General features: G+C 62.5%; 36 protein-coding genes (1 of these 36 cut by a window edge). 12 read left to right on the top strand and 24 right to left on the bottom strand.

Annotation, left to right across the window (positions count from 1 at the left end; genetic code table 11):
* Positions 1 to 233 precede the first annotated feature (233 nt).
* The 3 genes from ACIPZ8_RS25815 to ACIPZ8_RS25805 all read left to right on the top strand — a co-directional run bounded on the left by ACIPZ8_RS25815 (position 234) and on the right by ACIPZ8_RS25805 (position 2,217).
* Positions 234 to 911, top strand: coding sequence for a DUF3313 domain-containing protein (locus ACIPZ8_RS25815; protein WP_400729390.1), 678 nt, complete (start codon positions 234 to 236; stop codon positions 909 to 911).
* A 249-nt stretch (positions 912 to 1,160) separates the two neighbouring features.
* Positions 1,161 to 1,742, top strand: a complete 582-nt coding sequence (locus tag ACIPZ8_RS25810; RefSeq protein ID WP_400729388.1) for a DUF1842 domain-containing protein — start codon at positions 1,161 to 1,163, stop codon at positions 1,740 to 1,742.
* 19 nt (positions 1,743 to 1,761) lie between these two features.
* Positions 1,762 to 2,217, top strand: coding sequence for a DUF1842 domain-containing protein (locus ACIPZ8_RS25805; protein WP_400729385.1), 456 nt, complete (start codon positions 1,762 to 1,764; stop codon positions 2,215 to 2,217).
* A gap of 48 nt (positions 2,218 to 2,265) precedes the next feature.
* Here ACIPZ8_RS25805 and ACIPZ8_RS25800 read toward each other — a convergent pair whose 3' ends face one another.
* A complete protein-coding gene (locus ACIPZ8_RS25800) occupies positions 2,266 to 3,642 on the bottom strand; it encodes an L-serine ammonia-lyase (protein WP_400729382.1) in 1,377 nt (458 codons plus the stop codon).
* Between the two features lie 146 nt (positions 3,643 to 3,788).
* Between ACIPZ8_RS25800 and ACIPZ8_RS25795 the strand changes: the two genes are divergently transcribed.
* Complete coding sequence (locus ACIPZ8_RS25795) at positions 3,789 to 4,733, top strand: LysR substrate-binding domain-containing protein (protein WP_400729379.1); 945 nt, start codon at positions 3,789 to 3,791, stop codon at positions 4,731 to 4,733.
* Here the strand turns inward: ACIPZ8_RS25795 and ACIPZ8_RS25790 are convergent, their stop codons facing one another.
* The 12 genes from ACIPZ8_RS25790 to ACIPZ8_RS25735 form a co-directional block, all read right to left on the bottom strand.
* Positions 4,734 to 6,395, bottom strand: coding sequence for a phosphoethanolamine transferase (locus tag ACIPZ8_RS25790; protein ID WP_400729376.1), 1,662 nt, complete (start codon positions 6,393 to 6,395; stop codon positions 4,734 to 4,736).
* Between the two features lie 36 nt (positions 6,396 to 6,431).
* Positions 6,432 to 7,853: an undecaprenyl-phosphate glucose phosphotransferase gene (locus ACIPZ8_RS25785; RefSeq protein ID WP_400729373.1), complete on the bottom strand. Its 1,422-nt coding sequence runs from the start codon at positions 7,851 to 7,853 to the stop codon at positions 6,432 to 6,434.
* A gap of 196 nt (positions 7,854 to 8,049) precedes the next feature.
* On the bottom strand, positions 8,050 to 8,799 hold the full coding sequence (locus ACIPZ8_RS25780) for a WecB/TagA/CpsF family glycosyltransferase (RefSeq protein WP_400729371.1): 750 nt from the start codon (positions 8,797 to 8,799) through the stop codon (positions 8,050 to 8,052).
* Positions 8,799 to 9,986 (bottom strand): glycosyltransferase family 2 protein, encoded by a 1,188-nt coding sequence (locus ACIPZ8_RS25775; RefSeq protein ID WP_400729368.1) that lies wholly within the window; start codon positions 9,984 to 9,986, stop codon positions 8,799 to 8,801. The genes ACIPZ8_RS25780 and ACIPZ8_RS25775 overlap by 1 nt, the downstream gene beginning before the upstream one ends.
* Positions 9,980 to 11,185 (bottom strand): glycosyltransferase, encoded by a 1,206-nt coding sequence (locus ACIPZ8_RS25770; protein WP_400729365.1) that lies wholly within the window; start codon positions 11,183 to 11,185, stop codon positions 9,980 to 9,982. The genes ACIPZ8_RS25775 and ACIPZ8_RS25770 overlap by 7 nt, the downstream gene beginning before the upstream one ends.
* A gap of 22 nt (positions 11,186 to 11,207) precedes the next feature.
* A complete protein-coding gene (locus tag ACIPZ8_RS25765) occupies positions 11,208 to 12,155 on the bottom strand; it encodes a DUF535 family protein (protein ID WP_400729363.1) in 948 nt (315 codons plus the stop codon).
* Between the two features lie 7 nt (positions 12,156 to 12,162).
* Complete coding sequence (locus ACIPZ8_RS25760; RefSeq protein WP_400729360.1) at positions 12,163 to 13,140, bottom strand: glycosyltransferase family 2 protein; 978 nt, start codon at positions 13,138 to 13,140, stop codon at positions 12,163 to 12,165.
* 28 nt (positions 13,141 to 13,168) lie between these two features.
* Positions 13,169 to 13,693, bottom strand: coding sequence for a serine O-acetyltransferase (locus tag ACIPZ8_RS25755; RefSeq protein ID WP_400729357.1), 525 nt, complete (start codon positions 13,691 to 13,693; stop codon positions 13,169 to 13,171).
* An 8-nt stretch (positions 13,694 to 13,701) separates the two neighbouring features.
* A complete protein-coding gene (locus ACIPZ8_RS25750; protein WP_400729355.1) occupies positions 13,702 to 14,658 on the bottom strand; it encodes a glycosyltransferase family 2 protein in 957 nt (318 codons plus the stop codon).
* The gene (locus tag ACIPZ8_RS25745; protein ID WP_400729352.1) at positions 14,651 to 15,268 is read right to left on the bottom strand and encodes an acyltransferase; all 618 of its coding nucleotides are present in this window, start codon (positions 15,266 to 15,268) and stop codon (positions 14,651 to 14,653) included. The genes ACIPZ8_RS25750 and ACIPZ8_RS25745 overlap by 8 nt, the downstream gene beginning before the upstream one ends.
* Positions 15,269 to 15,389: 121 nt before the next feature.
* Positions 15,390 to 16,856 carry an FAD-dependent oxidoreductase gene (locus ACIPZ8_RS25740; RefSeq protein WP_400729349.1) on the bottom strand — a complete coding sequence of 489 codons (1,467 nt, stop codon included), beginning with the start codon at positions 16,854 to 16,856 and terminating at the stop codon, positions 15,390 to 15,392.
* Entirely contained in the window at positions 16,853 to 16,975 is a 123-nt protein-coding gene (locus ACIPZ8_RS25735) for a hypothetical protein (protein WP_400729347.1), read from the bottom strand. The genes ACIPZ8_RS25740 and ACIPZ8_RS25735 overlap by 4 nt, the downstream gene beginning before the upstream one ends.
* Positions 16,976 to 17,352: 377 nt before the next feature.
* On the opposite strand from ACIPZ8_RS25735, the gene ACIPZ8_RS25730 reads away from it, so the two are divergent.
* From ACIPZ8_RS25730 to galE, 3 genes are all read left to right on the top strand, one after another.
* On the top strand, positions 17,353 to 18,879 hold the full coding sequence (locus ACIPZ8_RS25730) for an O-antigen ligase family protein (protein WP_400729344.1): 1,527 nt from the start codon (positions 17,353 to 17,355) through the stop codon (positions 18,877 to 18,879).
* Positions 18,880 to 18,883: 4 nt separating this feature from the next.
* Positions 18,884 to 21,484 carry a glycosyl hydrolase family 5 gene (locus ACIPZ8_RS25725; protein ID WP_400729341.1) on the top strand — a complete coding sequence of 867 codons (2,601 nt, stop codon included), beginning with the start codon at positions 18,884 to 18,886 and terminating at the stop codon, positions 21,482 to 21,484.
* 75 nt (positions 21,485 to 21,559) lie between these two features.
* Positions 21,560 to 22,522, top strand: coding sequence for a UDP-glucose 4-epimerase GalE (galE, locus tag ACIPZ8_RS25720; protein ID WP_400729338.1), 963 nt, complete (start codon positions 21,560 to 21,562; stop codon positions 22,520 to 22,522).
* 431 nt (positions 22,523 to 22,953) lie between these two features.
* On the opposite strand, the gene ACIPZ8_RS25715 is transcribed toward galE, so the two are convergent.
* The 8 genes from ACIPZ8_RS25715 to ACIPZ8_RS25680 all read right to left on the bottom strand — a co-directional run bounded on the left by ACIPZ8_RS25715 (position 22,954) and on the right by ACIPZ8_RS25680 (position 32,082).
* On the bottom strand, positions 22,954 to 23,760 hold the full coding sequence (locus ACIPZ8_RS25715) for a CpsD/CapB family tyrosine-protein kinase (RefSeq protein WP_400729335.1): 807 nt from the start codon (positions 23,758 to 23,760) through the stop codon (positions 22,954 to 22,956).
* Between the two features lie 11 nt (positions 23,761 to 23,771).
* Positions 23,772 to 25,337, bottom strand: a complete 1,566-nt coding sequence (locus ACIPZ8_RS25710; RefSeq protein WP_400729332.1) for a GumC family protein — start codon at positions 25,335 to 25,337, stop codon at positions 23,772 to 23,774.
* Between the two features lie 20 nt (positions 25,338 to 25,357).
* Complete coding sequence (locus ACIPZ8_RS25705; protein ID WP_400729329.1) at positions 25,358 to 26,476, bottom strand: hypothetical protein; 1,119 nt, start codon at positions 26,474 to 26,476, stop codon at positions 25,358 to 25,360.
* A 25-nt stretch (positions 26,477 to 26,501) separates the two neighbouring features.
* On the bottom strand, positions 26,502 to 27,047 hold the full coding sequence (locus ACIPZ8_RS25700; protein ID WP_159410208.1) for a polysaccharide biosynthesis/export family protein: 546 nt from the start codon (positions 27,045 to 27,047) through the stop codon (positions 26,502 to 26,504).
* Between the two features lie 287 nt (positions 27,048 to 27,334).
* A complete protein-coding gene (eppA, locus tag ACIPZ8_RS25695; protein ID WP_181004478.1) occupies positions 27,335 to 27,511 on the bottom strand; it encodes an EPS-associated small membrane protein EppA in 177 nt (58 codons plus the stop codon).
* Positions 27,512 to 27,745: 234 nt separating this feature from the next.
* Complete coding sequence (locus ACIPZ8_RS25690) at positions 27,746 to 28,864, bottom strand: glycosyltransferase family 61 protein (RefSeq protein WP_400729325.1); 1,119 nt, start codon at positions 28,862 to 28,864, stop codon at positions 27,746 to 27,748.
* A gap of 74 nt (positions 28,865 to 28,938) precedes the next feature.
* Positions 28,939 to 30,096: a hypothetical protein gene (locus tag ACIPZ8_RS25685; protein WP_400729322.1), complete on the bottom strand. Its 1,158-nt coding sequence runs from the start codon at positions 30,094 to 30,096 to the stop codon at positions 28,939 to 28,941.
* Positions 30,097 to 30,480: 384 nt separating this feature from the next.
* Positions 30,481 to 32,082, bottom strand: coding sequence for a putative bifunctional diguanylate cyclase/phosphodiesterase (locus tag ACIPZ8_RS25680; RefSeq protein ID WP_400729320.1), 1,602 nt, complete (start codon positions 32,080 to 32,082; stop codon positions 30,481 to 30,483).
* Between the two features lie 138 nt (positions 32,083 to 32,220).
* Here ACIPZ8_RS25680 and ACIPZ8_RS25675 point away from each other — a divergent pair, with 138 nt between their 5' ends.
* From ACIPZ8_RS25675 to ACIPZ8_RS25665, 3 genes are all read left to right on the top strand, one after another.
* Positions 32,221 to 33,840 carry an NADP-dependent glyceraldehyde-3-phosphate dehydrogenase gene (locus tag ACIPZ8_RS25675; protein WP_400729318.1) on the top strand — a complete coding sequence of 540 codons (1,620 nt, stop codon included), beginning with the start codon at positions 32,221 to 32,223 and terminating at the stop codon, positions 33,838 to 33,840.
* 110 nt (positions 33,841 to 33,950) lie between these two features.
* Positions 33,951 to 34,418, top strand: coding sequence for a VOC family protein (locus ACIPZ8_RS25670; RefSeq protein WP_400729315.1), 468 nt, complete (start codon positions 33,951 to 33,953; stop codon positions 34,416 to 34,418).
* A 63-nt stretch (positions 34,419 to 34,481) separates the two neighbouring features.
* Complete coding sequence (locus tag ACIPZ8_RS25665) at positions 34,482 to 35,669, top strand: hypothetical protein (protein ID WP_400729312.1); 1,188 nt, start codon at positions 34,482 to 34,484, stop codon at positions 35,667 to 35,669.
* A gap of 161 nt (positions 35,670 to 35,830) precedes the next feature.
* Here the strand turns inward: ACIPZ8_RS25665 and yiaY are convergent, their stop codons facing one another.
* The 3 genes from yiaY to ACIPZ8_RS25650 all read right to left on the bottom strand — a co-directional run bounded on the left by yiaY (position 35,831) and on the right by ACIPZ8_RS25650 (position 39,237).
* Positions 35,831 to 36,979, bottom strand: coding sequence for an L-threonine dehydrogenase (gene yiaY / locus ACIPZ8_RS25660; protein WP_400729310.1), 1,149 nt, complete (start codon positions 36,977 to 36,979; stop codon positions 35,831 to 35,833).
* A 78-nt stretch (positions 36,980 to 37,057) separates the two neighbouring features.
* Positions 37,058 to 38,620: a threonine ammonia-lyase, biosynthetic gene (gene ilvA, locus ACIPZ8_RS25655; RefSeq protein WP_400729307.1), complete on the bottom strand. Its 1,563-nt coding sequence runs from the start codon at positions 38,618 to 38,620 to the stop codon at positions 37,058 to 37,060.
* A gap of 185 nt (positions 38,621 to 38,805) precedes the next feature.
* A complete protein-coding gene (locus ACIPZ8_RS25650; protein WP_400729304.1) occupies positions 38,806 to 39,237 on the bottom strand; it encodes a PACE efflux transporter in 432 nt (143 codons plus the stop codon).
* A gap of 196 nt (positions 39,238 to 39,433) precedes the next feature.
* Here ACIPZ8_RS25650 and wecB point away from each other — a divergent pair, with 196 nt between their 5' ends.
* The gene (gene wecB / locus ACIPZ8_RS25645; RefSeq protein ID WP_400729302.1) at positions 39,434 to 40,588 is read left to right on the top strand and encodes a non-hydrolyzing UDP-N-acetylglucosamine 2-epimerase; all 1,155 of its coding nucleotides are present in this window, start codon (positions 39,434 to 39,436) and stop codon (positions 40,586 to 40,588) included.
* Positions 40,585 to 41,427 carry the beginning of a cyclic di-3',5'-guanylate-activated glycosyltransferase NrfB gene (gene nrfB, locus ACIPZ8_RS25640; protein ID WP_400729299.1) on the top strand. 1,332 nt of this gene lie beyond the right edge of the window, so only the first 843 of its 2,175 coding nucleotides appear in the window; the start codon lies at positions 40,585 to 40,587; its stop codon lies off the right edge, out of view. The genes wecB and nrfB overlap by 4 nt, the downstream gene beginning before the upstream one ends.

Here is a 41,427-nt window from a genome sequence, read left to right as displayed (position 1 = left end):
GGGTACGCGCGCCAATGCCCCAGGATTGATTGGCCCGAAACAGATGTAGGAGCAGGCTTGCCTGCGATGCGCCGCGCGGGCGGCGCTCGATCTCAAAGGCACTACAATTTTCAAGACATGCACAACCATAAAACACCCATGCAAAACTTCAAGGGTTTTCAAACGTCCACTGGCCATCTGCCAAGCACCTGCTAGCGTTGTTCTGGCCGACCCATCATGGATGCATGATCATCATGAAATCATTGCCTCGCGTTACCCTGTTGTGTGCCGCTCTGCTCGCGGTGGCCGCCTGCTCCAGCAACCGCGTGGACCCCAAGGATTATTCCGGCTTCCTCAAGGACTACAGCCGACTGCAGGAAGCCAAGAGCCCAACCGGTGCTCCGGTGATGCGCTGGATCGACCCCAAGGTCAATGTCAACCAGTACACGCAGGTCTTCATCGAGCCGAGCCAGTTCTATCCCAAGCCGCAAGCGACGGCGGTCATTTCCCAGCAGACGCTGAGTGAAATCACCCGCTACTTCAACGAAGCCTTGCGCCGCGAGATGGGCAGCGTGCTGACCCTGGCCAAGGCACCCGGCCCGGGCACCATCGTGGTACGCCCGGCGATCACCGCAGTTGCTACCAGTAATGAAAGCCTCAAACCTTACGAATTCATCCCGATCGCGCTGATCTCGGCAGGCGTCAACACCGCGATGGGTGGCCGCGACCAGGAAGTGGATGTCGGTGTCGAAGCGGCCTTCCTCGATGGCGGCAACCAGAAGGTGCTGGCCCAGGTGGTGCGCAAGGGCACCGGCAAAGAGCTGGAAAACGACAAGACCAAGCTGACCCTGAACGATGTAAAACCCGTGCTCGATGGCTGGGCCAAGGACATGCGCGCCAGCTTCCTCACCCTCAAGAACAAGAGCAAGTAACGCAAAGCCGCTCCGCTCGTCGGAGATCATTCAAAAACGCCATCACTGCCTGGCAGCCCTGCTTTACTCAAGCGGGCTGCCAGGCAGGCGGCACCGCAGACCAGGGACTGGTTGCACAAGCAGGCTGACAACAGCCGCTCGCTCCGGGCAAGCAACACCGCCGCCCGGCTCCCTCATCTCCCCGCCTTTTCCGCCCGCCTTCGCAGCTGTGTATCGGTTTTTCATTCATCGAATGCAACGGAGGCAATCATGTCTGATTCACTGCTCGCACCTTCGGTAGGCCTGTTCCCGGTGTCCTACCAGATCGGCAACAACGCCGCTGGCGCCCCGCGCCTGCAACTGGACCTGCTGGTCCATACCCCGGACCGTAGCCTTAATGGCGCGGCCCAGATCACCCAGGCCATCAACCCACCGCTGGACCTGCAGCTGGACGTCTGGGGCAGCTACACCTACCTCACCGTCCAGCAACCGAGCGAAGGCAGGATCCTGATCACCGCCCAGGGTAACCAGGGTGGCCCGCATGCCAACTCACCGGTGCAGTTCAAGTTCAGGGCGCTGCTCGACCCGAGCTGGCAGCACGGCGTGGCCGACTACGAGTACTACAACGGCCAGCGCTGGGTGAGCGTGGACAACGTCCCGGTCACGCTCGAAGGCCAGCGCATCCAGCAGCTGGCCAATGTCGACCTGCACAGCGAACTGCACAACGCCACGCTTGAGGCCGCCATCGCCAACGGCGATCTGGCGCACCTCAAGCAATTGGCCACCGGTGGCCTCGACCAGGCCCTCGCAGCGACCAAGTCCCCGGCCACCAAGGCCGCCAAGAAAGCCTGAGCAGGCAAGGAGAGATACCATGGCAATCGGACTGTTCCATGTTCGCCTGAATGTCAGCAACGGCTTGCCCGGCGCCCCGACCCTGACCCTCGACCTGCTGGTCAATGCCGTGACCAAGAAAGTCTCCGGCAAGGCCCGCGCCAGCCAGGCCACTTACCCGTCGCAACCATTCCAGGCCAACGTGTGGGGTGACTACAGCGAGCTGCAGTTCGCGCCGGCCGGCGCACCGTCGATCGTCCTGAGCCTGGACGGCAGCCCCAGCGGCCCGCTCAGCCAGATCGCGCAGACCTTCCACCTGCACGGCCTGCTGGAAACCGGTTGGAACAATGGCTCGGCCAGCTACCGTTACTTCAGTAACGGCCACTGGGTCGACCAGCACGGGCGGGTGCGCAAGGCACCGGATGTGACCCACCAGGGCCGTGCGCAACTGGCCCAGCGGCTGAAGGCGGCCGTCAGCCAGCTGGAAAGCGTGTAACCCGCAAGCAGCGTTCGCCGGCAAGACCACTTGCCGGCGAAACGCCAATCAACACTCGACGAACGCTACCGCAAGGCCACCCCGCGACGTCTCCTTGTAGTTGGCATGCATGTCGGCGCCGGTGTCGCGCAGGGTGCGGATGACACGGTCAAGCGAGATGAAATGCTCGCCATCACCCCGCAGGGCCATCTGCACGGCATTGATCGCCTTCACCGCGGCGATCGCATTGCGCTCGATGCACGGCACCTGGACCAACCCGCCGACCGGGTCGCAGGTCAGCCCGAGGTTATGCTCCAGGGCGATTTCGGCGGCGTTTTCCAGCTGCGGCGGTGTGGCACCCAGCACTTCGGCCAGGCCCGCAGCGGCCATCGAGCAGGCCGACCCTACCTCGCCCTGGCAGCCGACTTCAGCCCCAGAGATCGATGCGTTCATCTTGCACAGGATGCCGACCGCGGCAGCCGCCAGCAGAAACGCCACCACATCGTCGTCACAGGCGCTCGGGTTGAACTTCATGTAGTAGTGCAACACGGCCGGGATAATGCCCGCGGCGCCATTGGTGGGCGCGGTGACCATGCGCCCGCCGGCGGCATTCTCCTCGTTGACCGCCAGGGCGAACAGGTTGACCCACTCCATGGCGCTCAAGGTCGAACCGATCACATTGGGCTGCCCGGCCTCCTGCAGGCTGCGGTGTAGCCGTGCAGCACGTCGCTTGACGTTGAGCCCACCGGGCAGGACGCCTTCGTTGCGCAGGCCGTTGTCGACGCAATCGCGCATCGCCGCCCAGATCCGCAGCAGGCCTTCGCGCACCTCGCTTTCCGGGCGCCAGGCACACTCATTGGCCAACATCAGCTGGCCAACACTCAGGTTGTTGGCCTTGCACAGGGCCAGCAGTTCGGCGCCGCTGGAAAACGCGTACGGCAGGTGAACGGCATTGGCCTCAGCCTGCGGTGCGTCGATCTCGCCTTGCTCGACGATGAAACCGCCGCCGATGGAATAGTAGGTCTGCTGGAACAGGCTGCCATGGCCGCCCATGGCCTCCAGGGTCATGGCATTGGGGTGATAAGGCAGGCTTTCGTCCAGCAGCAGCATGTCGCGGGCGTACTGGAACACCAGCGGATGGCTGCCATCGAGCATCAGGCACTGCTCCTGCAGCAGTTGATGGATGCGCGGTTCGATGGTGGTCGGGTCGATGCGATCTGGCCACTGCCCCATCAGGCCGAGCAGGCAGGCACGATCAGTGGCATGGCCTACCCCGGTGGCTGAAAGCGAGCCGTACAGCCGCACTTCGATGCGCTGCACCTGTGCCAGCAGGCCTTGCTCCCGCAATGCCTGGGCAAAGCTCGCTGCCGCCCGCATCGGGCCTACGGTGTGAGAGCTGGACGGGCCGATGCCAATCTTGAAAAGGTCGAAAACACTGATAGCCATGCTAATGCCTGACCGTGTCGGCGCTGAATGCTGCCGCACGGATATCTGAGAAAATTGAACGGTATTGCCAATTTGCGCGATACTGCCGCGCTCGTTGGCAGATGACCAACGAAACTTTCTAAGCAAGGCTTTAGCAGGGCTAAACGATGCGACGACAACTCAATGGCCAGATGTTCGTCTGGCTGCATGTCTTCTCTTGTGCGGCGCGGCACCTGTCGTTCACCCGCTGCGCCGAAGAACTGCACATCACCCCCGGTGCAGTCAGCCAGCAGATGCGCCAGCTCGAAGAGCGCCTGGGCTACAAGCTGTTCCTGCGCCGGGCGCGCGGTGTGGAGCTGAGCGCCGAGGGCCAGCGCCTGGCTCAGACGGTAACCGAAGCCTATGGCAGCATCGAGGCCGAACTGCTGCGCCTGGATGCCGGGGAAATCCGCGGCACCTTGCGCCTGCGCTCGATCCCGTCGTTTCTGGCCAAGTGGCTCACCCCGCGACTGCCGCGCTTCCAGCAGCGCTACCCGGACATCGAGCTGCGCCTGGTTGCCGAAGACAGCGCCCAGGCCTTGCACCCCGGGGACTTCGACCTGGCCATCGACCTCAACGACGGCAGTTACCCCGGCATGCTGTCGACCCCGTTGCTGGACGAACAGATCTTCCCGGTCTGCTCACCCGCGCTGCTGCGCGGCCGCCCACCGCTGCATGGCCCGGCAGACCTGGTGCACTACCCGCTATTGCATGACATCACTGCCTGGCGCGGCAGTTCGGAGTACGCCGAGTGGGAGTTCTACCTGGAGGGTATCGGCGCCGCCGGGCTGGATGTGCGCCGAGGGCATACCTTCAACCGCAACCACCTGACCATCGAAGCGGCAATCGCCGGCATCGGCGTGGCCATTGCCCGGCGCACGCTGCTCAATGACGAGCTTGAACGCGGCGCCTTGATCGTGCCGTTCGGCCACCCCATCGCCAACCACAAGCGCTACATGGTGCACTACCCGCCGGGCGGGCTGAACCAGCCCGGTGCCCGTGCGGTGCATGACTGGCTGGTGGAAGAAGCCCAGGGCTTTCGCGCCTTGCACCCACTGGTGCTACCGGCCTGATCAGTCGGCGGCGATGTGCTTGATGTCGAAGTTGAACGACGGCACATAGCCGGTGCCGAGCAGATGCGGGCACGCCGAGGCCTTGAAGTCATCGCTGAGCAAGTCCTGCGTGCTGTCATAGCCCGGCATCGATATCCCGGTCATGTTCAGCAGCGTATGCGGCAGCGAGGCGATGCTGACCTGTTGATCCTCCCTGGCCTTCAACTTCTGCAGTTTGCCCGACTGCTCCGGCGAAAGGTTGCCGCTGGACCAGACAAACGCCGAGGTCGACAGGTCATATTCATTACCCAAACCATGGCCCAACAGTTGCCGGCTGTCATCCAGGAGGTTCTCGCCGTGGTCCGAGGCGTACACCAGCAGCACTTTCTTCTGGCTGGCCGTCAGCGCTTGCATGATCGAGGACAGCAGCCAGTCGGTATACAGCACCGAATTGTCGTAATCGGCCGTGACCCGGTCTTTCTGGCTGTCGCTGGCAGGCTTGAACTGGGCAAAGTCGCCCGGGAAACGCCGCGCGTATTCGAAGTGGCTGCCTTTGATATGAATGAATATCGCCTGCCGATGCCCATTGGCCTTGCCCAGCACATTCTGCAACGCCGGGATCAGCGCACCGTCATAACTGCGCTCCAGGTACTGACGGTATTGAGCTTCTGCGGCAATCTGCGGAATGATCCCGCCAAAGCTGTCGACCTCCTGTGAAGACAGCCAGTAGGTGTCGTAGCCGGCCGCGCGGAAAATCCCTACCAGCGATTTGTTCGACGCAATCAGGTCCCAGTCGCGGATCGGTTCCAGGCTGAGCAGCGAAGGCACCGCTACCGAGGTATAGGGTGCGGTCGTGCACATGCGGTTGAACTTGAACAGCCCCGGCTGCTGATCGAGATGGGGGGTGGTCCTGTTCGGGTAGCCGTACAACGACCAGTTCTGCGGGCGCGACGATTCGCCGATGACGAACACCAGGGTCTGAATGTCGGCCTGGTCGGAGAGGCTGGTGATCTTCACCTCCGACTCCATGCGCTGCTTGATGTACCCCTTGGACTCCACATACAGGGTTGCCGTCAGGCCGATCTGCGACAGGTAACCTACGGGTGTGCTCTGGTCTTTCGCCACCAGGTCGAGCACTGCACCCTTGGTCAGCGAATTGACCTTGACGGTCTTGTAGAAGTAGGCGCCATAGCCCAGCAGCAAGCCGCCCAGCGCCAGCGCAAGAATGGCCTTGTTGCGGTACAGGCGACGCCCGTGCAATCCGGCCAGCCCCACCCCGTAGCACACGGCGAACACGGCCAGGATGCCGCTGATCGAGCGCCAGTAGGTGGCGAGAAAATCCGCCCCTTCCTTGTAGTTGGTCAAGGCAATGAACAGGTAGGCCGCTGTCAGGCGCGAATTGAAGTTGAGCACGACGAACAGGTCGATACTCGCCAGCAGATAGAAAGGCAACAGCAGCAGGTGCACCTTGAACTGGTTGGCGGATACGAAGCGGATTGCCAGCAGCCACAAAAATGAAATGGCAAAGGTGTACAAGACCAGCAAGTCGATCTTCGCGCATTGGCAATCCGCCAACAGCCTGGCCAACAGCGGCGAAAACAGAAACGCCCACAGCAGCAGCGAGGGCCACTCGGTTTTCAACAGCCTGGCGGCACCTGCCCCTTTCGCTGACAAGAAGCTCATGCACCCTCCCCCTTTACGCCACGCCGGATTCCGGCGTCAGTAAGCCTGCTTGCCGGTGAAGGCATTGACCGTTCGCACCAGGATCACGAAGTCGAGCCACAACGACCAGTTGTTGATGTACTCGATGTCCGAATTGACCCGCTGGATCATCTGCTCGATGTCCTTGGTTTCACCCCGGTACCCGCGCACTTGTGCCAGCCCGGTCATGCCGGGCTTGATGTTGTGGCGGGCGAAGTAGTCGACGATGTCCGGTGAATACAAGTTGTCGTGCTGCAAGGCGTGGGGCCGCGGGCCGACCAGCGACATGTCGCCGGTCAGCACGTTGAACAGTTGCGGCAGTTCATCGAGGCTGGTGCGCCGGATGAATGCGCCAACCCGGGTAAACCGCTTGTCATTGCGCTGCGCCTGCTCGACCACACCGTTTTCCGGTTGATGCACGTGCATGCTGCGGAATTTCCAGATGCGAAACGACTCCCCGGTCCAGCCCGTGCGGTCCTGGCGGAAGAACACCGGCCCCGGGCTGTCGAACTTGATGATCAATGCGACTGCCAGCAACACCGGCGATGCGCACAGCAGGATGAGTGCGGCCAGTACGCGGTCCTCGAGGTTCTTCAGGAACAGGCTGGTCCCGGTCAGTGGCGTTTCCGACAGGGTCAGCACCGGAATCCCGGCGATCTCACGCACGCTGTGGTTGATCAGGCGCAACGAGAAGATGTCCGGCACCCAATTGACCGCGATGCACTTGTCGAGCAACTTGAGGTAGACATCCTGAATGACGGCGGAACCGCCAAGGGGCGTTACCAGGTACACCGTGCGGATGCCATGCTGGGCAATGATCTCGTCCAGATCGGCGATGCTGCCCAACACCGGCAGGCGCAGCTTTGCATCTTGCGCCTCGCGGGCTTGATCCTCTTCCTGGTCGACCCAGATGCAGCCCATCACCCGCTCACCGAACCACGGGTTGTTGCTGATCTTCTGATACAGGAAGTTGGCCAGGTCGCCATTGCCGATGATCAAGGCATTGTCCAGCCGCGCATGGGCCGTGAAGCGCTTCTGCAACTCACGCATGGCCACATGCAGGAACAACTGGACGATATAGCCGATGACAAACAGTTGAACGACCAGCAGGCGTGAATAGGTTTCGCTCTGCTTGGTCAGGAAGGCGATGACCACCAGGAAACAGAATGTCGCCGACCACGCCTTGAACAGCCTGAAGGCCTTTACCGAAAGCCCCACATTGCTGCGGTAGATGGCGTAGTGGTCATAAATGACCGCCAGCGCGCCGATCAGCAGCAGGAGCATGATCACGTAGTCTGAGGTGATGTAACCGAACTGGTCATAGATCAGGTACCACGCCACACCGGTGACGGCAATCCCGTCGAGGCCCGCTTGAATGGCGTTGCTGACACTGCTTCTGCGCTGGAGCAACGACCGACTGCTTCTGGGTTCGAAAACCATCGTAAGGCCTCACTGAACTGTGTGTGGCAAATGCCTGACCATCACAACGAAGCGATGGAAACTCACCTCAGGTACCTGAAAAACCTTTGAAATTTTGCAGCACGGCGCCCCGCGTCGATTGATATCACTGTAGCAGCACCCGGCGTTTGCTGCGGAGCCGTTCGACCGCCTCGACAGGCAGCATTCAGCTTTGCCACTACCCTCGATGCACAGGCGCTCTGGCATAGAGCAACGCACGCAACAGGAACAACGGATTGCCAATCACATAGCGCGTAAACAGGCGCTTGGGCTCTTTGAGCAACCTGAAAACCCACTCACCGTTCAGACGCCGCACCCAGTAGGGTGCTCGCGTTACCTTGCCCCCCAGGAAGTCGACAATGGCGCCGCCGCACACGATCAGGCAGGGGCTGTCGAGCGCCGCGAGCCGAGCGGCCACCTGCTCCTGCTTGGGCATCCCCATGCCCAGTACGATCAGCGCTGGCTGATGTGCCTGAGCGAGGCCGAGGTAAGTGTCGAGCTCGGCAAAGCCATCGTGCCGTGACACCACCTGCACGCCATACTGCGCTTCGCAGCGCTGCGCGGCCGCGGACAGGAACGGCTCGCGCGTGCCCCAGAATGCCACGCGCCTGCCCTCGAAGGCCGCCAGCAGCTTGGGGATGAAGTCCGTGCCGTTCATGTTGAGCCCGGGGGCCAGCCCCAGGCGCCGCAGCAATATCGCCAGGCCGGCACCGTCACGCAGCAGCACGTCCGCGGCCGCCAGTGCCTGGCAGTAATCAGCCCTGCCAGCGACCAGGTTCATGGCATGGGCGTTGACGAAACCCAGCACGGTTGCCCGCTGCGGTGAACTCAGCGTCACCAGCAGGCGTTGCTCGTCCGCGGCATCCTGGACCAGGTGCAACCTGCCCATGACCGACTTCCAGCGTTGCAGCCAGGCCCACGCTTCCATCAGCTGTCATCCCGCTTCGAACGCACCCAGTCCACCTGGCGCTTGAGTAGAAACCCCAGGTACAGGGGGATTTTCCTCGCCGCATAGAACGGCGCGTACATCAGTACCGCAAACGGGATCAGCTCCCGAGCAAAGCGCGCCCACGCCAGCAGGACGGCAGCGCCGAGCAGCCCCAGCGCCAGGGTGGCAAGCAACGCTGGCAACAGCACGCCGAACAGCCCGAACGCCAGCCAGGTGACCGTAAAAAGCACCATCAGCAGCAAGGACAGCAAGGCCAACGGCGGCACCAGCAGGTCCGCGGCCATGCCCAACAGCGGCCAGTTGCGTTGTATCAGCGCGCGGCCCAAAAGCCTCGGCCCCTCGGCCAACACCATCCCCAGGTGACCATGCTCCCAACGCTTGCGCTGGATGCTCAGGCCTTCCTGGCTGGTCGGGAAGTGACTGTTGACCACGGCTTGCGGGCAAAACAGCGGCGGTTTGCCAAGCGCAGCGCACTCCAGGCCCAGCTTGAGGTCTTCAACCAGGTGCCCGGTGGCCAGATTGACGGCCGACACGTCTTGCCAGGCAAAGGCCATGCCCGCCCCCATCAACTGACAGGGCAAGCCCGCCCGGGCCCAACCACGCGGGCGGACCAGGTTCTTCACCCGCCAGGCAAAGGCGGCGACCTGCACCCTCAACCCGGCGCCAGCAGGCGCATGCATCAGGTACAGCGCTTGCGCGGGCCGGGCGTTGTCGACACAACAGCGCGCCAGTTCCTCGAGCGCCCCCGCGCCTACCTGGCAGTCTGCGTCGATGATGATCAGTACCTCGGGGGGCGACTGGCGCAGATGCTGGACCCCGAAGTCCAATGCATAACCCTTGCCCCGACGCTGCTGATCCTGGCGCTCGACCACGTGCGCGCCCGCCGCGCGGGCCAGGCTCGCGGTCTGGTCCGTGCAGTTGTCCGCGACCACCAGCAACTGGTCGCCTTCACGCAATTGCGGCCTGATGCTGGCAAGCGTGGACGCGATCAGCATGGCCTCGTTGTGCGCGGGCACCAGCACGGCAACCCGCGCACGCTTACCTTGCCGGGCGCCCCGTGCAGGCGCAGGCAGGCAGGCCAGCAGCACCTGGGTGAACAGCACCAGCGTCGGCAACAGGACCAGCAGCGCCGCCAGGCCCAACAATCCGCTCAACAGGGTCAACATGTGGCCACCTTGAAATGGCTGACCAGCCTGGCTGCTTGCGTATCGATGTCGTGGCGCTCGAGCACGCGCTGGTAGGCAGCCTCGCCCATGCGCTGCAGCACCTCCACCGGTTGCTGCAGGCAGTCGAGCATGGCCTCGGTCAATGCCTCGACGGAACCGGCCGGGAACAACCAGCCGTTCTCGCTCGGGTGGACCAGTTCGGGAATGCCGGCCACGAAGGTGGTAAGCACCGGCCGACGCAACGCCATGGCCTCCATGATGACCACCGGCAAACCCTCGGCAAAACTGGGCAGTACCAGGGCACGCGCGGCGAGGAGTTCGTCCCGCACCTGTGCACTGCTGATCCAGCCGGTGATGCGCACCTGCGCCTGCAAGCCATGCCGGGCGATCAACGCCTCGATCGGGCCACGCAGTTCGCCATCGCCGGCCAACACCAGCTCGAAGGCCACGCCCCGGCTCGCCAGGGTACGCGCCGCCTCGATCAGCAGCAGCTGGCCTTTCTGCTCACACAAACGTCCCACGCAAACCAGCCGAGGCGCAGCGGGTGGCGCAAGCGCAGTGCCCTCGTGAAAACTGCGCTCCAGGCCACAATGCACGACCTTGACCTTGCCCCAGTGCTCATGCGCCACCCAGCGATACAACTGGCTGCGCCCGAAGGAACTGACGGCAGCCACGAAAGCGGCCCGGCGCACCTTCTCGCCCAGGTGCAGGATCTGCGCCTTGTCGAACTCTTCCGGCCCATGCACGGTGAAGCTGTAGGCCGGCCCGCCAAGGGCATTGGCCAGCATCACCACTTCTGTCGAGTTGGTGCCGAAGTGTGCGTGCACATGGTCTGCGGCGGATGCTTGCAACCATTGCACCACCCGGCACGCTTCGGCCAGGTAGACCAGGTGGTAGGGCCATGGGCGATCAGCGCGCCAGCCCAGGCGAAGGGCCAGGCGCAGGGCGCCAAGAAACCGTTTGGGTTGTGCCCGCACGGTCTCGAACAACGGCTTGAGCAAGCCCTTCAACCCCTCCTGCAACACATAGCGGGTCTTGCCCCGTTCTGCCAGGTCCTGATCATCGTGCAGTTCGGCATCCCAGCCACGCAAGGCGATGCGTTGCACCTCGATGCCCTGGCGCTCCAGCGCCAGAATTTCGCGGCGAATGAAACTGTGACTGACCTTCGGATACTGATTGATGAAATAAGCGATGCGCATAGTGCCCCGAATCTGTGTCCGTTTACTGAATGGCCAGGCCTGCCGTGCCCTGCTGCACAGGGCTGCCGGCCAAGGCGGCCTGTATCTGGCCAAACGCGTCATCCAGCAAGGCATGGCGCCTGCGGTACATGGCCCGTTTCTTCGCTGCGACGTCCTCTGCCGCACGCTGCGCGGGGGCCAGGGGAATGGTGAAAAAGTCCTCGCGGTCCGAGGGCCCGGCGCCGTTTTCCTGCCAGATCACATCGTAGTTGGCCGCCAGGTCCTGATGCTTGTCGGCGCCAAAATAGGGATGGCGATGGTGGCGGTACTCATCCCCCACCGCATAGATACGCACGGCCCCCAGCGTTCTTGCCACGCACTTGATCGCTTCGATCAGCAGGCTTCTGGGCCGCAAGCCTTCGAAGTCCTTGGTCAGGTCACGATAGATCGTCAGCGAGGTCTCGCTGTCCACGCCCTTGTGGATGCCCTGCACGGCGCCGATGTAGAGGCACAGGCCCGCTGCTTCACGGCACAGGGTAAAGGCCAGCGAGGCCACGCGCAGTTCGCCCTGGAACAGGTTGATCACCAGCTCCCCTTCGCGCTTGAACCAGATCGGCCGGTCGAGTACCAGGCTGCAGCCGCTGGAGTACGCCCGCAGGTCGCACAGCTGCCGGTGCTCGTCACGCCGCAGCAGCAGCAACGGGGCACAGTGTGCGGCGACCACTTCATAGTGCGACGCCACCGCGTCGAGACGCTGCGGGGCGCTCCAGCATTTGCTGATGTAAGGCCACTGAACGACGCCAATGCAATCGACGCCCAGCCGCTCGAAGCGGTCCTGGCCCAGTGCCCGTGACATGCGCTGGGCGAAGGCCTGCAAGCCGGACCACTCCCGGGCCATGGATACCGTCAACTTGAACTTGTTGTTGAGCGCGCGCAGCGAATAGCCGGGCTGCAAGGTGAGCACGCTCTTGGCCAGCGATCTGAACGTCATCGTCATGTCATTTGTACTCGATCAGCAGCGCCTTGCCGGCCGCATACCTGTTCAGCAGGAACTTCGCCTGGCCGAGCATTTCCGGGAACTTGCCCAGCACCAGGAACACCGCCTGCCACCAGTTCTCCCGCGTCGAACGCTCGCCCCGGCGGGCCAGGCGCACGATCTGCAGCGGATAGACCAGCAACAACAACAGCCCCCAACCGCCCGACAACAGGCTCACGGCGAGTATCGCCAATGGCAGGTTCAGGCCCCATAGCCAGGCGCGCCGTGATTCCCGCAGCCAATGGCGTTCCGGCGTCTGACCATGCAGGTAAGCGCCTTCGGCATAGGCATAACCGGCACGTAGACTGCGCCGCCACCATTGCCCGAAGCGGGTCATGGCAGCGTCGTGCAGCGTCATCTCGTCGGCGAGGCGCCAGACCTTCCAGCCACCCGCACGCAAGCGCACGCACAGCTCCGGTTCTTCGCCGGCAATCAGTTCCGGGCGAAAACCGGACACCGCCATGAAGGCGTCGACACGCATCAGTGCATCGCCGCCACAGGCCTTGGCTTCCCCCACCGGGGTGTCCCACTCCAGGTCGCACAGCAGGTTGTACACCGAGCGCTGCGGAAAGCGTTCGCGACGGCGCCCGCACACCACCGCCACGTCCGGGTGCTGGTCGAGAAACGCCTGGGCCTTGCCCAGCCAGCCAGCATCGACTTCACAATCGCCATCGACGAACTGCACATGGCGAATGCCTGGCACGATGCCCTGCAGGCAAGTAAAACCTTCGTTGCGCGCCCGCGCAGCGGTAAAAGGTTGCGTCATGTCCAGCGCAACCACTTCGACGCCAAGCCGTTTCGCCAGCTGTACCGAGCCGTCAGAGGAGCCCGAGTCCACGTACACCAACTGGTCCGCCCGCCCCATCAGGGATAACAGGCAACGCTCCAGACGCTGGCCTTCATTGCGGCCGATCACCACCACTCCAATGCCTGTTTCCATGGGCCTCACTCGTCAACTGCGGGCTGGGTCAGGTGTACTGCATTGCATCGCTGTGCTTGCGCGCCTTGATGGTCGCGGGCACCCCCACTGCCAGGGAGTTGTCCGGTACATCGATCAGCACCACCGCGTTCGAGCCTATCGTCACGTTGTTACCGATGCGTATGTTGCCCAGCACCTTGGCGCCGGCGCCGATATCCACGTTGTTGCCGAACACCGGGGCGATGGGTTCGTCGACATTCTTCAGGCCCACCACCACGCCGTTACGGATCCGGCAGTCATCACCAAAACGCGCATAGCCACTGATGACGATGCCGCCGAAGTGGTCGATGACGAAGTTGCGGCCAATCACCACCTCGCAAGGCAGTTCGACCCCGGTGATGATCTGCACGAACTTGAACAGCACCTTGTAGACGAAGGAGCACACTTTGCGCAGCAAGGCCGGGCGTACGCCATAACGCCAGCGGCCAAAGCGATAGACCAGCAGCACCCAGAACCCCTGGGCGCCCCAATCACCCCCATGCGCGCGCAAGTCTGCACGGATGTTATCGAACATGGTTTCACCTACCGTGTGGGTTGGCTGGCAAACTGAGTCTTGAACAACAATGACCAGGTAGCGCAGGTATGCCGCCAGCACGCCTTGATCGCAGCCAGGCCGCGGCCCTTGAGCAATGCCTTGAGCGCCAGCACCAGGTCGCCCAGGCTCACCAGCAGCATATGCAGGGCCAGCCCTGCCGCGCCGTGATGCTTGCGGAAATACAACAGTTCGCTCTCGATCTGATAACCGGATATCTGCCGACTTGCCGCTTCCAGTTCGGCCACCGACTTGGAGCTTTCACCGCCGATGTGCACCACGGTGGTGTCGGGGAAGTACACCACTTTCCAGCCGGCTGCCTTCACCCGCTTGCAATGGTCCACTTCCTCGTAATAAAGGAAGTAGCGAGGGTCGAACAGGCCCACCTGGTCGAGCACTTCGCGGCGCACCAGGTAGAAGCAACCGGGCAGCCAGTCACACTCGCGTACCGAGGCGTGGTCCCAGTCCATTTCATCGACCATTTTCAGCCCCGGGAAGAAACGCCCGAGCCCGGTGCGCCCGACGAACACGTTCAAGGGGGTGGGGAAATAGCGGCAGCTCGGTTGCAGGTCGCCATCCCGGCCCACCAGGCGCACGCCAAGAATGCCGCACTCCGGGTGTGCTTCCATGTAGTCGACGGTTTTCTGCAGGCTGTCGGCCGCCACGAAGGCGTCGGTGTTGAGCAGCAGCGCATACTTGCCCTGCAGGTGCGCCAGCAGTTGATTGTTGGCGCGACCGAATCCGACATTGCGCTCGTTGCTCAGCAACAAGGCTTGCGGGCAGACCTTGCCCAGACGCTCCACCGAGTCGTCAACCGAGGCATTGTCCACCACCAGGTAGCTGGCCAACGCCTCGCCACCTGCGGCGCGCAGTGCATCGAACATCGGCTGCAGCAACGCCGCGGTGTTGAAGTTGACCACCATCACATCGACAGGCTTCTTATCCATTGCTGCCGTCCCCGAAGAAGAAGCGACGCCTGTGCATCGCCAAGGTTGACTCCAGCGACGGGTCGAAGGACCCTTTGCGTTGCTTGATCAGGTCTATCCACGGGTAAGCGTTGCAACGCTCTTCGACCCGCTTGATCAGGTCTTCAGTGGTACAGATGAACTTGGCCGGGTTGCCGCCGACCACCGTCCCTGGGGCCACGTCCTTGGTCACTACCGCGCCGGCAGCCACTATCGCATCAGGCCCGATGGTCACACGGGGCATGATGATCGCGCCATGCCCGACGAAGCTGTTGTCCCTGACGTCGATGACACCGACGGAATCCAGCTTCTTGCCATAGCAGAGTTCGATGAGCGCGACTACGCCATCGTGGCCAAGCAGCGTGCAATCGGACAAGCCGACATTGTTGCCAATGCGTACCAGCGCCGGGTCGGTGACGTTGCAACCGACATTCATGTGAAAGTTATTGCCCACGGAATAGAACTTGCCCCATCGGTACTGGAATTCGCCCCACTGCCTCGGTGTCGGATTGCAAAGTTTAAGGTAGGCCGTAACGCCTCGCCCGGTGGTGTTGGCATAACGCGCCACTGCACTGCGTATCCATCCAAACATATGGCAAGCCTCGCAAATCAAGCGATCCTGGACTGTCCCTGAGGCGAACAAGGTCTCGTTCTTGTAGGTGCTGACCCTGATGCACTCAACCCTTTCACACCGCTACTTCAGTTCTGCCGGTTCAGGCCGCCGCTCCCTTTGTGGTGTTCATCTTCTCGTTGAGGTGATCGGCCAGCCGCAAGGCGAACTGCAGCAGTGGCATGGTCGGGTTCGAGGCCCCGCCGGTGGCGAAGATACTGCTGCCGGCGACATAGAGGTTTTCGGTGCCGAACACCTTGCAGTTGATATCGACCACCCCGTCCTTCGCGGCGGCCGCCATCCGCGTGGTGCCCATGTGATGCGCATGCGGCGACAACATCAGCGGCAGACTGGTGTCGTAGACGTAGTCGCTGAGTTTGATGAACCCCAGGCCCGTTTCGGCGAACTGCTTGGCCAGTTCGCTGCCGATGCACTTGATGGTGTGCCGGTCATCGGCGCTCAACACCCAGTTGACATTGACCTTGGCCACGCCCAGTTCGTCCTTTTCATCCAGCAGCGAGATACGACTCTGAACGTTCGGGAACTGCTCGATCAGCGTGGTGATCACGCCATCGCCCGGGCAGCTGAACTTGGCCACGAATTCGATCTTGCTGGCCACGCCCATTTCACAGGCCAGGTTTTCCAGGAAGTGCTTCACTTCGGCCGTGCGGCCGTAGGTCCGCACATCATCCAGCACAGACGCCAGTACATTGCCCTTGCCGGCGTGGTATTCGGCAACGAAGGCATCGGAGGTGAAGTATTGACGCGGCTCGCTGTCCTCCCCGCTGCGCAGGATGAACTTGCCCATGTCGATATTCAGGTGTTCCATGAAGCACCGACCGACCAGGCCGTCCTTGCGAACGATGCCCGCGTCCGCCAACGACTGGCTGTTGAGCAGCTGCCTGGCGTTTTCGATGGCGCCCATGGCCAGGATATAGTTGCGTGCGGTGACCGGCTGGCGCTTGCCGTCGTAATCGGACACCTGTATGGCTTTCAAGTGGCCGTTGGCCTGATCGAACTGCAGGTCGACGCAGTTGCAGTTGATGAACACATCCAGCCCGGGCGTTTCGTCGAGTGCCGTGGCGTATTTCTGCGCAAAACGTGTTGGCGGGCTGAGCAGGAACCGGTCGGCATCGAAATCGCCACCGTTCAGGCCCGGATTCACCGCGCGAAATTCCGCACCCTGGGGCAGATCGACGATCTCCATGGCGCCCGGCAGATAGCGCTCGATTTCATCGAAGGGGATCGGCCAACCAGGCATGTCGACTGGCGGTGGCACGGCAAAATCAGATTCGGTGAACGGCCGGCAACGCCCCATCCAGTGATTGGAGGTGCCGCCCAGGTAACGCAGGCGGGCTTCTCCGGGATACAGCTCGAGGCCAGTGGAGGTGCACTTGTACAACGCCTGCGAACGCGGCGTGTATTCGCGCCCGCCGCCTTCGAGCAACGCCACGCTCCATCCCGCACCGGCCAGGCGCAAGGCCAGCGTGATCCCCGCAGGGCCTGCACCGATGATGCAGAAATCGTAAGCGTCACGCAGTTTTCTGTCGGTGTCGTAGTCCTTGATCATGAACGCCCGTCCTGGAAGTACCCCACCGGCAACACCCAGCCATTGATGATGACGAAGCCGCCCTTTGGCTCAGGTTTGCGCGCTGCACTGTCGCTGGCATCGACACAGACACCGAACACGGCCGCCCCGGCACTCAACAAGACACTATTGCGTAGAAAGCCTCTCCGCCCCAGCAACGGAGTACAAAACTGCAGCTTCCCCATGATCACAGCCCCATACCGTTGATTTTATTATGCCCCGCGCTCTGCTGCGGGCCTTGTCGGGCGACCATCAGGGTCAATCGATAAAACGCGTCGACAAAGAGGCACCGAGTGCCCCTGTCGCAATCATAGGCATAACTTGCGCCTCGTGCCTGTGCTGGAATTTTCTGATCGCCACAATTTCAATCGACTGCATGACATCAATCTCTGACCGAATGGCTAGAACTCACTATAGTTTCATTTAGCCACGATGCTAGCCTCAATCCAGCCCACCGAGGGATAGGTGCCTACAACCCATGCCAGAACATCTAAGAGCCCTGGTCGTCATTATGCTTGTGGCCAGTGTGGTTTTCTTCATGGCCCGGCGTCCGGCAACGGACCTGATCCCCCTGACGGACTTCAAGCGACGTCGCAACCTGTGGTTTGCCCTGACCCTGGTGGCCTTCTTCGCCCACAGCTTCTGGCTGTATGCCGGCGCCGCCACGCTCATCCTGCTGGTTGCCCAGCGCCGCGAGCACAACCCGCTGGCGCTGTTTTTCATGTTGCTGTTCCTGATCCCGCCAGCGATGACCGAAATACCCGGTTTTGGCGTAATCAACTACCTGTTCGACATCAACCACCAACGCGTCCTGACGCTATGCGTGCTACTGCCAGCGGCGCTGGTGCTGCGAAAGCAAAGCGACAGCATTCGCTTCGGCCGCCTGCTGCCCGACAAGCTGCTGCTGGCCAGCCTGGTGCTGACCAGTGCGCTGGCGCTGCGCGAAACCACCGTCACCGACACACTGCGCCAGGTGCTGAGCCTGTACATCGACGTGTTCCTGCCCTACTACGTTGCCAGCCGTGGCTTGCGTGAACTCAGTGACTTCAAGGACGCCATGCTGGCGTTCGTCCTCGTTGGCTTTCTCCTGGCGCTGCTCGGGGTTGCCGAGTACGTACGCAACTGGCTGCTGTACAACGCCCTGCTCGATGCCCTGGGCCTGCAATGGGACATGAAAGCCTACCTGAGCCGTGGCGGCTCGTTGCGTGCCAGTGTCACCACCGGGCAGGCCATCGTGCTCGGCTACGTGATGGCCGTGGCCATCGGCCTGTTCCTGTTCGTGCAGCACTTCGTGCAAAAGCCTGCGCACCGCTACCTGGGTGCCCTGCTACTGGCCGCCGGGCTGTTTGCCCCGCTCTCGCGCGGCCCATGGATCGGCGCAGGGGTGATCGTGGTGGTGTTCATCGCGCTGGGCAGGCGCGCCGTATCGCGCCTGGCGTTGCTGGCTCTGGCCGGGGTGCTGAGCATACCGCTGCTGAGCGTCATGCCCGGTGGCGACAAGATACTCGATCTGCTGCCCTTCATCGGCAAGGTGGACACGGAAAACATCACCTACCGCCAACGCCTGCTCGACAATTCGTGGATCGTCATCCAGCGCAACCCGCTGTTCGGCTCCTTCGATTACCGCAGCACCCCGGAAATGCAATCGATGATCCAGGGCGAAGGTATCATCGATATCGTCAACACCTACGTCGGCCTGGCCTTGCGCATCGGCCTGGTGGGGCTGGGGCTGTTCCTGGGCTTTTTCACCTGCATCCTGCTGGGTATCCACAGGGCGATGCGCGCGATCAGCGACAACGCTGACCCGTACCGCCTGCTGGGGCGGGTGTTGTTGGCGACCTTGCTGGGGATCCTGGTCACCATCTTCACCGTCAGCAGCATCACGGTCATCCCGATCGTGTACTGGTCGATTGCCGGGCTCAGCGTCGCCTACATCCAGATGATGCGCCGACAGGCCATTGCAGAAACCAGCCAGGTGACCACCATCAGCCTTCAACCGAGGTAGTTCGATGCCCAGTCTTGCCCTGTGTACATGGACCCGCACATCGCTACTGGTCGGCCTGCTGGCATTGCCAGTGAGTGCCTGGGCATCCGAGTGGGTCGTGCGTGTCGACGAACAGAACGGCCTGCCCACACTGACCCACGGGGGTGGCCCGGCCTTCGTGCCCAGCTTCGACTTCTGGGGCGCGAACTGGGGGTGGACCGGGTTCTATCCTGCGCTCAAGGTCGATGGGCCCTACCGCTACACACTGAGCGGCCGCAACAAGGACCTGGACTTCGACTTGAAGGCCGACATCCAGAAGCCCCAGGCACAGACCCTCACCTGGGACTTCGACCTGCAGGCGCACAGCCGGCAGAGCAACGTGATGGGGGGCGGTATCGTCTGGCGCTTCGACCCCACGCTGATTGCCGGGGAAATGGGCGACCCGGTGCTGTTACCCGATAATCGCGGCTGGTCGTGGGGCAAGAACCCCCAAGGGCCACATGTCGAAATGCGCTTCGACCCACCGCTGGCCAAGGTGTATTTCGAGCGCGGCAACACCGACCAGGTGCGCACCTTCTTCTACACCGACCCGATCAAGCCTGGGCAACAGCAGATCAAGGCACAGCTGAGAGTGACCGGGGATATCACCATTGGCCAGACCTCCACTGAACGCTTTGGCATGACCGACCCCACGACGTGGCCGGATGACCAACTCGACTGGCGCACTTCACCGGTTGACCTGTCGTTCCTTAACGCGCCGGAAAAACCGGCCGGCAAGCGCGGCTTCGTCAAGGCCGACGGCGAACAGCTGATGTTCGCCGACGGCACCCCGGTACGCTTCTGGGGTACCAACCTGTCGGCCTACGCGCTGTTCCGCACGCCCGACGAAGAAATCAGGCAACAGGCCAAGCGTCTGTCGGCGCTCGGCTTCAACCTCGTGCGCCTGCACCACCACGACTCCCCCTGGGTGACACCCAACATCTTCGGTGACCTGCTGCAGATCAAGGACACCCAGCAGCTCAGCGCCGAGTCGCTGAAGAAGATCGACCTGTGGATCAAGAGCCTCAAGGACGAAGGTATCTATGTGTGGCTCGACCTGCATGTATCACGGCCAGTCACTGCTGCTGACAACATCTATGGCTTCGACGAGCTGCCCAAGGACCATGGTGTCGCTGGCCTCAAGGGCTACCTGTTCGTCAACGTCACCCTGCAGCAGGCCTTGAAGCGCTTTGCCGAGCAGTACCTGACCCACGTCAACAGCTACACCGGGCTCGCCTACAAGGACGACCCGGCGATTGCCGCCGTGCTGATCACCAACGAGAACGATGTCACCCACCACTTCGGCAACGCACTGCTGCCCGACAAGGATGTCCCCAAGCACAGCCGCCTCTACATGGACCAGGCCAAGGCCTTTGCCCAGCGCCACGACCTGCCGATGGACAAGACCTGGCGCGCCTGGGAGCACGGCCCTTCGAAGCTGTTCCTCAACGACCTGGAGCAGCGCTTCTACGCCGACATGATCGGCTACCTGCGCACGCTCGGGGTCAAGGTGCCGATCGCCACCACCAGCACCTGGGGCCTCAATGGCCTGTCCTCGCTGCCCGCATTGACAGCGGGTGACGTGGTCGATGCTCACAGCTACGGCGGCCTCGGCCAGCTGGAGAAGAACCCGCTGAGCAGCGACGGCATGATCAACTGGCTGGGCGCCGCCCAGGTGCTGGGCAAGCCGATGACCGTCACCGAGTGGAACGCCGAGCCCTTCCCCTTGCCCGACCGCCACACGCTGCCGCTCTACGTGGCCGGCACCGGCAGCCACCAGGGTTGGGATGCAATCATGCAGTACGCCTACAGCCAGCAGGCGTTCTTCGAACAATGGCGCCGGGCCGACAACTGGAATGCCTACAACGACCCGGGGCTGATCGCCACCCTCCCCGCAGGCGCCCTGCTCTACCGGCGCCAGGACGTGCACCAGGCCAAGACCCGCTACGTCTTCGCGCCCACGGCGGCGACCCTGTTCAACCAGGAGATCTCACCGGCCAACTCGGTGCTGCTGCGCACGGCCATGGAGAAAGGCCGCCTGCAGATCGCCATGCCGCAAACTCCAGAATTGCCGTGGTTGCAGGCCAGTGCGATGCCCGCGGACGCACAGGTGCTGAAAGACCCAGAGCAGTCACTGATCGATGCCAATGCCAGCGAAGCCGTAAGCGACAACGGCGAGCTACGCCACAACTGGCAGCAGGGCCTGTACACCATCGATACGCCCATGACGCAGGCGGCGACTGGCTGGCTGGGTGGCCAGTCGCTGAGCGTGGGTGATATCCAGGTCAAGCTGAAAACCGGCTATGCCAGTGTCGTGGTGCAGAGCCTGGACAGCAAGCCGCTCGCCCAGTCGCGCAGCTTGTTCATTTCACTGGGCAGCCGCGCCATCCCCAGGCCCGAAGACGTCACGCCCTTCCACGTCGAACCCCTCGAAGGCAGCCTGAGCATCAGGGCGCCGGCGGGCCTGAAACTCTACAGCCGCACCAGCGACGGCAAGGAAAATACCCTGCCTGTGAGTTACAAGGATGGGCGCTACCTGATCACGTTCGACGGCCAGCACATGGCCAACTGGCTGTTCTTGAAATAGGGCATATCGCCATCTACAGTCATTGAAGCCCTGTATTCCAGGCATTCGACGCTGCGTCTGTTCCAGGAGGATTGGATGAAGTACTTGGTTGTCGGTGGTGCAGGTTATATCGGTTCACACATGGTCAAGCACCTGCTGCGTGCCGGCCATGAGGTGGTGGTGGCAGACCTCGAGGCGCCAGCGCCCAGCATCGAGTGGGACTGTCTGGACATCGCCGACGGCCACGCGCTGGACGCCCTGTTCAGCGACTATCACTTCGATGCCGTGTTCCATTTCGCCTCGTTCATCCAGGTCGGCGAGTCGGTGGCAGACCCCGACAAGTACTACCTGAACAACGTCTGCGCGACCCTGAGCCTGTTGGAGGCCATGGTCCGGGCAGGCATCAAACGGCTGATCTTCTCCTCCAGTGCCGCCGTATACGGCGACCCGCAGTATGTGCCCATCGACGAGCAACACCCCAAGGTGCCGATCAACCCCTACGGGCGCACCAAATGGATGGTGGAACAGATGCTCGAAGACTTCGACCGGGCCTATGGCCTGCGTTCGGTGAGCTTGCGTTATTTCAATGCGGCCGGCGCTGACCCGGACGGCGAGCTGGGCGAATGCCACGAGCCGGAAACCCACCTGATTCCGCTGATCCTGCAGGCAGCCTCGGGGCGTCGTGAGGCCGTGACCGTGTTCGGCCACGACTACGACACCCCCGATGGCACTTGCATCCGTGACTATATCCACGTTGCCGACCTGGCTTCAGCGCACGCGCAAGCAGTGGAGTACCTGCTGGCAGGTGGCGCGACTGCGGCGTTCAACCTGGGCAACGGGCTGGGGTTTTCGGTGCAGGCAGTGATCGAGACGGCGCGCACGGTGACCGGGCGGCCAATCAACGTGATTGAAGCGCCACGCCGTGCCGGGGACCCGCCCCGCCTGGTGGCGGATGCTGAAAAAGCCAGGTTGGTGCTGGGCTGGCAGCCCGTGCACACTTCACTGGATGAGATCGTGAGCCATGCGTGGACGTGGGAGTTGAAATATCCCTGGAAGTGATTGTTACTCTTACTGGCTATTTGTCAGCCCCTATGCCGGCATGGAGCGTCGCCAGCGCACACCTCGATACGACGTGGGACACACAAGGGGTACGCGCGCCATAGGCACAGGAATAACTGGCCCGAAACAGATGTAGGAGCGGATTTATCCGCGATGCGCCGCGCGGGCGGCGCTCGATCTCCCAGGCGCAGAAACTGTGTCGCCGAGCACTTGGTGGCCTTTACTCAATCTCCCGACATGCCCCTAGCCCATTACCTCCAAAGGCCTGTGCGAAAAACCGAATGGCTGAAGCGCCGGTCATGAGTGCCATGCCCATGCCTTGAGAGGTGTAGCGCCTATCAGATCGAGCGCCGCCCGCGCGGCGCATCGCGGATAAATCCGCTCCTACATCTGTTTCGGGCCAGTTAATCCTGTGCCGGGGGCACGCGCCCCTAGTAATAAGTCCGCAGCTGCTCATCCGCCTTGTTCAACACCGCCCCCACCAGGTTCGACGAGGCCAGGTGATACAGGCAATCCTCGATGTCCTTCTTGCTGTTCATGCCGTTGGCCACCACCAGCAGCACGCAGTCGAACTTCGGCAGCACGGTGATCGCGTCATCCGAACTCAGCAATGGCGGCAGGTCGAAGATGCAGATCCGTGAGTCATAGCGGTCGCGCAGGTCGGTGATCAGGTTGTTGACCTTGGCGGACGACAGCACCTCGGTAGACATCGGTACCGGCTCACGTGTCGGCAGCACGACAAAGCGTGGCAGCGTCGGGTTGACCAGTGCCTCTTCGAGCCAGGCCTTGCCATTGAGCACGTCGTTGAGCGCCTTCTCCATCGGCAAGCCCAGGCTGCTGCCTACCCGCGGGCGGCGCAGGTCGAAGTCCACCAGCAAGGCAGTCTTGTTGGTGTGGTGGGCAATGCTCATGGCCAGGTTGACGGCCAGCACCGTCTTGCCCGCCTCGGGGGTTGGCGAGGTAATTGCCAGCGTGCGCCAGCCATTGTCCTCCATGGCCTGCAGCACCTGGGTACGCAGCAGGTCGATCGCCCCGCTCATGTTCGAGTTCTTGTTGAAGGACACGATCCGGTTACGCTCCAGGTGCTCCGCGTTCAGCGGCACCACCTTGGTCTGTACGTAATCGAATTGCCCAAGCTCCCCGGGCTTCTGCATGACCGAAGGCACCTGCGCCGTATCGGAGGTGGCAGGTGAAACCTGGTGAATGTTCTTACCAATAGCCGGCGTACTTCTGTCCATCGCTGCGCTCCCTATTCAAACCGAGCCATTGCTTTGAAAAGCAGGAGGTCCAGAGGCATGTAAAACATGTGGACACCCACCAACAGGATAGCAACCAGCAGCAAACCGGCACCGATCATCATCGACGTCAGCCTCTTGCGCCTGGCCTTGTCCGCCTTGGTCGTGATATACGGCACCGCCACCAGCACACGCCGGCCCAGCACGCTCTCCAGGGCACCGACACCGCGCACGCGCTGATTGAGCATTTCCAGCAACATCACCAGGCCACCGCCAGCGGCCGGGGCCAGCACCAGGCCAAGCGCGACGATTTTCTTGCGGTTGGGCTTGACCGGTTTTTCCGGCATCAGCGGCGGCTCCAGCAGCACGAAACGCTCAGCCTTGTTTTCCTGCTCGAGGCTCTCGGTAATCTTCGCGCCCATCTGCTTGTTGCGTATTTCTTCGTATTTCTTGCGTGCGTTGTCATGGTCACGCAGCAGCGTCACCAGGCCACGTTCGACTTGCGGTGCCTCGAGGATATCGGCCTCGTAGCCTTCCATCTTGGTGGTCAGCTGGCGCTTCTGATCGGCCAGCGAGGCGATGCGCGACTGCGCAGCCGCCATCTTGGTCCGTACGCGCGCGGCGTCGAGGTTGCCGCCAGCCGCTGCGGCAATGCCCTGGTTACCCGATGCCTTGAGCACGTCGATCTTGCGTTTGATTGCCACCACGTCCGGATGCGCTTCGGTGTACTTGGTCAGCAGTCGGGCGTATTCGGCCTTCAGCCCGGGCAGATCCTGAGGGTCTGGGGCAACGGCCCTGCCATTGGCCGCCTGGGTCGGCACGCCGGAGTTGGCCGCCGCCAGTTCCAGTTCCAGATAACGCAGTTCTTCCTGCGCAGCCTTGTAGTCACGGTCCACTTCACGGAACTCCAGTTCCGAGCGCGACAACATGCTCATGCGCAACTGCTGGTTTTCAGGCAAGGCATTGGAATGCGCCTGCTTGAAATCCGCCAGCTTGTTTTCCAGGTCGGCCAGCTCGGCGCCGAGCTTGTCAGCTTCCTGGGAGAGGAATTCGGTGGTCTCGGTGGCGCGTTCGGTACGCTGCTTCATGTTCTCGTTGAGGAACAGCGACACCAGCTCGTCAGCCACTTCCTTGGCCACGTCCGCGCGTTTGTCTTCATAGGATACGGTGAAGGCCACCGTGGCCTCGCCGCGCCCCTTGACGTACGTGCTGAGCGTGGCGACCACGATCGCACTGCGCATCTGCTCGATCTTGTCGGTTTCGCTGAAGCGGCTGCCGCGGTCGGCGAACAGGTTGTACTTCTCGATGATCCGCGCCAGGTTCTCGCGGGTCATCACCCGCTGGCGGATGACCTCGATACGCTCATCGGCAAACGTGTTGTTGCCGGCCGAGACCAGGTCCGGGGAGATCTGCTGCGACTCCACCAGAATGGTCCCGGTCGACTGATAGATCGGCGGCACGCTGATCGCCACCCCGATGGTAGCGGCCACCACGACCACTATGACGATCGCCAGCAGCAAGGCACGGTCCTTGATGATGGCGATGTAATCTTTGATAGAAAGCTCGTACTCAGATTTCATAGTGGCCACCAATCCGAAATTCAGATGTCGGGGTATCTGTACGTCAGCGTCAAACCAGCGATGGTAGCGTCGGCATCGGGCAGGCCATCCTGTTGGCGCTCCTTGTACAGCAACGAAAAGCGCAGGTCCCAGGCCGGCGAAATCGCCCGGCTGGCCCAGACGCTGTAAGTCTGTGTGGTGTTGGGGTTCTGCCCTTTGCTGTCTTGCCACCAGGCATCTGCGCCGAGCCGGGTGGTTTCTGTGAGCAGGTAGCTCCAACTGCCACGCACCATGTCCATTTCGGCAGCACCGCCCTGGGCGTTGGACATCGTGGTGCGGTCGGCACTGAAGCTGGCCTCGTGACGCGAACCGCGGTAGGTCAGCGATGCGCCGCCTTCACCGCGGCGCTGGGTACCGGCACCGTTGGTCTGGTTGACGCCGACATGCATGGCGCCGACCAAGCTGTCGGAGAACTGATACTTGACGCCAATGCTGGGGACATAGCTGTTGGTGGCAATGGCCGTGCTGTTGCTGTCTGGCTCGTAACGCCGGGCTTCGAAGCCGGTGATGATGTCGGTGCGCTCGCTCCAGGCATACGTCCAGTTGAACTCGTTGGCATACTCGTCGTAACCGATCAGCGTACTGATGTCGTAACTGGCATGGGAGTAGCGAAGCTCGTTGGACAGGGTGCTGCGCTCGCTCACCGCGCTGCTCCAGTTGCCCGTGAGCCTGGACATCTTCTGGGTGCCGTCGGTGGTGACCACCACGCCGGTGTCCTGCACCGCGCCGGACAGCGTCGAACTCTCGTCGTATTGCGCCAGCAGGCCAAAGCCGCCGCTCTCGGTTTCGCGCTGCCAGCCCAGGCGCAGGTTCGGGTCTTCACGGTCATCCATCACCGAGCGGTCCGATGAACGCAGCACATGCATGCCCACGCCCATGCGCAACTGATCGCGATCGAACTGACCTACCAGGGTGTAATCAGGCGCAATGATCGTACGCGTCACACCTTTCTCCTTGGACGTCAGGAGCAATGGGTTGCTGTCGTACTCGACAGTCGTGGGAACCTCGACTGAAGACTGCCAGTTGGCGGCATCAACCACCCCGGAGAACGGCATCATCATGATTGCCGTTACAACACTCGTCGTTTTATTGATAGGCACAAGTCGTTCTTAGTTATTAGGAGAGTCAGGGTACGACCAGCGTATCGCCAGCCTGAAGTTGGAAGTTGGTGGACATGTCACGCCCAGAAACCAGATCCTTGTATCGCACCGGCATGACCTTTTGGCCGCGAATCACCTTGATGGCACTTTCGTCGGCGAATTTGTCCATTCCGCCCGACATGCTCAGGGCCTGAAGCACCGCCGTAGGGCCTGCCATCGGCACCGGGCCGGGCTTGATCACTTTGCCTTGAACATACACCAGATTGCCAGCCGTACTGGTGACCACCACGCTGACATTCGGCTGGGCCAGGTAAGGTTTCAGTGCGGTCTCGATTTTTCTCGCCACGGCGGTGGCTTCAAGGCCGGCAACATCCACGCGACCCGCCAGCGGGAAGGTGATGCTGCCATCGGGAAGAACCACGGTTTCCTGACGCAGGGTGTCTTCCTGCCAGACCGAGATCATGACTTTGTCGCCGGGGCTTAACAGGTAGGCAGAAGAGGAAGTGTCGGCGGCAACGGTGCCGGACCAGACCACCAGGGCGCAGAGAACGGACATCAGCAAACGTACCATGAGGGATCCCTCCGGCCAGTCGGCCCAGGTTAAGAGCACTGAATGAGTACAACGACGAACCTCTCGCTCCGCTTCGCAGCGCGTTTGCTGCGACGGCCTCACCCATCCTCGAGGCCCTTTACCGCGATGCCGCCCTGCCTGCCTCTGTACTGCTGTTTGCGCCGAGGGCGCTGGCTACTGGAATATAGCAACAGCTGTAAAATTGACAAGCATTGGCGCCCCCGAAAAAACGTAAAAGCCCACGTTTTAGCGTCAACGCATTGGCATCGTGATAAAACAGACACAACTTAGATCTTCTTTCTATTGGCCACCGCAATGAAACCGATCACCGCGGAAGCAAACAACCATCCCGCCGAAGACAGCGGAACAATGGTGTTTTCAGTCAGATAAGAGTCGGCCGCTCGCGCTGCACCCGTCAATAAAACCAACAGGAAGAAAGACTTGATGAACAGAGTCGAGCGCATGTTCGCCCCCTGCAAGAGGTAAGTTGTTATTGATTTGGCGGAAGACTGTATCGCTGTTGATTTGAGCTTATGGGCACAATGACATTACGTCAATGATCCGACACCATAATAAATCTCAATGGGACATGCCGAGCTTCGTCAAAATGCCGTCAGCATGATTTTGCTGGGATTTTCACCCTGCCAGGGCTGCATTGCCGCGCACAGCCTGGCAGTCGATTGCCGACAGATCGAGGGTCAATAAGGGAACAGATCCAGCGTCCGCTCCACTTCATCGATATCAATGGTGAAGCCTTCACCTTGCGGTGTGCCGACCACAAAACCGAAGTGCTGATGGTCGCGATCGGTCAGGTATTTGTAGTAGCTCACGAAGCGGTTCGGCGGCTGCAGTGCCAGTATCGAACCACCGGGCTGCAATACATTGACGCCATGCACCAGCTGGCTACCTTCAACGCCAATTACCGTTCTCGCCCCCGCACAGGCGGCGACGATGCCTGGCACATCGGTCTTCATCGGGTCGATGACGCGAAAACCGCGGTGTTTCTGCAGGTGCGAGGCAACTTCAAGCTCATTGCGCATCAGGCGCAAGTCGCCATCGCTGCCACGCAGTATGAACACCCCCGGGTGTGGCGACGGGTCGACATGCGACAACAATTTGTCACCCATGGCGCGGTAGCGCGAATACCGGTTGCGGTTGTTGCTGAGGTCGTCGAACAGCACCAGTTCATGGAAGAACGCGCCCCGCGTGCGCAGTGGCTGCATGCCCAGCCAGCGCTCATACGCCGGCCCTTGGCTGAACAGCGGGTAGCGAGCCGAGGGCGCCGTGGTCACCGGCACGCCTTCTTCGCAGGCCAGGGCGTAGGTCGGGCAGTCCTCCATCAACCAGGTACCGAACCAGGTATTGCCATTCTGGGTGCAGTAGATGGCCCCGCGGTCGATTTCGTGGTCCACCGTGACGCCAGGGAACCGGCTCGGCTTCAACGACAGCCAATGGCTGGCATTGCCCTTGTACAACGCACCGTCGATCAGCCAGACATCCTTCAGCAGGTAGCCACGCGTGGGGCCCTGCTCGACAGTGATCCCGCCTTCCATGGTCCGCGCAGGATGCACATACGGATAGAAGCGCTTGGCCTCCCAGCCCGTTACCCGCTCCAACTGGTTGGGCAAGTAGAATGCCGGTGGCGATACCGTTGTTTCACCGGGCGCGATATCCCAGACCTTCTCGGCGACACGCTTGATATCGATATCAGCCTTGCATGCCAGGCGCTTGCGCGCGATGTGCTGGTAGGCCGCCAGGGTCCAGGTGTTCTGGCTGGCAACCGAGGAGCCACTGAAGTTCGAAATACCACTACCCATGAAACGCCCCTCCCGATGTGACAGGTGTCTGGTCTGAGGCAAGGCACGCACTCCAGGCATACCTTGAAGTCGGTTCAGCTGGAAACGACGACCCTTTCCATCATGGGCGGGGACTGTAGCGTGGCGTAACGGCTGCGCAGGGTTTGCAGGAATGACTCGCCACTGCTCCCGGTGCCATAGAGGTAGATCTTGTGCAGGCCACCAAACACCATCTCGTGATAACGGCTGGCGACCTCATCATCACTGGGCCCTTCCGGCAGGCCCAGGTGAAGTGTCAATTTGTTGCCCTCGACGGCGAACAATGGCGTGTCCCAGAGGAATTGCGCGGTCCCCGTCCGAGGCAGGCGGATGAACAGGTAGGCATGGTTGCCCAATTCGTCGATATCACCGCCACGCCGGCGCTTCCATTTCAGCAGGCCGTCGTCCGGCCGCGCCAGGCACATGCCGATATCGTAGTAGTCATAACCGTTGGCCAACGCCCACTCGAGGGCCATGAACGTGGTGATCGAATTGACCTCGCGCAACTTTTTCGGGTCTGAGAACACCGCTTCGCAATAGCCGAAACGCAGGGTGCTCCAATAGCGTTTGCCGTCCCGCGTGATCTCGCAGCCCAGGTGGCAGCCGATGACCTCATCGCCGCAGGTGATCAGGTCCAGGCGCCCTACCCCTTTTGCCAGACGAAACACTTCGTCGGTCGGAAACTGCGCCGCATGAATCCCCTGCCGGGCGCTGGCATAGGGCCGCAGCAGCTGTTGATCGGCCATCGCAATCTCGTCATCGGCGAGCGTCTGGCGCATCTGGTAGAGCGGGCGGTTCTTGCGAATGCTGCGGCGCAGTTCACTGTCGTAGCGAGCAGTGATGTCATCGAGCGAACGGCCCAGGGGCACCACGGCGCTCAGGTAATGGGGTACCGTCAACGAACCGGAAGTCGGCATCTCGCTCACCACCACCACATGCCGGGGCTCGCCAGGAGCGGCCTCATCGGCAGCTTCGGCCAGTGGCTGCTGGCCCTTGCCGCCAATCAGCAGCTTGGCCATTTCGCGCTGCTGCTTCCTGCCGATGTAGAGGATTTCGTAAGGGCTGGCCTGCTGCAGCCGGAAACGCGAGATTTCCCAGCGCCAGAAGCAGGTACGGGCCAGCAGCTCGCGTAACTTGCTTGAAACAGTCCGGATTTCGTAACGCATGGAAGGCGAGATCACTTTTCGCGCCACAGCCGCCAAGTTCTCTTTCATGTCTTCTTCGACGTCCTTTGATGTTGTCAACGGGGCTGATCGGAAAACAATAAAGCGGAGCTTGAAAGCTTGCATAACGTGTTGATTTATAAACTATCAACTACGCATGCCGCCTTCACATTCAGTAACAATTTAAGATGCAGCTGCGCTGCTTGGCAAGCGGCATTTTGACAGCATCGCAGCTTTATTAATGGCGTCAATTTTAGTGGCATGGGGCAAGCGTCATGTACTGCTTTTGCTATATAGCCACCCTGTTTCAATACACTGAAAGTTGTATTACTCCACTGCCGGCGCACTCGACCAGGACGGCTACAACAATGCTGCGCCTGGCCTGCGAGAAGCCATGCAGACACCAGGGTCTGCGGCACTGCAAATGCCCTGCCGCTAACGCGGCAAACCCGCCCTGAGCGGGTTACGCGCCACCCACTTCTGCAACTCGGCTGCCGGCATCGGCCGCCCCAGCAGGTAGCCCTGGCCCTGGTCACACCCGGCATTGCGCAGGAAGTCATACTGCTGCTGGGTCTCAATGCCTTCGGCCGTGATGCGATAGCCCAGGGCATGCCCCAGGTCGATGATCGCCCGGGCGATAGCCACCGCATCATCGTCATCCGGCAGGTCCTTGATGAACGCCCGGTCGATCTTCAGGTGGTCGATGGGCAAGGCACGCAGGTAGGCCAGCGACGAGTAGCCGGTACCGAAGTCGTCCACCGCCGTGGCCACGCCCATGGCTTGCAGCTGGGCCAAGGCCGCGCACGCCTGTTGCTGGCTTTCCATCAGCAGGCTCTCGGTGATCTCCACTTCCAGCAGGTTGGGGGCCAGGCCATGGCGTTCCAGGGCCATGGCCAGGCTCGAGACATAGTCACTGCGCTCGATCTGCAGCGCCGCCACGTTGACCGCCAGCGGCCCCGGCAGGCAGTCGGCGGCGCGCCAGGCGGCCAGTTGCGCACAGGCCAGGTCGAGCACGCGCTCACCCAAGGGGATGATCAGGCCGGTGCGCTCGGCAAGCGGGATGAACTCGCCAGGGGGTATCAGCCCATGCTCTGGGTCGCGCCAGCGCAGCAAGGCCTCGACCCCTTCCAGCTGACCGCTGAACAGGTCGACCTTCGGCTGGTACCACAATTCGAACTCGTTATCCTGCAACGCCCGGCGCAAGTTGCGCTCCAGCTCCAGGCGCTGGTGCAGCCGTGCCGTCATGTCCGGGTGATAGGGGCGCCAGGCGTTGCGGCCACCCTCCTTGGCCGCATACATGGCCGTGTCGGCATGGCGCAGCAGGCTGCCAACGTCTTCGCCATGTTGCGGGCACCAGGCCAGGCCGATGCTGCCCGTCACCAGTGCGGCATTGCCATTGAGGTCGAACGGCCGTTGCAGGCAGCGCAGCAACTGCCGAAGCTGGTGGCTGACCTGGCCCTGGGTGCCCTGGAGCATGAACACGAATTCATCGCCGCCCAGCCGGCATACCCGGTCGCTGGTGTCGAGTTCCTGAAGAAAGCGCGCAGTCGCCTGCTGCAACAACAGATCGCCCATGGCGTGGCCCAGGCTGTCGTTGACCTGCTTGAAACCGTCGATATCCAGCAGCAGCACGGCCAGGCCATGGCCTTCGGCAGTGGCTTCGGCCAACTGCTGCTGGAACAGCACCCGGTTAGGCAAACCGGTGATGGTGTCGTAATGCGCCAGGCGTTCCAGCTGCGCCTGCGAGCGCTGCAATTCGCGGTTGCGCTGTTGCAGCTGGCGCTGCTTGCGGTTGATCTGCGCGATGAACAGGCTGAGCAGGCCACTGCAGGTCAGGGCGAACCAGAACAGCGGCGAGTGGAACAGGCTCGTGTCCTGCTGGCTTTGCTGGCGCTGGATGTCGACGTGGCCAAGCACCATGGACACGCTGATGCCGGCCAGGGAAACGCCAACTGGCAACAAGCGGCGAAGGGCGCGACGCAGCGTGCCGGTAGTCGGTATCGGTTCGTCGGTCATCGGGGAATTGGACGGGGTCATAAGCCTGCAGGTGTGGGCGATTGCCCCTGTATCGGCGCGGCGCGCGCAATATTGAGCCAGACTGGTGTTTTTCTTGCCCAGGGTGCATGCTCGGAGCTGAAGCGTTTCACCCGCCAAGACACATGAGGTGCAGTACCCATGGAACATCTGCTCGATTCGCTGTTTCCCGCCGCCGGCGACATTCCCGAAAACTGGCGCCTGGGGGCACCGCTGGAACAACGCGACTACCTGGTGAACGGTGAACTCAGGCGCTGGGACGGGCCACTGGCCACGGTGCGCAGCCCGGTCTGGCTGAAAGAAGCGGACGGCGAGCGCCAGGTCGTGCTCGGCAGCGCGCCATTGCTCGACGCCGACACCGCCCTTACCGCCCTGGACGCGGCGGTTAACGCCTACGACAAGGGCCGTGGCACCTGGCCGAACATGCGCGTGGCCGAGCGTATCCAGCACGTGGAAACCTTCCTCGCACGCATGCGCGAGCAGCGCACCGCCGTGGTCAAGCTGCTGATGTGGGAAATCGGCAAGAACCTCAAGGATTCGGAAAAGGAATTCGACCGCACCTGCGACTACATCGTCGACACCATCAACGCCCTCAAGGACCTCGACCGCCGCTCCAGCCGCTTCGAGCTGGAACAAGGCACCCTAGGCCAGATCCGCCGTGCGCCGCTGGGCGTGGCGCTGTGCATGGGCCCTTACAACTACCCGCTCAACGAAACCTTCACCACGCTGATCCCGGCCCTGATCATGGGCAACACGGTGGTGTTCAAGCCGGCCAAGTTCGGCGTGCTGCTGATCCGCCCGCTGCTCGAAGCGTTCCGCGACAGCTTCCCGCCGGGGGTGATCAACGTCATCTATGGCCGCGGCCGCGAGACAGTCAGCGCACTGATGGCCAGCGGCAAGGTCGATGTGTTCGCCTTCATCGGCACCCACAAGGCAGCCAGCGACCTGAAGAAGCTGCACCCACGCCCGCACCGGCTGCGTGCGGCCCTGGGCCTGGACGCAAAGAACCCGGGCATCGTCCTGCCCCAGGTGGACCTGGACAATGCCGTGGAAGAGGCCATTACCGGCGCACTGTCGTTCAATGGCCAACGCTGCACGGCGCTGAAGATCCTGTTCGTCCACGAGGATGTGGTCGAACCCTTCCTCGACAAATTCCAGCGCAAGCTCGCCGCGCTCAAGCCAGGCATGCCCTGGGAGCCAGGCGTTGCACTGACGCCGCTGCCGGAACAGGGCAAGGTCGATTACCTCGACCAGCTGGTGGCCGATGCCACGGCCAAAGGCGCACGGGTGCTCAACGAAAGCGGCGGGCAGAGCCGCGGTTCGTTCTTCTACCCCGCCCTGCTCTACCCGGTGAATCGCGACATGCGCGTGTACCACGAGGAACAGTTCGGCCCGTTGGTGCCGGTGGTGCCTTATCGCGACCTGCAGACCGTGATCGACTACGTGCTCGACTCCGACTACGGCCAGCAGCTGAGCCTGTTCGGCAACGACCCGGCCACTGTCGGCCACCTGGTCGACATCTTCGCCAACCAGGTTGGCCGCATCAACCTCAACGCCCAGTGCCAGCGCGGCCCCGACACCTACCCGTTCAACGGCCGCAAGAACAGCGCCGAAGGCACCCTGTCGGTGCACGATGCCTTGCGTGTGTTCTCCATCCGCACCTTGGTCGCGACCCGCTTCCAGGAGGCCAACAAGGCGTTGATCAGCGAGATCATCAGCAACCGTCAATCGAGTTTCCTGACCACCGACTACATCTTCTGACTGCCGCGCTTATAGAGAATCGATCTAGCATCATGGTCGATTTTCCATCTGCGCAGACGACTCTAAGCATCAGGGCGCCTCTCGGCGCCCATCATCAAGGAGAGTCGAACATGGCAGCCAAACCCATCCCTGAAGGCCAGCACAGCATCACCCCGTACCTGGCCATCAACGACGCCGCCAAGGCCATCGAGTTCTACAAGAAGGCCTTTGGCGCCACGGAAATGTTCCGCCTCGAAGGCCCGGACGGCCGCGTCGGTCACGCCGAATTGCGCATTGGCGACTCCTCACTGATGCTTGCCGACCCGTGCGACATGGAAGGCGGCCTGACCGCCAGCCAGAAACTCGCCGGCGCTGCCGTGGGCCTGCATCTGTATGTCGAGGACTGCGACAAGGTCTATGCCCAGGCCATTGCGGCGGGCGCCACGCAGTTGCACGAGGTCAAGGACCAGTTCTACGGCGACCGCAGCGGCTCGCTGAAAGACCCGTTCGGCAATATGTGGTTCGTCTCCACCCACAAGGAAGACCTCAGCCCCGACGAGATCCGCGCCCGTGCGGCGAAGATGTTCGGCGGCAGCTGAGCGACGAGTTGAAAGCGCGGCGCGTTTGCTTGAAGCTTGAGGCTCGTAGCTTGGAGCTGCCTCATGCGAATCATCGACAAAACCGCCGCGCAGGTGCGCAGCCTGACCCCGGCCGAAGAGGAACTGCTGGCCGGTTTCGCCACCGGCAGCCTCGCCGGGCCGCGCCTGCTGCAGGCCAACCAGCTGCTGATGAAGGTGCGCAGCGCCAACCAGTGGCTGGCCTGCGACTGCCGCAAGGATGCCTTGCCGGTGCTCAATGTCACCCTCAATGGCAGCACCGGCACACTGTTTCTGAAGAACAATCCGGGCACCGCCGAGCATGCGCCCGGCTGCCCGTTCACCAAGGACGAACGCGAAGCCAGCGAGCGCGAAAATGAACCGGTCGCGCCTGCCGCCTGGCTGGCGCCGGACACCCCGCTGCGCCTGATCGGCGATTACCGCAAGGCCAGTGACGACAGTGGTTCGGCGGGCGAAGCCAGTGAGCGTCGCGAACAGCAGCGTCTGCTGTCGCTGTTGCTGACCTGGATCGAGACCAGCGGCCTGAACCTGTACGCCACGCACCTGAAGAAAGACCTCACCGGCCAGTTCGCCGAGCTGCGCAGTGTCGCCAGTCGCTACCCGTTGCTCGAACGGGTGCCGGCCGGCAACTACCTGGAAACCCGCCTGGACATGAAGCACATGATGATGCTCAAGTCCCGCCTGCGTGAAGCCACGGTGTTCGGCAACCACCGTCGCCATGGCCTGATGCTGGACTGCGTCGACCAGATCAAGGGGCGCAAGCTGTTCAACAACCGCAGTGAAGATGGCTTCGATTTCCAGGGGCATCATCTGTATTGGGGTGGGAGCCGCACGTCAGGCCCCCTGCTGGCGTTGGCCCTGTACTCGCCCACCACGGCGGGCAGCCACTTCTATGAACTGATTCACGTGGCCAGCGTGCCGGTGCTGTCACGCGCGCAGATGTTTCCGGTGTACCGCGACGAAGAGCGCGAGCCACTCAAGGCGCTGGTGTCGCTGATCGACTGGATGGCCAGCAAAGGCGTGAAGGTTCAGATGCGCCGGCCGGTGATCGGTGGGCAGGTGATGGATGAGCTGGTGCTGACCTCGGATCAGGACCGGGTATTGTCGGTGTCGTTGCTGGAGCAGCCGATCGGGCCGGAGCCCGATGCCGAAAACTTCAAGCGCTATGCGGACTTCAAGAGCCTGGAAACCTTCCGCAAGTATGTGGCCGGGTTCTTCATGCGCGAGCGCTGAAGACGTTTGCAAAACTTGTAGGAGCGGCCTTGTGTCGCGAAAGGGCCGCAACGCTGCCACAGGATCTCGGCTCTGATCACAGATTGCCGGGGCTGCTACGCAGCCCTTTCGCGACACAAGGCCGCTCCTACAACGACCGCTTCAGCCCATGATGGCAGTGATCAGAATGCTGCCCGGAAAATCCCCTCGATCTCGTCCTGGCTGGCCGGCCGTGGGTTGGTCAGCCCACAGGCATCCTTCAGGGCATTGGCCGCCAGGATGCCGACGTCCTCGAGTTTGGCCCCCAGCTCCGCCAACCCCGCCGGAATGCCCACAGCCGCCGCCAGGTGCTCGATGGCCGAAATCGCCGCCCCCGCGCCCTGCTCCGCATCCAGCCCGCAGACCTTGATGCCCATGGCCTTGGCCACATCGCGCAGGCGCGCGGCACTGACCTTGGCATTGAAGCGCTGCACATGCGGCAACAGCACCGCATTGCACACGCCATGGGGCAAGTCGTAGTAACCGCCCAGCTGGTGCGCCATGGCATGCACGTAACCCAGCGAGGCATTGTTGAAGGCCATGCCCGCCAGGAACTGCGCATAGGCCATGTTCTCCCGCGCCTGCAGGTCGTTGCCGTCGTTCACGGCCTGGCGCAGGTTTTCGCTGATCAGGCTGATGGCCTTGAGTGCGCAGGCATCGGTAATCGGCGTGGCCGCCGTCGACACATAGGCCTCGATGGCGTGGGTCAACGCATCCATGCCGGTGGCCGCCGTCAGCCCCTTGGGCATGGCAACCATCAGCGCCGGGTCGTTGACCGAGAGGATCGGCGTGACGTTACGGTCGACGATGGCCATTTTCACGTGGCGGCGCTCGTCGGTGATGATGCAGAAACGGGTCATCTCACTGGCCGTGCCTGCCGTGGTGTTGATGGCGATCAGCGGTAGCTGCGGCTTGCGCGAGCGGTCGACCCCCTCGTAGTCACTGATATGCCCACCGTTGGTGGCGCACAGGGCAATGCCCTTGGCACAGTCATGGGGTGAGCCACCGCCCAGCGACACCACGCAGTCGCAGCGCTCCCGCTGCAATACGGCAAGGCCCGCCTCGACGTTGGCGATGCTGGGATTGGGCTTGGCACCGTCGAACACCACCGAGTCGATATCCTGCAAGGCCAGCATGCGCCCGATGCGCGCAGCGACTCCGGCCTTGGCCAGGCCCTGGTCAGTAACGATCAGCGCCTTGCGCAAGCCATAACCGGCAATCGCGGCCATGGCCTCGTCGAGGCAGTCGATGCCCATGATGTTCACGGGCGGAATGAAGAAGGTGCTGCTCATGACCGGATCCTCCTGGTGGGTCTGTCTGCCAACGAGGATCCGCCCGTTCACTGCCCCGGATGTTGATCCAGAGCAACGTTAGCCAAGGAACAGCCGGTAAGCCGGATTATCGGTCTCGTCCCAGTAGCGGTAGCCCATCTCGTCCAGCGCCTGGGGCAGGCTGGCCTGCTCGTCGGCCGGCACTTCCAGCGCCGCGAATACTCGCGCTTCGGCCGCGCCATGGTTGCGGTAATGGAACAGGCTGATGTTCCAGCGCTTGCCCAGCCGCTCCAGGAAGCCCAGCAGCGCCCCTGGCCGCTCGGGGAACTCGAAGCGCAGCACCCGCTCATCGGCCCCTGGCGCTGCATGCCCGCCCACGGTGTGGCGCACATGCAGCTTGGCCAGTTCGTTGTCAGTCAGGTCAAGCACGCTGTAGCCCTGGCCGCGCAGGCTGGCCAGCAACTGCTCGCGCGGGTCGTGCAGCGGGTGGGTCTGCACGCCAACGAACAGGCGCGCTTCCTTGCCTGGGTAATAGCGATAGTTGAATTCGGTGATCTGCCGCTTGCCCAGGGCCTGGCAGAACGCCCGGAAGCTGCCGGGCTGTTCGGGGATGGTCACGGCGATGATCGCCTCGCGCTGCTCGCCGAGCTCGGCGCGCTCGGCCACGTGGCGCAGGCGGTCGAAGTTGACGTTGGCGCCGGAGTCGATGGCCACCAGGGTCTGCCCCTGCACGCCCTCGCGGGCCACGTACTTCTTGATCCCGGCCACGGCCAGGGCACCCGAGGGTTCGGTGATCGAGCGGGTATCGTCGTAGATGTCCTTGATCGCCGCGCACAGCTCATCGCTGCTGACGGTCACCACTTCATCGACAAAATGCCGGCACAGCTCGAAGCAGTGGGCGCCGATCTGCGCCACTGCCACGCCATCGGCGAAGGTACCGACCTGCGGCAGGATCACCCGCTCGCCCGCCGCCATGGCAGCCTGCAGGCAGTTGGAGTCTTCCGGTTCGACACCGATTACCTTGACCTCGGGGCGCAGGTATTTCACGTAGGCAGCAATGCCCGCAACCAACCCGCCACCGCCCACCGGCACGAAGATCGCGTCCAGCGCACCCGGCTGCTGGCGCAGGATCTCCATGCCCACGGTGCCTTGGCCGGCAATCACGTCCGGGTCGTCGAACGGCGGAACGAAGGTCGCCCCGTCGCTGTCGGCCAGTTTCAGTGCGTGGGCCAGGGCATGCGGAAAACTCTCGCCGTGCAGCACCACGTGGCCACCCCGCGAGCGCACCCCTTCGACCTTCAGTGACGGCGTGGTGGTGGGCATGACGATGGTCGCCTTCATGCCCAGGTGCGCAGCCGCCAGGGCCACGCCCTGGGCATGGTTGCCTGCCGAGGCGGTGATCACGCCGCGTTCGCGCTGAGCAGCGGTCAGGCGCGACAGCCGGGTGTAGGCACCGCGGATCTTGAACGAGAAGGTCGGTTGCAGGTCTTCGCGCTTGAGCAACACCTGGTTGCCGAGGCTGGCAGACAGCGCGGGGGCAGCTTGCAAGGGCGTCTCGATGGCCAGGTCGTACACCGGCGCGGACAGGATACGGCGCACCTGTTCCGACAACAGTTGCTGCGGGGTGGACGGGGTACGAGGGCTGACGTTGAGGCTGGTCATCGATTGCAACTCCTTGGCTTTTTTTCACGTTGCCCAGGAGTCAGAGAGAAGAAACCCGCCTCCAGGGCGGGTTCGGTGCACGTAAGCGCTAGCCCGCCAAGCTGATAATGGCGGTAATAATAATGGCGTTCACGTGCGGGAAGGTTTTCATGGGGTAGGACGTTATCCCGCCGGCGCTGGCCAAGTCAACACTTTGCTGGTTGCGCCGACAGCGGCACGTCGAACACCTTGTCGAACCCCCACTGGAAGACGAAGGCATAGACGAAGAAGAACACGAACAGGGCCAGGTTGGTGAGCAACGCCGCCCACAGGCTGACATCCAGCCAGTACGCCACCAATGGCAGCAGGATCAGCACCAGCCCGCCCTCGAAGCCCAGCGCGTGCAGCCCCCGGCGCAGCAGCGTGCGCTCGCGCTTGTGCTGGCGTGCCTCCCAGCGCTCGAAGGCCCAGTTGTAGGCCATGTTCCAGCTCATGGCGATGCCCGACATCAGCACCGACAGCACCGTCGACTCTGCCATCCCGGCCCCGAACGCCAGCTCCAGTGCCGGTGCCACGCAAGCCACGGCAATGGCTTCGTAGAGAATGGCCTGGACGATCTTGCGCGCCTTGCCTTGCATGTTCTGCTCCCAGAAAAATCGGCCTACAAAACTACAAGATGAAGGCCCCAAGCAAAAGCGCCAAATCGTTTTGATTGATGCGCGTCATCACCGGCCACGCATTGGACAACCCTGCATGCGACTGCTTGTATCTATCACTTGCAAGCAGCGACATGTCCTACCACTTCGTCCAGGGAATCGTACGAGGAACAAGACGATGGCGTATTGCGTGATGATGGTGTTCGGCACCCGACCCGAAGCAATCAAGATGGCCCCGCTGGCCCGCGTGCTGCGCACCTGGCCTGAGGTGAACCTGCATATCTGCTCCACCGGCCAGCACCGCGAGATGCTCGAGCAGGTGCTCACCGCCTTTGGCCTGAACGTCGACCAGGACCTCAAGGTGATGACCCAGAACCAGACCCTGAACGGCCTGGCCCGCGACCTGCTGGACAAGCTCGACCACGCCTACGAGCAGGTCAGGCCCGACATCGTGCTGGTCCACGGCGACACCACCACCAGCTTCATTGCCAGCCTCGCGGCCTTCCACCGGCACATCCCCATCGGCCATGTCGAAGCCGGCCTGCGCACCGGCAACCTGCAGCAGCCCTGGCCCGAAGAAGCCAACCGGCGCCTGACCGGGGTGCTCGCCGACCTGCACTTCACCCCGACCCGCGATTCGGACGCCAACCTGATTCGTGAAGGCGTGCCGCCGGAGCACATCGCAGTCACCGGCAACACCGTCATCGATGCCCTGCTGTGGATGCGCGACCACCTGGCCGAACGGCAATGGCAGCCGACCGCCGACTCACCGCTGAGCGTGCTACGCCCCGAGCAGCGCATGGTGCTGATCACCGGCCACCGCCGGGAGAACTTCGGCCCTGGCTTCGAGCGTATCTGCCTGGCCCTGGCGCAGCTGGCCGAACGTTACCCCGACGTGCAGTTCGTCTACCCCGTGCACCTCAACCCGCAGGTGCAGCAGGCCGTGTATGGCGTGCTGTCGAACCGCAGCAACATCCACCTGATCGCCCCTCAGGACTACCCGCACTTCGTCTGGCTGATGAACCGCGCCCAGGTCATCCTCACCGACTCCGGCGGCGTTCAGGAAGAGGCCCCGGCACTCGGCAAGCCGGTGCTGGTGCTGCGCAAGGTCACCGAGCGCCCCGCCGTGCTCAAGGGCGGCACGGTCAAGCTGGTGGGCACCCTGACCGAACGCATCGTCGACGAAACCCGCCAGTTGCTCGACGACCCGGTGGCTTACGCACGCATGGCGCGAGTGTACACCCCGTTTGGTGACGGCCACGCCAGCGAGCGCATCGCCGAGCGCCTGACACGCTGGTTCGCAGAAACGGCCAACCCGCGAGATGACGCATGAGCCTGGTCTTCATCGATTTCCTCACTTATGTGCTGTTCGGCCTCAAAGTCCTGGCGATCACCCTCGCCTCGCTGATGTTCTTGCTCGGCCTCGACGATTTGTTCATCGACCTGTGCTACTGGAGCCGCAAGCTGATCCGCCGCTTTCGCATCTACGACAAATACGAAAAGGCCGACGAGAAACGCCTGTTCGAAGTCGCGGAAAAACCCCTGGCGATCATGGTCCCGGCCTGGAACGAAGTGGGCGTGGTTGGCGAAATGGCGCGCCTGGCAGCCTCGACCATCGACTACGAGAACTACCAGATCTTCGTCGGCACCTACCCCAACGACCCGCAGACCCAGGCCGACGTCGACGCCGTGTGCCTGCACTACCCGAACGTGCACAAGGTGGTCTGCGCGCGCCCCGGCCCCACCAGCAAGGCCGACTGCCTGAACAACATCATCGACGCCATCCTGCGCTTCCAGGACGATGCCCGGATCGAGTTCGCCGGTTTCATCCTGCATGACGCCGAAGACGTGATCTCGCCCATGGAGCTGCGCCTGTTCAACTACCTGTTGCCGAACAAGGACATGATCCAGATCCCGGTGTACCCCTACGCGCCGGAATGGAAGGGTTTCACCGCCGGGCACTACGTCGACGAGTTCGCCGAGAACCACGGCAAGGACGTGATCGTGCGCGAAGCGCTGACCGGCCAGGTACCCAGTGCCGGTGTCGGCACCTGCTTCAGCCGTCGCGCCATCAGCGCCCTGCTCGAAGACGGCGATGGCATCGCCTTCGACGTGCAGAGCCTGACCGAAGACTATGACATCGGCTTTCGCCTGAAGCAGAAGGGCATGAAG

The organism is Pseudomonas sp. NPDC089422 (assembly GCF_044749405.1).
In the GTDB taxonomy this organism is placed as follows: Bacteria; Pseudomonadota; Gammaproteobacteria; order Pseudomonadales; family Pseudomonadaceae; genus Aquipseudomonas.
This window is presented reverse-complemented; position numbering and strand designations above follow the sequence as displayed.

Excerpts from the sequence above, each read along its gene's own strand:
- ACIPZ8_RS25815 (WP_400729390.1), top strand. The coding sequence starts at position 234 with ATGAAATCATTGCCTCGCGTTACCCTGTTGTGTGCCGCTCTGCTCGCG.
- ACIPZ8_RS25810 (WP_400729388.1), top strand. The coding sequence starts at position 1,161 with ATGTCTGATTCACTGCTCGCACCTTCGGTAGGCCTGTTCCCGGTGTCC.
- ACIPZ8_RS25805 (WP_400729385.1), top strand. The coding sequence starts at position 1,762 with ATGGCAATCGGACTGTTCCATGTTCGCCTGAATGTCAGCAACGGCTTG.
- ACIPZ8_RS25800 (WP_400729382.1), bottom strand. The coding sequence starts at position 3,642 with ATGGCTATCAGTGTTTTCGACCTTTTCAAGATTGGCATCGGCCCGTCC.
- ACIPZ8_RS25795 (WP_400729379.1), top strand. The coding sequence starts at position 3,789 with ATGCGACGACAACTCAATGGCCAGATGTTCGTCTGGCTGCATGTCTTC.
- ACIPZ8_RS25790 (WP_400729376.1), bottom strand. The coding sequence starts at position 6,395 with ATGAGCTTCTTGTCAGCGAAAGGGGCAGGTGCCGCCAGGCTGTTGAAA.
- ACIPZ8_RS25785 (WP_400729373.1), bottom strand. The coding sequence starts at position 7,853 with ATGGTTTTCGAACCCAGAAGCAGTCGGTCGTTGCTCCAGCGCAGAAGC.
- ACIPZ8_RS25780 (WP_400729371.1), bottom strand. The coding sequence starts at position 8,799 with ATGGAAGCGTGGGCCTGGCTGCAACGCTGGAAGTCGGTCATGGGCAGG.
- ACIPZ8_RS25775 (WP_400729368.1), bottom strand. The coding sequence starts at position 9,986 with ATGTTGACCCTGTTGAGCGGATTGTTGGGCCTGGCGGCGCTGCTGGTC.
- ACIPZ8_RS25770 (WP_400729365.1), bottom strand. The coding sequence starts at position 11,185 with ATGCGCATCGCTTATTTCATCAATCAGTATCCGAAGGTCAGTCACAGT.
- ACIPZ8_RS25765 (WP_400729363.1), bottom strand. The coding sequence starts at position 12,155 with ATGACGTTCAGATCGCTGGCCAAGAGCGTGCTCACCTTGCAGCCCGGC.
- ACIPZ8_RS25760 (WP_400729360.1), bottom strand. The coding sequence starts at position 13,140 with ATGGAAACAGGCATTGGAGTGGTGGTGATCGGCCGCAATGAAGGCCAG.
- ACIPZ8_RS25755 (WP_400729357.1), bottom strand. The coding sequence starts at position 13,693 with ATGTTCGATAACATCCGTGCAGACTTGCGCGCGCATGGGGGTGATTGG.
- ACIPZ8_RS25750 (WP_400729355.1), bottom strand. The coding sequence starts at position 14,658 with ATGGATAAGAAGCCTGTCGATGTGATGGTGGTCAACTTCAACACCGCG.
- ACIPZ8_RS25745 (WP_400729352.1), bottom strand. The coding sequence starts at position 15,268 with ATGTTTGGATGGATACGCAGTGCAGTGGCGCGTTATGCCAACACCACC.
- ACIPZ8_RS25740 (WP_400729349.1), bottom strand. The coding sequence starts at position 16,856 with ATGATCAAGGACTACGACACCGACAGAAAACTGCGTGACGCTTACGAT.
- ACIPZ8_RS25730 (WP_400729344.1), top strand. The coding sequence starts at position 17,353 with ATGCCAGAACATCTAAGAGCCCTGGTCGTCATTATGCTTGTGGCCAGT.
- ACIPZ8_RS25725 (WP_400729341.1), top strand. The coding sequence starts at position 18,884 with ATGCCCAGTCTTGCCCTGTGTACATGGACCCGCACATCGCTACTGGTC.
- galE (WP_400729338.1), top strand. The coding sequence starts at position 21,560 with ATGAAGTACTTGGTTGTCGGTGGTGCAGGTTATATCGGTTCACACATG.
- ACIPZ8_RS25715 (WP_400729335.1), bottom strand. The coding sequence starts at position 23,760 with ATGGACAGAAGTACGCCGGCTATTGGTAAGAACATTCACCAGGTTTCA.
- ACIPZ8_RS25710 (WP_400729332.1), bottom strand. The coding sequence starts at position 25,337 with ATGAAATCTGAGTACGAGCTTTCTATCAAAGATTACATCGCCATCATC.
- ACIPZ8_RS25700 (WP_159410208.1), bottom strand. The coding sequence starts at position 27,047 with ATGGTACGTTTGCTGATGTCCGTTCTCTGCGCCCTGGTGGTCTGGTCC.
- eppA (WP_181004478.1), bottom strand. The coding sequence starts at position 27,511 with ATGCGCTCGACTCTGTTCATCAAGTCTTTCTTCCTGTTGGTTTTATTG.
- ACIPZ8_RS25690 (WP_400729325.1), bottom strand. The coding sequence starts at position 28,864 with ATGGGTAGTGGTATTTCGAACTTCAGTGGCTCCTCGGTTGCCAGCCAG.
- ACIPZ8_RS25685 (WP_400729322.1), bottom strand. The coding sequence starts at position 30,096 with ATGAAAGAGAACTTGGCGGCTGTGGCGCGAAAAGTGATCTCGCCTTCC.
- ACIPZ8_RS25680 (WP_400729320.1), bottom strand. The coding sequence starts at position 32,082 with ATGACCCCGTCCAATTCCCCGATGACCGACGAACCGATACCGACTACC.
- ACIPZ8_RS25675 (WP_400729318.1), top strand. The coding sequence starts at position 32,221 with ATGGAACATCTGCTCGATTCGCTGTTTCCCGCCGCCGGCGACATTCCC.
- ACIPZ8_RS25670 (WP_400729315.1), top strand. The coding sequence starts at position 33,951 with ATGGCAGCCAAACCCATCCCTGAAGGCCAGCACAGCATCACCCCGTAC.
- ACIPZ8_RS25665 (WP_400729312.1), top strand. The coding sequence starts at position 34,482 with ATGCGAATCATCGACAAAACCGCCGCGCAGGTGCGCAGCCTGACCCCG.
- yiaY (WP_400729310.1), bottom strand. The coding sequence starts at position 36,979 with ATGAGCAGCACCTTCTTCATTCCGCCCGTGAACATCATGGGCATCGAC.
- ilvA (WP_400729307.1), bottom strand. The coding sequence starts at position 38,620 with ATGACCAGCCTCAACGTCAGCCCTCGTACCCCGTCCACCCCGCAGCAA.
- ACIPZ8_RS25650 (WP_400729304.1), bottom strand. The coding sequence starts at position 39,237 with ATGCAAGGCAAGGCGCGCAAGATCGTCCAGGCCATTCTCTACGAAGCC.
- wecB (WP_400729302.1), top strand. The coding sequence starts at position 39,434 with ATGGCGTATTGCGTGATGATGGTGTTCGGCACCCGACCCGAAGCAATC.